Below are 55,744 nucleotides of genomic sequence, written 5' to 3' on the forward strand. Positions count from 1 at the left end.
CGGCCTGCGCCAGCTGGCACGGGTCGCCACAGCCGCCCCGGGCCTGCGCGACGCCGACCTCGCCCGCGAGATCGGGGCCCCGCCGTTCAAGATCCGGTCACTGCGCCAGAGCGCCCGCGGCTGGGACGAGGCCTCGCTGCGCCGGGCCCTCGAGGCGGTGGCGCACGCCGACCTGCAGGTCAAGGGCGGCTCGGCCGAGCCCGGTCACGCGGTCGAGCGGATGATCATCGACATCGCGGTCGCGCGCAGCCGCGCGTCGTAGCCCACGCCGGCATGTGAAAAAGCCCCGCACCCATCGGGTGCGGGGCTCGTTCGGCGGAACTCAGAGCGAGGCGGCCTTCTTGGCGATGGCCGACTTGCGGTTCGCAGCCTGGTTCTTGTGGATGACACCCTTGCTGGCAGCCTTGTCCAGCTTCTTCGTGGTGTCGGCGGCGAGGGTCTTGGCCTCGTCGGCGTTGCCCGCCTCGACGGCGGCCTGGAAACGGCGAACGGAGGTCTTCAGCGCCGAGCGCACCGACTTGTTGCGCTCGCGCGCGGCCTCGTTCTGCCGGTTGCGCTTGATCTGCGACTTGATGTTCGCCACGGCAAACCTGTTCTTTCGTCGTTCCGTTTGATGTAAGTCTTGGTCGCGTCCGAGCCCGTCGTACGGTGGGCTGGACACGCAATCGTCAATGCTACCAGCGTCGGCACCTCGTCCTCAAATCCGCACGCGGACGTACGATGCGCACGTGCAGCTCTTCTACGACATCCTCGTCTGGGTCCACATCGCATGCTGGGCCGCGGCCCTCGTCCTGTGGGCGATGTCCCTGCGGGCCCCGCGCGTTCCCCGGGGCATGGCCCACGCGGTCGCGACGGCCCTCGTGATCGGCATCGTGCTCACGGGCATCGGCTCCGCCAGCGAGGCGGTCCACGACCCGAACAACGCCAAGGTCGGCCTCAAGCTCGTCATCGCCGCCGCTGCCACGGCGATCGCGTTCATGAAGCAGAAGCTGCCCGCTCCGAACAACTGGGGCCACGTCGTGGCGGCGCTCGTCGTCGTCAACGTCGTGATCGCGTACGCCTGGCGCTGATCCGTTGGTCACGACCGGTTCGCCGGTCGTGGACAATGGAGTCACCATGACGCGCCCCACCCCCGCCCCGAGCCCCGGCGAGACGCCGCCCGAGCTGCTGCGGAACTTCTGCATCATCGCGCACATCGACCACGGCAAGTCGACGCTCGCCGACCGGATGCTGCAACTGACCGGCGTCGTCGACGAGCGTGCCGCCCGCGCCCAGTACCTCGACCGGATGGACATCGAGCGCGAGCGCGGCATCACGATCAAGAGCCAGGCCGTGCGGATGCCGTTCACCAAGTCCGACGGCGACGACGACGGCACGACGTACGTGCTGAACATGATCGACACGCCCGGGCACGTCGACTTCACCTACGAGGTCAGCCGCTCGCTCGAGGCGTGCGAGGGCGCGATCCTGCTGGTCGACGCCGCCCAGGGCATCGAGGCCCAGACGCTGGCCAACCTCTACCTGGCGATGGACGCGGACCTGCACATCATCCCGGTCCTGAACAAGATCGACCTGCCCGGCGCACAGCCCGAGAAGTACGCGGCCGAGATCGCCGGCATCATCGGCGGCGAGCCCGACGACGTGCTGCGGGTCTCGGCCAAGACGGGCCAGGGCGTGCAGGAGCTGCTCAACCTGATCGTCGACGAGGTCCCGGCCCCGAAGGGCGACCCCGACGCGCCGCCGCGGGCGCTGATCTTCGACTCGGTCTACGACACCTATCGCGGCGTCGTCACGTACGTCCGCGTGGTCGACGGGAAGCTCAGCCACCGCGACAAGATCAAGATGATGTCCACCGGCGCCGTGCACGAGATGCTCGAGGTCGGCGTCATCAGCCCCGAGCCCGTGAAGGCCGGCCACCTAGGCGTCGGCGAGGTGGGCTACCTCATCACCGGTGTGAAGGAGGTCCGCCAGAGCCGCGTCGGTGACACGGTCACCGCGGCCGGCCGACCGGCCGAGCAGGCCCTCGGCGGCTACCAGCACCCCAATCCGATGGTGTTCTCCGGCCTGTACCCGATCGACGGCGACGACTTCGCGACCCTGCGCGACGCCCTCGAGAAGCTGCAGCTCAACGACGCCGCACTCGTGTACGAGCCCGAGTCGTCCGGTGCGCTGGGCTTCGGGTTCCGCATCGGCTTCCTGGGCCTGCTGCACCTGGAGATCGTGCGCGAGCGGCTCGAGCGCGAGTTCAATCTCGACCTCATCTCGACGGCCCCGAACGTCGTGTACCGCGTGAAGCTCGAGGACGGCAGCGAGCACACCGTCACCAACCCGAGCGAGTACCCGAACGCCGGCAAGATCGCCGAGGTCTACGAGCCGGTCGTCTCGGCCACGATCCTCGCGCCGTCGGACTACATCGGCACGATCATGGAGCTGTGCCAGGCGCGGCGCGGCCAGCTCGGCGGCATGGACTACCTGTCCGACGATCGCGTCGAGATCCGGTACACGCTGCCGATGGGCGAGATCATGTTCGACTTCTTCGACGCGCTGAAGTCGCGCACCAAGGGCTACGCCTCGCTCAACTACGAGCTCTCCGGCGAGCAGGCCGCCGACCTGGTCAAGGTCGACATCCTGCTGCAGGGCGAGCCCGTCGACGCGTTCAGCGCGATCGTCCACCGCGACAGCGCCTACTCGTACGGCGTCGCGCTGGCGGGCAAGCTCAAGGAGCTCATCCCGCGCCAGCAGTTCGAGGTGCCGATCCAGGCCGCCATCGGCGCGCGGATCATCGCCCGCGAGAACATCCGCGCGATCCGCAAGGACGTGCTCGCCAAGTGCTACGGCGGCGACATCAGCCGCAAGCGCAAGCTGCTCGAGAAGCAGAAGGAGGGCAAGAAGCGCATGAAGATGGTCGGCCGCGTGGAAGTCCCCCAGGAGGCGTTCATCGCCGCGCTCTCGACGGGCGAGACGAAGTCCTGACCCGGTTCCGCGGCTCTCGCGCTCCTTCTCCACTTTTGGACGCAGATCCACGCCCGTGTGCTCGTCGCGGGTGGATCCGCGTCCAAAAGTGGAGAGCGGGCGCCCTAAGCAGGGTTCAGGCCTTCGGGTCGCGGGCGAGCTCCGCGAGTGCCCACGGCGCGAACCGCGGCGCCGGTCCTTCGTAGCTGCGCGACACCAAGGCTCGCCACACCCTGCCGATGAGGTTCGCCGGCCGGTCGAGATCACCCGACACCACGACGATCACCAGCCAGCCGTCGGCCTCGAGCGCCTCGCGTCGCAGGATGTCCTTGCGCCGCTGCGAGGCACTGCGCTCGTGGTACCAGCCGTCGTACTCCAGCACGATGCGCCATCGCTGCAGCACCAGGTCGCCGCAGCCGAGGTGGTTCCCGAACGCGTCGAAGATGTCGGCGTTGATCTCGGGCTCCGGCAGTCCCGCGAGGGTCAGCACGAGCCGCAGGTCGGTCTCGCGGAACGACCGCACGCGCTCGCGGACCCGGCCGGCGTTCGTCCGCGAGCGGCGGACGCCGTGGAGGTGGCGCCCCCACGCGTAGGCCGCGAAGTGCTCGGGCGTGGTCAGCGCGGCGGCGACCAGCGCATCGGCGATCCGCACGATCTCGAGGTGACTGAGCATGATCGCGGCGTTCACCCGGCAGCGGTCGGGTGCCAGGACGGGGATGCCGTCGATCCGCTGGGCGCGCAGGGGAGCTTGGCGACGGTGCAGCCCGATGCCGTCGAGCCGGCGTCGCAGGACGGTGTTGGTGGACCAGTGCCGCGTCGTCGAGTCGAGGTCGATCCCGTGGAGCTGAAGGCCCGTGAGGTGACTGACCGCTGCGTCGCCCGGCATCACCAGCAGGTCGGCGCGGAGCATGAACCGCAGGTCGCGAGGAACTCCGGCGACGGCCCACACGCCGTGACCGCGGTGCAGGAGATCGAACCCGGGCCCCTCGAGCATCCGGCGGGTGATGCCGAGCGCGGTGGCCTCCGATGTGCGGAACGGTCGGCCGTGCAGCCCGTCGGGGATCGCGCTCATGGCCCGAGCGTCGCCCCCGCACGAGTCGGACGACAGGTCTTGATTGGTGCCTGTGGACGGCGGAAGCCGACCGCGGGCGCCTGTGCACTCCACTTTTGGACGCTGATCCACGTCCCACGGTCCGAATCGCGTGGAACCGCGTCCAAAAGTGGGAAAAGGGCTGCGGCGGCGACCCGCTGATCAGCCCAAACCTTCCCCGGGGGACCTACGCGCGGGTAGGGTGACGGGCATCACAATCCGTGCCGCCGTCCCCCGGGAGAATCCCTCATGGCTGTGTCCACTGCCGAACAACTCAAGATCGTCGAGAACCGCGCCAGCACCGTCGGAGAGCTCTTCTACGGACGCGTCGAGGCCTCCGGTCCGCGCGAGGCCTACCGGTACCCGGACGAGAACGAGAACTGGATCTCGCTGACCTGGACCCAGACCGGCGACAAGGTGTCGCGGATCGCCGCCGGCCTCGTCGCGCTCGGCATCGAGCCCGAGCAGCGCGTCGCGATCGCGTCGGGCACCCGCATCGAGTGGATCCTCTCCGACCTGGCCACCAACGTCGCCGGTGCCGCGACGACCACCGTCTACCCGACGTCCGTCGCCGACGACGTGTCGTACATCCTGTCCGACTCCGACAGCCGCCTCGTGTTCGCCGAGGACGACGAGCAGGTCGCCAAGCTGCGCGAGAAGCGCTCCGAGTTGCCCAGCGTCTCCAAGGTCGTGGTCTACGAGGGCGAGACCGACGGCGACTGGGTCATCTCGCTCGACGAGCTGATGGAGCTCGGCGAGAAGTACCTCATCGACCACCCCGGCATCCTCGAGGAGCGCATCGCCGGGACCGGCCCCGAGTCGCTCGCCACGCTGATCTACACGTCCGGCACGACGGGCCGTCCCAAGGGCGTGCGCCTCGTGCACGACAACTGGACGTACGAGGGCGCGGCCGTCGCCGCGCCGGGCTCGCTGACCGAGGACGACCTCGAGTTCCGCTGGCTGCCGATGGCCCACTCGTTCGGCAAGGTGCTGCTGACGTCGCAGCTGACGATCGGCTTCCCGTGCGCCGTCGACGGCCGTGTCCCCAAGATCGTCGACAACCTCGCGATCGTGAAGCCCACCTTCATGGGTGCGGCTCCCCGCATCTTCGAGAAGGCCTACGGGCGCATCGTCGGCATGATGGTCGAGGAGGGCGGCGCGAAGCTCAAGCTCTTCCGCTGGGCCGAGAAGGTCGGCCTGCAGGTCTCGCGCCTCGAGCGCGCCGGCAAGCCCGTCCCGGCGGGCCTGCGGTTCCAGCACCGCCTCGCCGACAAGCTCGTCTTCAGCAAGGTCCGAGAGCGCTTCGGCGGGCGAGTCCGCTTCTTCGTCTCCGGTGCGGCCGCCCTGTCGACCGACATCGCCGAGTGGTTCCACGCCGCCGGCGTCCTGGTCATGGAGGGCTACGGCCTCACCGAGACCTCGGCGGGCTCGTTCGTCAACAGCCCGGACGACTTCCGCATCGGCAGCGTCGGCAAGCCCTTCCCGGGCGTCGAGGCCAGGATCGCCGAGGACGGCGAGGTCATGATCAAGGGCCCGAACGTCATGCGCGGCTACCACAACCTCGAGGGCGAGTCGGCCTCCGCGCTGACCGAGGACGGCTGGCTCGCGACCGGTGACATCGGCGAGATCGACCCGGACGGCTTCCTGCGGATCACCGATCGCAAGAAGGACCTGTTCAAGACGTCGGGCGGCAAGTACGTCGCGCCGTCGCACATCGAGGGCGCGTTCAAGGCGATCTCCCCGCTGACCAGCCAGATGATCGTGCACGGCAACGACCGCAACTTCTGCTCGGCGCTCATCACGATCGATCCCGACGCCGCCGCGGCGTGGGGCGAGAACCATGGCATGGCCGGCAGGCCCTACGGCGAGATCGTCGCGTCCGACGAGCTCAGGGCCGAGATCGCGGGACACGTCGAGCAGCTCAACGCCAAGCTGAACCGCTGGGAGACGATCAAGAAGTTCGCGATCCTCGACCACGACCTCTCGATCGAGTCCGGTGAGATCACTCCGAGCATGAAGGTCAAGCGCCGCGTCGTCGAGCAGCGCTACGCCGACATCCTCGACGGGTTCTACGCCGACGCCTGAGCGACCCCCGCGTCACGAGCGCCACGTACCCTTGGGTGCGTGGCGTTCGGCATCTACCTGCACGTGCCGTTCTGCTCCGTGCGGTGCGGCTACTGCGACTTCAACACGTACACCGCCGACGACCTCGGCGGCCCCGACGTGCTCGGTGCCTCGCGGGCGACGTACATCGATGCGGCGCTGGGCGAGCTGTCCCTCGTCCCCGAGCGCACCGTCGACACGGTCTTCGTCGGCGGCGGCACGCCCACGCAGTTGCCCTCGGCCGACCTGGTGCGCTTCCTGCGTGCCGTCGACAACCGGCTGGGCCTGGCCCCGGGCGCCGAGGTCACCACCGAGGCCAACCCCGACAGCGTCACGCCGCAGTCCCTGGCCGAGCTGCGCGAGGGCGGGTTCACCCGGATCTCGTTCGGCATGCAGTCCGCGAGGCCGCACGTGCTGGCGATGCTCGAGCGCACCCACGACCCCGAGCGCGTGCCGCAGGCGGTCGCGTGGGCGCGCGAGGCCGGCTTCGAGCAGGTCAGCCTCGACCTCATCTACGGCTCGCCGACCGAGACGATCGAGGACTGGCGCCACACGGTCACGGCCGCGCTGGAGATGCGTCCGAACCACATCAGCGCCTACGCCCTGATCGTCGAGGACGGCACGGCCTTCGCGCGCAAGGTGCGTCGCGGCGAGGTCGTGATGCCCGACGACGACGAGACCGCCGACAAGTACCTGCTGGCCGACGACCTGATGAGCGCCGCCGGGCTGTCGTGGTACGAGCTGTCGAACTGGGCGCTCGACGAGGCCGCGCAGTGCCGCCACAACATCGGCTACTGGAACGGCGGCCAGTGGTGGGGTGTCGGGCCCGGCGCGCACTCCTTCGTCGACGGCGAGCGCTGGTGGAACGTGAAGCACCCGGGCGCCTATGCGCAGCGGCTCATGACGGGGGAGTCCCCGCGGATGGACGGCGAGCGACCGGATGCGGCCGCTCGCCACCTCGAGGACGTCATGCTGCGGATCCGCCTGGCCGAAGGGATCGAGACCGAGCTGCTCGGGGACGCGGGTCACCTCGTCGACGCGGGGTGGCTCACGCCCGTCGGCGACCGCATGGTGCTCACGCGAACCGGGCGCCTGATGGCCGACCGGGTGGTGCTCGAGGCGGTACAGGGCCTCGATTAGGCCTGTCCGTGGGGGCGCGGCTGCGCTACGTTCGCCACATGGGGGATGCGGACGGCATGACCACGCCCGTCGCGACCGACGTCAAGAAGGTCACCCGGCCGGTCCTGACGGCCATGGTGATCGGCTCCATGGTGGGTGCCGGGGTCTTCTCCCTGCCCGCCCGGTTCGGCACCGCCACCGGCGTCGCCGGCGCCCTCATCGCCTGGACGATCGCGGGCACCGGCATGCTCATGCTGGCGTTCTGCTTCCAGACGCTCGCGATCCGCAAGCCCGACCTGGACTCCGGTGTCTTCATCTACGCGAAGGCGGGCTTCGGCGACTACGCCGGCTTCAACTCCGCCGTCGGCTTCTGGGCCAGCACGATGGCCGGCAACGCCTTCTACTGGGTCTTCATCACGGCCACGCTCGGCGCGTTCTTCCCCGACTTCGGTGACGGGGACACGCTGCTCGCGGTGGGGCTCTCGACGGTGGGCGTCTGGGTGTTCCACTTCCTCATTGCCCGCGGGGTGCGCGACGCCGCGGTGATCAATCGCATCGTCACGATCTTCAAGATCCTGCCCATCGTGGTGTTCATCGTGGTCCTGGGCGTGAGCTTCGACGCGACCACCTTCGGCGACAACTTCTTCGCCTACGACGACCTGGGCTCGATGACCGAGCAGGTCAAGAACACGATGCTCGTCACGACCTTCGTCTTCATCGGCATCGAGGGGGCCAGCGTCTACTCCCGCTACGCCCAGCGGCGCGAGCACGTGGGCCAGGCGACCGTGCTGGGGTTCCTGAGTGTGCTGGCGATCTTCTCGCTCGTGACACTGGTGTCCTACGGCGCCTTCGGCCAGACCGAGATCGCCTCGACCCGGCAGCCGTCGATGGTCGGCCTGTTCGAGCAGACGGTGGGTCCGTGGGGGGAGTGGTTCATCAGCGCCGGCGTCATCGTGTCGGTCCTGGGGGCCTACCTCGCCTGGACGCTGATGGCGGCCGAGGTCGCCTACATCCCGGCGCGCAGCAACGACATGCCACGTTTCTTCGCCCGCGAGAACGCAGCCGGTACCCCGATCACGGCCTTGATCGCGACGACGGTCGGGGTCCAGGTGCTCCTGGCCGTGACGCTGCTCGTCGACGACTCGCTCAACTTCATGCTGGACCTCACCACGAGTCTCGCTCTCGTCCCGTACCTGCTGGCGGCGGCGTACGCGCTCAAGCTCACCCTCAGTGGCGAGACGTACGAGGACGACTCGTCCGACCGGCGCAAGCACCTGGTGTTCGCGGGTCTCGCCTCCGCCTATGCGATCTTCCTGTTCTTCGCGGCGGGCCTGGAGTTCCTGCTGCTGTCGTGCCTGCTCTACGCGCCCGCCGCGGTGCTGTTCGTCATCGCGCGCCGCGAGCGCGGCCTGCGCGTGTTCACCCCGGCCGAGCTGGCCCTCTTCGTGGTCATCGTCGCCGGCGCGGCCATCGCCCTGTACCAACTGCTGACCGGTGGCATCGTGTTGTGATGTCCCGACCCGAAGGAGTCCCATGACGCAGCCCTCCGACGCCTACGGCGTCCATTCCGAGGTCGGCCGCCTGCGCAAGGTGCTGGTCTGCGCGCCCGGCCTGGCCCACGAGCGGTTGACGCCGTCGAACTGCGACGACCTGCTGTTCGACGACGTCCTGTGGGTGCAGAACGCCCAGCGCGACCACCAGGACTTCGTCGACAGGATGCGCGAGCGCGACATCGACGTGGTCGAGCTGCACGACGTGCTGTCGACGACGATGGCCGACCGCACCGCGCGGGCGTGGCTGCTCGACCGCAAGATCGTCGCCAACGAGGTGGGGATCGGCCTCGTGGAGGAGACCCGCGGCTACCTCGACGAGCTGCCGGCGGACGAGCTCACGAAGTTCCTCATCGGCGGCCTGTCCACACGTGACCTCCCGCGTGAGCTCGCGCCGGGCTACCGCGCCCTGGTTCGTGAGGCGCACGGCGGCCACGAGTACCTCATGCCGCCGTTGCCGAACACGCTCTACACGCGCGACACCACCTGCTGGGTCCACGGCGGCCTGACGCTGAACCCGCTGTACTGGGCGGCCCGTAAGGACGAGACGCTCCTGATGAAGGCCATCTACGAGTTCCATCCCGACTTCGCCGGGTCGAAGGTCTGGTGGGGCGATCCTGAGGTCAACTGGGGGACCGCCACGGTCGAGGGCGGCGACGTCCTGGTGCCGGGCAACGGGGTCGTGCTGGTCGGCATGAGCGAGCGGTCGTCGCGTCAGGGCATCACCCAGCTGGCGAAGGCGCTGTTCGACAAGGGCGCGGCCGAGAAGGTCATCGTCGCCGGCATGCCGAAGCTGCGCGCGGCCATGCACCTGGACACGGTCTTCACGTTCGCCGACCGCGACGTGGTCACGATCTACCCCGAGATCGTCAACACGATCCACGCGTTCACGATCCTGCCCGGCGAGGGACTGCCCGGCATCGAGGTCATCGACCATGAGGACGCGCTGTTCGTCGATGTCGTCGCGGAGGCCCTCGGGGTCGAGAAGTTCCAGATCGTCGAGACCGGCGGCAGCGAGTACGACACCGAGCGCCAGCAGTGGGACAGCGGCAACAACCTCGTCGCGTTGGAGCCGGGCGTCGTCATCGCCTACGACCGCAACACCCACACGAACTCGCTGCTGCGCAAGGCCGGCATCGAGGTCATCGAGATCGTCGGGGCCGAGCTCGGACGCGGCCGCGGGGGCGGGCACTGCATGACGTGCCCGATCATCCGCGACCCGCTCGATGCCTGACGCCGGACCACGCCGCCGCTGGGTGCGGCTCGTCCTGATCGCCGTCCTGCTGGTGGTCATCGTCGTGGTGATCCGCGGGCTGCTGGGCGACGTCGACTGGCAGCAGGTCCGCACCGCGATCGCGAAGCTGGCGCCGTGGCAGTTCGCCGTCCTCGTGGTGGGGCTGCTGCTGCGCCAGTTCCTCAACGCCCTGCCCCTCGCACTGTTCATCCCCGGGTGTCCGCCGGTGCGGGCCATGCAGAACGACCAGGCGGCGATCCTGATGACCACGGTCGCGCCCCCGCCGTCGGACGTCGTGCTGCGACTGGCGATGTTCGGGTCATGGGGCATCCCCGCGCCGGCGGGCCTGGCGGGCACGGTCATGAACACCGTGACGTTCTACGTCGTGAGGTTCGGTGCGCCGCTGCTGGGCATCGTGCTGATGCTCGCGCTGGGCACGTTCCACCTCGGCGAGTTCGTCCCCGCCGTGCTGAGCGGATCGGTGAGCGCCGCCCTCCTGGCCGTCGTGTGGCTCGCGTTCCGCGGCGAGACCTTCACGGTGGGGCTCGCCCGTCGGCTGGCGCGCCTCGTCGCGAGGATGCGCAGGGGGGTCGACCCCGGCGCGTGGGCGGCCTGGGCGGCCGACTTCCGGGGCCGCGTCGTCGACCGCGTCCCCTGGGCGCTGCCGCGCTCGGTGCTGGCCCTCGTCGCGATGGTCGTCGTGGACGCGGCGCTGATCGTGGCGTCGCTGCGCTTCGTCGGGGTCACCGCGGCGGAGGTCCCGGCGATCGAGGTGCTCGTGGCGTTCCTGGTCGCCTACCCACTGACGCTCTTCCCGTTCTCCGGCCTGGGGATCCTCGACGCCGTCGTCGTGGCGACGCTGCTGGCGATCGAGGCCGGCGCCGACGAGGCCGAGCTCGTGGCCGGGTTCGTGATCTGGCGCTCGATCACGATCGCCGGGCCGCTCGTGCTGGGGCTGCTCTCGGTGGGGCTTTGGAAGCTGCAGCTGGTCAGGGCGAGGTGACGAAGTCGATCAGTTCCTCGACCCGGCCCAGGAAGGCCGGCTCGAGGTCGGTCCACGAGTCGACGCGGCCGAGGATCGCCTTCCAGGCCCGCGCGATGTCCGCCTGATCGGCGTGCGGCCAGCCCAGGTGGGCGCAGATGCCCTTCTTCCACTCCACGTTGCGCGGGATCGTCGGCCAGGCGTCCATGCCCAGGCGCTGGGGTTTGATCGACTGCCACACGTCCACGTACGGGTGGCCGACCACGAGCAGGTGCGGGACGTGGGCGACCTCGTCGGCCAGGCGCTGCTCCTTCGAGCCCGGCACGAGGTGGTCGACCAGCACGCCCAGGCGCCGCTCGGGCGTGGGGCCGAAGTCGCGGACGATCGCGGCGAGGTCGTCGATGCCGTTCAGGTACTCGACGGCGACGCCCTCGGCTCGCAGGTCGTCGCCCCACACCTTCTCGACCAGCTCGGCGTCGTGGCGTCCCTCGACGTAGATGCGGCTGGGCAGGGCGACGCGGGCGCGGGTGTCGGCCGCGACGCGCGAGCCGGATGCCGTGCGGGTCCTCGCGGCGGGGCCCTTCGGCGTCGGGGCGACCAGGACGACCGGCTTGCCCTCGGCCAGGAACCCGGGACCGAGCGGGAACACCTTGCGGCGCAGCCGCCGGTCCTCGAGCTGGACGGTGCCGAGGTCGCGCTCGACGCGCATGATCTCGCCGACGAACCCGGTCGAGACCTCCTCCACGACGAGCCCGAGGTCGGCGGCCAGCTCGGTCGAGCGGCCGTTCCTGGGCTGCCGCCAGTCGCCCGAGAGGACGTCCGAGCCGTACCGGTCAGCCATGGCCGAACCACACCCCCAGCAGTCGCTGGTGGTAGGCCTCGACGTCGTCCTTGGAGCCGCTGTCGAGGGTCGTGTCGACGATCAGGCCGATCGCGAGGTCGACGGCTGCGGGCCAGGACTCGGGGACGGTGGCCGGCACGTCATCGGTCACGAGCGCGCCCAGCGCGACCTCGGGGGAGTGGCCCGGGCGGGTGACGACCATGACCAGCTCGCCGCCCTGCGGTCCGTCGCCCAGGTGCGACAGCTCGACGAACGCGTCCCCGACCTCGGTGGCCCACACCGAGGCCATCGTGCCGCCGCGGGACTCGTGGGAGACGGTCGAGCCGTCGGGGGCCGTGACCTCGTAGGGCGTGTAGACCAGCACCCGGTCACCGTCGACGACCTCGATCGCGCCGTCCCGGCGCACTGACACCTCGCTCACCCGGACAGGGTGCCACCTCGCGCCCGGCGGTTCACGGAGGCGCACCGGCCCCACGGGTCCGCCGGTAGACTGGCACCCGACCGGGTCGAGTGCCAATGCGGGAGGTGACCGATGATCGAGGACCGCCGGCTCAACGTGCTGCGCGCGATCGTGGAGGACTACGTCGCCACGCAGGAGCCCGTCGCCTCCAAGGCCCTGCTGGAGCGACACCAGCTGGGCGTCTCATCGGCGACGATCCGAGGCGACATGGCCGCGCTCGAGGACGACGGGTACCTGACCGCGCCGCACACCAGCGCTGGCCGGATCCCGACCGACAAGGGCTACCGGATGTTCGTCGACCGGCTGACCGAGGTGAAGGCCCTCTCGACCGCCGAGCGCCGGGCGATCGAGACCTTCCTGTCGGGCGCGATCGACGTCGACGACATCGTCACCCGCAGCGTCAAGATCCTGGCCCAGCTGACCAACCAGGTCGCGATCGTCCAGTACCCGTCCCTGACCCGCTCGACGGTGCGCCACGTCGAGCTCGTGGGCCTCGACGGCGCGCGCGTGCTGGTGGTCGTGATCACCAGCAGCGGTCGCGTCGAGCAGCGGATCGTCGAGCTCGGCCAGGCGCCGGGCGAGCAGCTGCTGGCCGACCTCAAGTCCCGCATCGTCCGCGCCACGCTGGGCGAGCGGCTGCCCGAGGCGTCGCTGCGGCTCGCCGAGCTGATCGACACGTTCGCCGTCGACGACCGCCCCGTGGTGTCGTCGATCGTCACCACGTTGGCCAACACGTTCTCGAACGAGCGCTCCGACGAGCGGGTCGCCGTGGGCGGCACCGCCAACCTGGCCCGCTTCGGCGCCGACTTCGACACCTCCATCCGTCCCGTCCTGGAGGCGATGGAGGAGCAGGTGGTGCTGCTGCGCCTGCTCGGCGAGGCCACGAACGGTCCGCTCGTGCGGATCGGCCGCGAGACCGGACGCGACGACCTCCTCGGCACGGCGGTCGTCTCCACCACCTACGGGGCCGATGGCGAGTCGCTCGCGCAACTCGGCACGATGGGCCCCGCCCGCATGGACTACCCCGCCACGATGGCCGCCGTCGGAGCCGTCGCCCGTTACGTCGGGCGCATCCTCGCCGACGGCTGAGCCCGCACGACCACGCGAAAGAGAAGAGACCTTGGACTACTACGAACTGCTCGGCGTGTCCCGCGAGGCGACTCCCGAGGAGATGAAGAAGGCGTACCGCAAGCTGGCGCGCCAGCTCCATCCCGACGTGAACGACGCCCCCGACGCGGCCGATCGGTTCAAGGAGGTCACCACCGCGTACGAGGTGCTGTCGGACCCGCAGAAGCGCGCCGTCTACGACCGCGGCGGCGACCCGCTGTCCGGCGGGGGCATGGGCGGCGGCTTCGGCCAGGGCTTCAGCTTCGACGACATCATGGACGCGTTCTTCGGCCAGACGTCCTCGTCGCGCGGCCCGCGCCCGCGCACGCAGCGCGGCCAGGACGCGCTGCTGCGCCTGTCGATCTCGCTCGCCGAGGCGGCCTTCGGCGTCACCCGCGACATCAAGGTCGACACGGCCGTGACGTGCGAGGTGTGCGACGGCAGCGGCGCCAACGAGGGCTCGGAGCCCGTCACGTGCGGCACGTGCCACGGCCACGGCGCGGTCCAGCACGTCCAGCGCTCGCTGCTCGGCGACATCCGGACCTCGCGTCCGTGCCCCACGTGCCACGGCTACGGCACCGTCATCCCCGATCCCTGCCGCGAGTGCAACGGCGAGGGCCGCGTCCGCTCGCGCCGCAGCCTGCAGGTCAACGTCCCGGCGGGTGTCGACGACGGCAACCGGATCCAGTTGGCCGGCGAGGGCGAGGTCGGTGCCGGGGGAGGCCCGGCCGGCGATCTCTACATCGAGATCAAGGTCGCGCGTCACGCGCGCTTCACCCGCCACGGCGACTCGCTCGCGTGCCAGATCACCCTGCCGATGTCGGCGGCAGCGCTGGGCACGCGGTTCGACCTGCCGACGCTGGACTCCGAGCGAGAGGACCTCGAGGGCCTCGAGCAGACGGTCTCGATCGACGTGCCGTCCGGTACGCAGTCCGGCGAGACGATCGTGGCGCGTGGCTACGGCGTCCCGCGCCTTCGCGGGTCGGGGCGCGGCGACCTCACGGTGCAGGTCGTCGTCGAGACGCCGCGCGACCTCAACGACGAGCAGCGCGAGCTGCTCGAGAAGCTGGCCGCGGCGCGCGACGAGCGCCATCCCGAGCCTGCGCTCGACCACTCCTCGCGGTCGGGCGTCTTCGGCCGGATCCGCGACGCGTTCAAGTGAGCCGCGCCGCGGGCTGGGTAGGGTCGGGCCATGGCTGCTGACTGCATCTTCTGCAAGATCGTCGAGGGCGAGATCCCGGCGGACGTCGTCGCCGAGAGCGAGCACACGCTCGCGTTCCGCGACATCAACCCCAAGGCGCCCGTCCACGTGCTCGTCATCCCGAAGGTCCACCACGGCGACGCCGCCGCGCTCGCGTCCGCCGAGCCGGCCATCGCGGCCGAGCTGCTCGCGCAGACCCGGGCCATCGCGACGCAGGAGGGCCACGAGGACTACAACCTGGTCTTCAACACGGGAGCGGGCGCCGGGCAGACCGTCTTCCACGCGCACGTGCACCTGCTGGCGGGCGTCGACGTGTCCAGGCTGTTCCTGGCCTGATCGTTCGGGTCGGCACGTGTCGGTGCCGGACGGGTAGACTGGCGGCCGTATGACTGACGACACTTCCACGGCGCGACACACGGTGACGATTCCCGCGTCGGTCCCGCTCGTTTCCCTGTTCGGACCGGCCGACGAGTTCCTGCGTCTGATGGAGACCGCCTTCGAGGCGGGCATCCATGCGCGCGGCAATGAGGTGACGGTCACCGGCGAGCCCGCCGAGGTCGCCCTCGTCGAGCGCCTGATCGACGAGCTCGTCGCGATCCTGCGGACGGGCCAGGCGCTCAACGCCGAGACCGTCGAGCGCAGCGTCGGCATGCTGCGCACGCAGACGCATGAGCGGCCGGCCGACGTGCTGAGCCTCAACATCCTTTCGAACCGCGGCCGCACGATCCGCCCCAAGACGCTCAACCAGAAGAAGTACGTCGACGCGATCGATGAGCACACGATCGTGTTCGGCATCGGTCCGGCCGGCACCGGCAAGACGTACCTCGCGATGGCGAAGGCCGTGCAGGCGCTGCAGGCCAAGGAGATCACCCGGATCATCCTGACCCGCCCGGCGGTCGAGGCCGGTGAGCGGCTCGGCTACCTGCCCGGCACCCTGAGCGAGAAGATCGACCCGTACCTGCGCCCGCTGTACGACGCGCTGCACGACATGCTCGACCCCGAGACGATCCCCAAGCTGCTGACGTCGGGCGTCATCGAGGTCGCCCCGCTGGCGTTCATGCGCGGCCGCAGCCTGAACGACGCGTTCATCATCCTCGACGAGGCGCAGAACACCACCGCCGAGCAGATGAAGATGTTCCTGACGCGCCTGGGCTTCGGCTCCAAGATGGTGGTCACCGGCGACATCACCCAGGTCGACCTGCCCGGCGGCGCCACCAGCGGCCTGAGCGTGGTCCAGAACATCCTCACCGACGTGCGCGACATCCACTTCTCGCGCCTCACCAGCCACGACGTCGTCCGCCACAAGCTGGTCGGTCGCATCGTGGCGGCGTACGACGACTACGAGGCCAACGGCCGCCGGCCCGAGGCCGCAGGGGGAGCGCATGACCGTCGACGTCCTCAATGAGTCCGGCGTCGAGGTCGACGTCGCCGACCTGACGTCGCTGTGCCGCTTCGTGATGCGCCGGATGCGGTTGCACCCGCAGACCGAGATGACGCTGCGCCTCGTCGACCTCGACACCATCGCCGTCCTCAACGAGCAGTGGATGGGCAAGCAGGGACCCACCGACGTGCTGTCGTTCCCGATGGACGAGCTCACCCCCGGCCACGACGATCGTGAGGCCGACGCGGGCTACCTGGGCGACATCGCGCTGTGCCCGCAGGTCGCCGAGCAGCAGGCCCCCGCGGCCGGTCACGAGCGCGACGACGAGATGGCGCTGCTGACCGTCCACGGCATCCTGCACCTGCTCGGCTACGACCACGCCGAGCCCCAAGAGCACGCCGAGATGTTCGGCATCCAGGGCCGGCTGCTGCTCGAGTGGGCCGACCCGGCGCTGCGGGAGTCCGAGGGATGAATGGCCCAGCCATCGCCCTCGCGATCGCGCTCGTCGTGCTCGCGGGGCTGCTCGTCGCCGTCGAGGCCGCGATCTCGACGTTCTCCAAGGCGCGTGCCGAGGAGCTGACCGAGGAGGGCATCGCCGGTGCCAGGCGCCTCGCCCGGATCCTCGAGGACCCGGCGCCGGTCCTGAACTCGGTGCTCCTGTTGCGCATCGTCGCCGAGACCGGGGGCATCGTCCTGGTCGCCGCGATCGTGGCCGACCGGGTCGAGGGCTACTGGACCAACGTCCTGATCGCGGCCGGCATCATGTCCGTCGTCTCGTTCGTCGCGATCGGCGTCGGGCCGCGCACGCTCGGCCGCCAGCACTCCGAGGCCATCGCGATCGCCTCGGCCGGACCCGTCATCGCGATGACCACCCTGCTGGGCCCCGTCCCACGGCTGCTGATCTTCCTGGGCAACGCCCTCACGCCGGGCCGCGGCTTCGCCGAGGGCCCGTTCGCGTCCGAGGTCGAGGTCCGGGAGCTGGTCGACCTGGCGGCCGCCAGCTCGGTCATCGAGTCCGACGAGTCCAAGATGATCCAGTCGGTCTTCGAGCTGGGCGACACGATCGTCCGCGAGGTCATGGTGCCGCGACCCGACCTGGTCTACATCGAGCGCCACAAGACGCTGCGTCAGGCCATGTCGCTCGGCCTGCGCAGCGGCTTCTCGCGGATGCCCGTGATCGGCGAGAACCTCGACGACGTCATCGGCATGGCCTACCTCAAGGACCTCACCAAGCGCGTCTTCGACAACCACGCGGCCGAGACGACCGAGAAGGTCGAGTCGATCTGCCGCGACGTCATGTACGTGCCCGACACGAAGCACGCCGACGACCTGCTGCGCGAGATGCAGGCCCAGCGTACCCACGTCGCGATCGTGATCGACGAGTTCGGCGGCACCGCCGGCATGGTGACGATCGAGGACATCCTCGAGGAGATCGTCGGCGAGATCACCGACGAGTACGACGACGAGCCCGACGAGCGCGAGGAGCTCTCCGACGGTGCGTGGCGGGTCAGCGCCCGGTACGACGTCGACGACCTCGAGGAGCTGTTCGGGATCTCGTTCCGCGACGAGGACGTCGACTCCGTGGGCGGCCTGATGGCCAAGCACCTGGGCACCGTCCCGATCCCCGGATCGGTCGTCGAGGTCGAGGGCCTGCGCTTCGAGGCCCAGGCTCCGCAGGGTCGCCGCAACCGGATCGGACGGGTCGTCGTGTCGCCCGTCGAGCCGGTGGACGTGACGTCCGAGGCCTGAGGCGAAGGCCGGTACATTCGTCGCATGGAACTGCCCCCCGAGGACGCGAAGCTCGTGACCCTCGCCCGGTCGTCTCGAGCCCGACTGCAGGTGGCGCAGGGCGCCGCCGTACGTGACCTCGACGGCCGCACGTACACCGCCGCGACCGTTCACCTCGACACCCTGCGGGTGCCCGCGCTCGACCTGGCCGTCGCGATGGCCGTCTCGTCCGGTGCCAAGGGCCTCGAGGCCGTCGCGCTGGTCACCGAGGGCGACGTGCCCGTCGGCCTGGACTCCGTCATCGAGTTCGGCGGCACCGGCGTCACGGTGGTCGTCGCCGATCCGGCCGGCGCGGTCGACACGGTGCTGTCCACATGAGCGAGCGCCAGCGAGCGAACGAAGGGCATCTCATGACGCGACTCTCGTATCCTGCTTCTCCCACGGGAGGTGCGTCATGAGCGAGGGTGAGTTCCGCTCCGGCTTCGCCTGCTTCGTGGGCCGCCCCAACGCCGGCAAGTCCACGCTGACCAACGCCCTCGTGGGCGGGAAGGTCGCGATCACGTCCTCGCGTCCCCAGACGACGCGTCACGTCATCCGTGGACTCGTGCATCGCGATGACGCCCAGCTCGTCCTGGTCGACACCCCCGGCCTGCACAAGCCGCGGACGCTGCTGGGTCAGCGGCTCAACGACCTCGTGCGCACGACGTGGGCCGAGGTCGACACGGTCGGCATGTGCCTGCCGGCCAACGAGAAGATCGGGCCGGGCGACCGGTTCCTCATCAAGGAGCTCGCGGCGCTGCGCAAGAAGCCCGTGCTGGCGATCGCGACGAAGACCGACCTCGTCTCGCCGGACCGCCTCGCCGAGCACCTGACCGAGATCGCCGCGGCCGGCGCCGAGGCGGGGCTCGACTGGCGCGAGATCGTGCCCGTCTCGGCCGTCGCCGGCGACCAGGTCGAGCTGCTCGCCTCGCTGCTGGTCAAGACGCTGCCTCCCGGTCCGGCGCTGTACCCCGAGGGTCAGCTCACGGACGAGCCCGAGGAGACCCTGATCGCCGAGATCATCCGCGAGGCCGCCCTCGAGGGAGTCCGCGACGAGCTGCCGCACTCGCTGGCCGTCGTCGTCGAGGAGGTCGTCCCCCGCGAGGACCGTCCCGAGGACAAGCCGCTGCTGGACGTGCGGGCCAACGTCTACGTCGAGCGCGACAGCCAGAAGGGCATCATCATCGGCAAGAAGGGCTCGCGGCTCAAGCAGATCGGCATCGACTCGCGCGGCCAGATCGAGCGCCTGCTCGGCACGCCGGTCCACCTGGACCTGCACGTCAAGATCGCCAAGGACTGGCAGCGCGACCCCAAGCAGCTGCGCCGCCTCGGGTTCTGAGCCTCAGACCGGGGCGTGTGCTCGAAGCGTCTCGCTGAGCCGGTCGAGCAGCGGCGAGTCCAGCTTCCAGCGCTGCCAGTACAGGGCCACCCGTGTCGTGGACCGGCCCAGGTGCGTGAGCCGTCCGTCGGCCAGCCCGTCCTGCGCCTGCGACTCCGGCAGCAGGCCCCACCCCAGGCCGGCCTCGATCGCGGCCCGGAAGTCGTCCGACGCGGGCACCTCGTGCACGAGCGGGGGATCCTCGCGGGTGTGACGCCGCAGCTCCGCGTGCTGCAGCCGGTCCTTGGCGTTGAACACGACCATCGGCATCGCGGCCCAGTCGGCTCGTCCGCCGAACCGGTCGAGCAGGCCGGGAGCCGCGACGGCGCGGTAGCGCATCGCGCCGAGCGGGGTCACCGAGCAGCCCTGGACGGGCGTCGGGTCGCTGGTCACCGCCCCGACCACGTCGCCGCGCCGGAGCAGGTCGTGGCTGTGGCCCTCGTCCTCGATCCGCAGGCGCAGCGCCACGTCACCCCAGGCGGCGACATCGGACAGGACGGGCCGGAACCACGTCGCCAGCGAGTCGGCGTTGACGGCCAGGGCCAGATCGGTCGGGCGGCTCGTCAGCGTCTCGGCGAAGACCAGGGTGAGCTGCCGCCCCAGGCGGACGTACGCGGCGCCGGCGTCGGTGGGAAGGCACGGCGTGCCGCGGCTGACGAGCACGGTCCCGGCCGCGTTCTCGAGGGCGCGGATGCGCTGGCTGACGGCACTCGGCGTGACCTTGAGGTGCTTCGCGGCGGCCTCGAACGAGCCGTGGTCGGCGATCGCGACGAGGGCGGCCAGCTGGGCCGGGGGCAGGTCCATGGAGTCAGTTAAGCACCGCTTCACGAGATGAAGAATGATTCGTTGGACTTCACCACCTGGTGTCCCTAACGTCGTGGCTGTGCTGCATGCGATCGTCGCCGGGGCGTTGACCGGACTGTCCCTCATCATCGTGATCGGCGCCCAGAACGCCTTCGTCCTGCGGCAGGGGATCCGTCGCGCCCATGTGGGCATCGTCGTGGCGATCTGCGCCATCTCGGACCTGACGCTGATCCTGGCCGGCGTCGCGGGCATCGGTGCGATCGTCGACCGCGCCGCATGGCTCATCGACGTCGTCACGTGGCTCGGCGTGGCGTTCCTGGTCGGGTACGGCATCGCGTCCATCCGCCGGGCGCTGCGTCCCGAGGTGCTGAAGGCCGAGGGCCTGGCGGTGGGGGCGCGCCGCGCGATCGTCCTGCAGGTGCTGGCGCTGACGTGGCTCAACCCTCACGTCTACCTCGACACGGTCGTGCTGCTGGGCTCGATCGCCCAGTCGCACGGGCCGGTGGATCGCTGGTGGTTCGGGGTCGGCGCCAGCCTGGGCAGCGTCGCGTGGTTCTCGGCCCTCGGCTTCGGCGCCACGCGGCTCGCCCCGCTGCTGGCGCGGCCGCGCGCCTGGCAGGTCCTGGACCTCGTGATCGGCCTCGTGATGTTCCTCATCGCCGCGTCGCTGCTCTGGTGACGTCCGGGTCGTTCCTGCACGATGGACGAATGGACCCTGTCGAGGCGCTGCGCGAGACCGCGTTCTGGCTCGAGCGCGAGCGTGCGTCCACGTATCGTGTCGAGGCCTTCCGCAAGGCGGCGGCCGCACTGGCCGACCTCTCCGCCGACGAGATCGCCGAACGAGCCCGCGAGGGCGCGCTCGGCAGGATGAAGGGCCTCGGCCCTCGCACCACGACCCTGGTCGAGGAGGTGCTGGACGGGCGCGTCCCGGGCTACCTGGCGGACCTGCGAGAGCGCAACACCGAAGCGCTGGCCCCCGGCGGCGCGGAGCTGCGCGCGTTGCTGCGCGGCGACCTGCACAGTCACTCGGACTGGTCCGACGGCGGCAGTCCCATCGAGGAGATGGCGCGGGCGGCGGTCTGGCGCGGCCGCGAGTACCAGGCGATCACCGACCACTCGCCGCGCCTCACGATCGCCAACGGGCTCAGTCGCGAGCGGCTCGAGGTCCAGCTGGAGGTCATCGCCGACCTCGACGAGCAGCTCGAGGGGATGACCCTGCTGACCGGGATCGAGGTCGACATCCACCTGGACGGCACGCTCGACCAGGACGACGACCTGCTCGGCCGACTCGACGTCGTCGTCGCCAGCGTCCATTCGAAGCTGGCGATGGACGCGCGCGAGATGACCCGGCGGATGATCGCCGCGGTCTCGAACCCGCACACGGACGTGCTCGGCCACTGCACGGGACGGCTCGTCGAGGGTTCGCGTGGGAAGCGCCGGCAGTCGCAGTTCGACGCCGAAGCCGTGTTCCGTGCGTGCGCCGACCACGGTGTCGCCGTCGAGATCAACTCGCGACCGGAGCGGCAGGACCCGCCCGACGAGCTGATCGACCTCGCGCTCGAGCTGGGGTGCCTGTTCGCGATCAACACCGACTCGCACGCGCCGGGTCAGCTGGACTTCCTCGACTACGGCGCGGCCCGTGCGACCGAGCGCGGGATCGATCCCGACCGCATCGTCACGACGTGGCCGCTCGACCGGCTGCGCACCTGGCTGACCCGCTGAGTCAGGGCATCAGCAGGGCCGCCATGGTCGCGCCCAGCTCGGTCGCCGCGTCCAGGTGCGGGTCGACGTCGCCGGTGAAGACCAGCGGCGGGGCCGCGAGCGACCACTGCAGGCCCGTCGTGATGGACTCCATGGCGCGCTCGGCGCCGGTCGTGTCGTACCCGCCGCGGATCCAGAAGGAGAAGGGCCGCTTGGCCGTCGGCTCGCGGACGTCGTCGTAGACGGAGTCGAAGAAGTGCTTCAGCGCGCCGGAGACGTAGCCCAGGTTGGCGCTCGTCCCGAGCAGGTAGGCGTCGGCCGAGAGGACGTCCTCGACCGTGGCCTCGAGGGCGGGCCGCACGACGACCTCGACTCCCTCGATGGCCGGGTCCCGCGCTCCCGCCAGCACGGCGTCGGCGAGCGTGACCAGGCGCGGGGTCGGGCAGTGCTGCACCACGAGGAGGCGGGCCATGGACCCACGGTATCGCCGCGGATCCCGTGCCGTGCGTTGCCGAGTGTGCCTAGGATCACTGCATGGACTTCGCCGCCGCCGCTCAGTCCGTCCTGGACAACATCGCGAAGGTCATCGACGGCAAGCAGTCCGCCATCGAGACGACGCTGGTGGTGACGCTGGCCGAGGGCCACCTGCTGATCGAGGACGTTCCCGGCGTGGGCAAGACCGCGCTCGCACGCGCGCTGGCACGATCGATCGACTGCTCGGTCCGCCGCATCCAGTTCACTCCCGACCTGCTCCCGTCGGACGTCACGGGCGTCTCGGTGTTCAACCAGGCCACGGCCGAGTTCGAGTTCAAGCCCGGCGCGGTCTTCGCGAACATCGTGGTCGGTGACGAGATCAACCGGGCGTCGCCGAAGACGCAGTCCGCCCTGCTCGAGGCGATGGAGGAGCGCCAGGCCTCCGTCGACGGGACGACCTATCCGCTGCCGTCGCCGTTCATGGTCGTCGCCACCCAGAACCCGTTCGAGATGGAGGGCACCTACGTGCTCCCCGAGGCCCAGCGCGACCGGTTCATGGCGCGCATCTCGCTCGGGTACCCCGATGCCGAGGCCGAGCTGGCGATGCTGCGCGACCGCGACCACCAGGACCCGGCGGCGATGCTCGAGCCGGTCATCATGGTCGACGACCTGCAGCAGATGATCGCCCACGCACGATCGATCCACGTCGCCGAGTCGGTCGAGAGGTACGTCGTGGCGCTGGCCCGCGCGACCCGCGAGTCCGGCGACCTGCGCCTGGGCGCGAGCCCCCGCGCCACTCTTCAGCTGGTGCGTGCCGCCAAGGCGCTGGCGGCCGTGCGCGACCGTGAGTTCGTGCTGCCCGACGACGTCGTCGAGCTGGCGGGGACGGTCTTCACGCACCGCCTCGTCCCGCTGCGCGGCGGCGGCACGGCGTCCGAGATCGTGGCGGACATCCTGCGCCGCGTCCCGGTCTGATCATGACGCTCACGGGCCGCTCGGTCTCGCTCATCGCGGCCGCGGCCGTGAGCCTCGCGCTGGCGGTCATGGTCGGGATCCCGGCCCTGATGCCCGTCGCCTGCCTCTGCGCCGGCCTGGTCGTCGTGGCGCTCCTGGCGTCGCTGGTCGCCGGTCCGCGCCTCGACGTGACGCGCACGATCGAGCCGGCGATCGTCGAGCCCGACGAGACCGTCGAGGTGCGGCTCGAGGTCGTCCTGCGCACCGTCGTGCCCGTCGTCGCGAGTCGCTGGCGCGACCGGATCCCCAGCACGCTGCTGGGCTCGGCGGCCGGCGCGGTCCCGCCCATGACCGGGAGCACCGTCGAGCTCGACTACGAGCTGCGCGGGCGCCGGCGTGGCAGCCACGAGATCGGACCGCTCAGCGTCGTCGTCGGCGACGCCTTCGGGCTGGTCGAGCGGGCCCTGACCTCGTCTCAGCGCGACCGGTTCATCGTGCTGCCGCGGCGCCGGTCTCTCGATGCCCGCCTGGGCCCCGGAGGCTCCAACGACGGCACGAGCCGGATGCACCCGACCTCGGGCCTGGGCCAGGACGACGTGATCGCGCGCCCCTACCTGCCGGGCGACGCGTTGAAGCGCTGGCACTGGAAGGCGACCGCGCACCACGGCGAGCCGATGGTCCGCCAGGAGGAGTCCGAGCTGCGCCCGACCGTGCTGGTCGTGCTGGACGCCGACCCGCGGGTCCACGACCACGCCGGGTTCGAGTGGAGTGTCTCGGCCGCCGCGTCACTCGTCACGCACTACGGCGAGCGCAACTTCGACGTCGACCTCGCGTGCGGTGGCTCGGTCGTCTCGCTCGAGTCCGGGCACGGCCTGCAGGACGCTCTCGTGAGCCTGGCCCTGGCCGAGACGACCTCGGCTCCCGTGCTGCTGCCCGCCCGTGAGCGCACCACGATCGTCCTCACGGGGCTGCTGGACTCGGTCGCGGCCGAGCGACTGCTGCAGGCCGTCCCGTCACGCGACACGATCGCCTACGTCGCCGGCGGCACCCACGACTCGGCACAGGAGATGCTGGCCCGCGCCGGCTGGCACGTGGTCGTGCGCGACTCGTCCGACGACCTCGCGGACGTGTGGTCCCGGTCCGCGGGGGTGGCGGCGACATGACCGTTCGCGACCGCCGCGAGGAGGCGCTCGACACGCTCGTCGTGCTGGTGGCCAGCGTGGTGCTGCTGGGTGGCTTCGGTGCCCTGTTCGAGGGGACGCGCTGGATCGTCCTGGTGCTCTCGGTGCTGGTGCCCAGCGCCGTCGCCATCATGGCGGTGCGACTCGTGGCACCGGCGTGGGCGACGGTGGCGGGCGTGGTCGCGTCCGTGACGATGATCGTCTGGGCGTTCGCTCCCGGCACCAGCTTCCTCGGGCTGCCGACCGCCGCATCGCTGGAAGAGCTGCGCCGGCAGCTCGAGCGGGCGGGCACGGTGATCGTCGAGGAGGCCGCGCCGATCACGCCGCCGTCCTCGGTCATCTTGCTGGTCGCGTTCGCGTTCGCGGTCATGTTCGTGCTGGGCGATGCGGTCGCGCGACAGTCCTGGCGGGTGCCGCTCCTGGGCCTGCTGTGGTCCACGATGCTCGTCGTGCCGAGCGTCATCGCGATGCAGGCGCCGCCGTGGTGGGTCTTCGCGGGCGTCGCACTCGCGTGGCTGTGGCTGTGGTGGTCCGAGACCGCCCACGTCGGACTCGTGCCGCGCGGGGGAGCGGCGCTCACGGCGGCGGGCGGGCTGGCGTTCGCCCTCGTCGTCCCCACGCTGGCCCCCACGATCGCCCCCACGTCGAGCGACTTCGGCGTGGCCCAGAGCGACGTCTTCGGACGCGGCATCAACCCGATGATCGAGCTCGGTCGCAGCCTGCGCCAGTCCGACACCCGCCGTGTCCTCACTTACTCGACGGACGGGGAGGGCGGCCAGTACCTCAAGGTGGCGGTCCTGCGCCGCTTCGACGGCCGCACGTGGAGCCCCAGCCCCGTCTTCGGCGACCTCGACGTCGAAGGCGTCGACGACATCGCCGAGCAGGTCGAGACGGAGCAGGTCACGACGAGCCTGCGGATCGAGAGCCTGCGCTCCACCTACCTCCCGGTGCCGTACCCGGCCGTCCGGATCGAGGGCCTCGACGGCGAGTGGCAGTGGATGCGCGACGGCAGCACCGTTCGGGCCGAGGAGGGCTCGAGCACGGAGGACCAGACGTACACCGTCACCAGCGTCGACCGCCGTCCCACGGCCGACCAGGTCAGGAACGTCGATCCGGCCGGGAACATGCTCGACTCGTACCGCAGCCTGCCGGACGGCGTGCCCTCGATCATCTCCCGGCTCGCCGAGGAGCACGGCGGAGACGCCACGAGCGACTACGACCGGATGCTGGCGCTGCAGGACTGGTTGCGCACGGACTTCTCCTACTCGGTCGAGACCCCGGTCGAGGAGGACTTCGACGGCAACGGGCTCGAGGCGATGGCCGCCTTCCTGCGCGTGCGCGAGGGCTACTGCGTGCACTTCGCCTCCACGCTCGCGGTGATGGGTCGCCTGCTGGACGTGCCCACGCGCGTCGCGGTCGGCTACGCCCCCGGCGAGAGCGTCCTGCGGCGCACCCCGGACTCCGTGTCGTACGGAGTCGACTCCGACGACCTGCACGCGTGGACCGAGGCCTACTTCGAGGGGATCGGCTGGATCGGCTTCGACGCCACGCCCGGCATCGGCGAGGCGACCGAGTTCACCGAGGAGGCCGAGGCCGCCGACGGCGACGACGGCGACTCCGAGGTCCCCGAGGGGAACAACCGGGAGTCCGAGCAGTCGCTCGACCCGGGCCAGGACGCGGCCACCGACGAGTCGACCGAGCAGCCCACGTCGACGTGGCGGCCCGCGGCGCTGGCCCTGGTCGTCGTCGCCCTGCTCGGAGCGGTGCCCGGCATCGTGCGCCAACTGCGCCGACGTCGCCGGTGGAGCGCGGGGGAGGAGTCGCCCGCGCCTCTGTGGGACGAGGTCGCCGACACGGCGCGCGACCTCGGGATCGGACTCGACCCCGCCGAGACGCCCCGCGGCTTCGCTCGTCGGCTCGACGGTCACGGCGTGGATCCCTCGTCGATGGACGCGCTCGTGGCCGAGGTCGAGCGGGACCGCTACGCCGGCACGGCCACGGCCTCGCGGGTGTCCGAGGCACGTCGCGTCGTGGACTCGCTGGAGGCGGCCAGCGGACGGCGCACGCGGTGGCTGGCGCGGATCGTGCCCCGCTCGTTGCTCAGGTGAGCCAGACCGACGTGTCCGGACCCTTCGGGACGATCTGCGTCGGGTTGATGTCGGTCTGCACGACGTAGTAGTGCTGCTTGATCTGCTCGAAGTCCGTGTTGTCGCCGAACGCGGGCTGGCGGTACAGGTCGCGGGCGTAGCGCCACAGGTTCGGCATCTCGGTCAGCTGGTTGCGGTTGGCCTTGAAGTGGCCGTGGTAGACCGCGTCGAACCGCGCCAGCGTCGTGAACAGCCGCACGTCCGCCTCGGTGACCGCCTCGCCCATCAGGTAGCGCCGGTCGGCCAGCCGCTCCTCGAGCCAGTCCATCGCGGTCCAGAGCCGGTCGTAGGCGTCCTCGTACGCGTCCTGCGAGCCGGCGAAGCCGCAGCGGTAGACGCCGTTGTTGACCTCGTGGAAGATCCGCACCATGACGTCCTCCATCTCGTCGCGGACGTCCTCGGGCCACAGGTCGGGCGCCTCGGCGCCGTGGTGGTCGCGCCACTCGAAGAACAGGTCGTGGGTGATCCACGGGAAGTCGTTGGTGACGACCTTGCCGCTGGCGACCTCGACGATCGCCGGGACGGTGATGCCCCGTGGGTAGTCGGGGTAGCGCGCGAAGTACGCCTGCTGGAGGTGCTCGATGCCCAGGACGGGGTCGATGCCGCCGGGATCCAGGTCGAACGTCCAGCTGCGCGCGTCGTGGGTGGGGCCGGGCAGGCCGACGCTGATGGCGTCCTGCAGGCCCAGCAGGTCGCGCACGATGAGCGCCCGCGTGGCCCACGGGCACGCCTTCGCCGCGACGAGTCGGTAGCGACCCGCCTCGACCGGCCAGGTCGGCGCATCCGCGACCGCGGGCTTGCCGGTGCCCGCGCGGTCGTCCGCGGGCGGATTGCCGTCCCGCGTGATCCGGTCGGGGATGTAGTTCATGTCGCGGTCGAAGGCCTCACCGGCCTTGACGTACGCACCTGTCGTGTCGTGCTGATGGGGGGCCATGTTCTCGACCCTAGTCACCCGGGACGAGGCTCGCGTCCCGCAGCCGGTGTTAGGCTGGGACCACCATGCGGATCGCGAACCTCCTCCTTCGTTGCCGCGTCGAGGTCCTCTGAAGGTCGGACCCCTCGGCGCGGAGTTCGTCATGACCGACCGCTGAAACGCTCGTCGAGCCCCCGAGGAAGACCGTCCCATGAAGAACAACGCCGTCTCGCCCCAGCAGCCGTCCCCGATGCCCTTCGGCCGCTACCAGGCCTTCACCCCCATCGACCTGCCCGACCGCACGTGGCCGTCGCAGCAGATCACCTCTGCCCCGCGCTGGCTGTCCACCGACCTGCGCGACGGCAACCAGGCCCTCATCGACCCGATGACCCCCGCGCGCAAGCGCCGCATGTTCGACCTGCTCGTGCGCATGGGCTACAAGGAGATCGAGGTCGGCTTCCCGTCGGCCAGCCAGACCGACTTCGACTTCGTCCGCTCGCTCATCGATGGTGACGCGATTCCCGACGACGTCACGATCTCGGTGCTGACGCAGGCCCGCGAGGACCTGATCGAGCGCACGACCGAGTCCCTGGTGGGCGCCGACCGCGCCAACATCCACCTGTACAACGCCGTCGCGCCGCTGTTCCGCCGCGTGGTGTTCAACGTCGACCGGAACGAGTGCCGCGCCATCGCGACGCGGGGCACCGAGCTGGTCATGAAGTACGCCGAGCAGAACCTGGGCGACACCGCGTTCGGCTACCAGTACAGCCCCGAGATCTTCACCGCCGCCGAGCTGGACTTCAGCCTCGAGGTCTCCGAGGCCGTCATGGACGTCTGGCAGCCCGAGGCCGGTCGCGAGATCATCCTCAACCTGCCGGCGACGGTCGAGATGGCCACGCCGAACACGTACGCCGACCAGATCGAGTGGTTCGGCCGGAACCTGAGCCGTCGCGAGTTCGCGGCGATCTCGCTGCACCCGCACAACGACCGCGGCACCGCCGTCGCCGCGACCGAGCTGGGCCTGATGGCCGGCGCCGACCGCGTCGAGGGCTGCCTGTTCGGCCACGGCGAGCGCACGGGCAACGTCGACCTGGTGACCCTGGGCATGAACCTGTTCAGCCAGGGCATCGACCCGCAGGTCGACTTCTCCGACATCGACGAGGTCCGCCGCACGGTCGAGTACTGCACGAACCTGCCGGTCCACCCGCGCCACCCGTACGCGGGCGACCTGGTCTACACGGCGTTCAGCGGCTCGCACCAGGACGCGATCAAGAAGGGCCTCGAGGACCTGGACCGCCGGGCCGAGCAGCAGGGCGTCCCGGTCTCCGAGCTGACGTGGGAGGCGCCCTACCTGCCGATCGACCCGCACGACGTCGGCCGCACGTACGAGGCCGTCATCCGCGTGAACAGCCAGTCCGGCAAGGGCGGCGTCGCGTACATCATGAAGACCGAGCACCACCTCGACCTGCCGCGCCGCCTGCAGATCGAGTTCAGCCGCGCCATCCAGTCGATGAGCGAGGGCGAGGCCGGCGAGATCCAGCCCGAGGAGATCTGGGGCGCGTTCACGCGCGAGTACCTCGAGCGGGACGAGCCGTACGCGCTCCAGCAGTTCACGTCGGTCACCAACGCCGACGGTCACGACGAGCAGGTCGTCGACCTGGTCGTGCGCGGCGAGGAGCGCTCGTTCAAGGGCGAGGGCAACGGTCCCGTCGCGGCGTTCGTCGACGGCATGCGCCAGACCGGCGCCGACATCCGTGTCCTGGACTACAGCGAGCACGCGCTCAGCTCCGGCGGTGACGCCCGGGCCGCCGCCTACGTCGAGTGCGAGATCGCCGGCGAGGTCGTGTGGGGCGTCGGCATCCACGAGAACATCGTCACGGCCTCGCTGCGGGCCGTCGTGTGCGCCGCGAACCGTGCCGAGGCGACGACCATCCCGGGAGCCTGAACTTCGGCGTCAGCTGACGTGGGTCGTTGGTATACCGTTTTTGGTATGCCAACGACCCACGCCTCGTTCCGCCCCTTGCGCGAGGACGTCCGTGACCAGATCCGCGAGCGGATCGTCGGCGGGTCGTACGCACCCGGCAGCCGGCTCGTCGAACGCGTGATCGCAGCCGACCTGGGCGTGTCCCGCGTCCCCGTCCGCGAAGCGCTCCAGGCGCTCGTGCTCGAGGGCTTCGCGGTCGACCGCGACACGCGCGGCATCGCCGTCCGGACGTACGACGCCCGTGAGATCGCCGAGCTGGCGGGGGTGGGTGCCGCACTGGAGCGCGTCCTGGTCGGGCGGCTCGTCGCCGACTCCGTCACCGGCGAGAGCCTCGCGCCCCTGCGAGCCGTCCTCGACGAGGCCAGGGCGGCGATCGACCGCGGCGACCTCGAGGCGGCCGTGTCGGCCAACGGCCGCTTCCACGACGTCCTGGCCTCGCTCGGCGAGGGCACGATGGCCCACGAGGTGCTCGCGATCGTGTCGCAGCGCCGACGCTGGCTGCTGACCCAGCACACCGATCCGGCGCCCATCCACGCCGAGCACGTCGAGTTGTTCGAGGCGATCGCGAGCGGCGACCGAGAGCGCGCGCAACAGGTCGCCGAGGACCATGCGCGGACCACGATCGAGAACGCGCTGTGCACGGAAGGCCCGTCCCTGTGAGGCGGCCGGCATGCGTGGTCGTGGCCGCAGCGGCGATGGTGCTCCTGCTCGTCGGCTGTGAGTCGACCGATCGAGCGCAGCCCGACCGGCAAGTGACCACGAGCAGCGCGACGCCGGGCTCCACCGCGCCCAGCTCAACGCCCACTCCGAGGAGCGCGAACCCCTTCATGGACCTCGAGCAGTCAGAGCTGGACTCGCGACTCATCGCCGCGGCGTGGGACGACGACGTGCCCACCGCGCGCCGGCTGATCGCGGCCGGAGCGGACGTCAACGCGAAGGACGACACCGTCCAGAGCGCGTACCTCATCGCGACGAGCGAGGGTCATCGCGCGCTGCTGGACCTGACGCTCCGTCACGGTGCGGACGTCACGAGCCTGGACTCGTTCGACGGCACCGGGATCATCCGCGCCAGCGAGCGCGGGCACGCGGGCATCGTCGGACGGCTGATCCGCGAGGGCGTCGACCCGGACCACGTCAACAACCTCGGCTGGGTGGGCCTGCACGAGGCGCTCGTCTTCGCCAAGCCGGAGCGCGCCCGCGCCTACGCCGACACCGTCCGGGTCCTCGTGGCGGGCGGTGCCGACGTGCGGATCGCCTCGCGCAGGGACGGGCTGACGCCGGTCCAGCTCGCCGAGCGGGGCGCCCTGGAGTCCCAGGCGCGGATCCTGCGGAGGGCGGCACGCGCCCCGAAGGTCAGTCGCGACGTCGCCGACCGTCGTCTCCTGACTGCGGCTCGCGAGGGCGATGCCGACGCGGCGGCGCTCGCCCTGCGTGCCGGTGCCGACCTCGAGGCACGCAACGAGCTGCGCCAGACGCCGCTGCTCCTGGCCTCGACCCACGACCACGTGGCGGTCGCCCGGCTGCTGGTGGCGCTGGGCGCCGATCCCGACGCGCTCGACCACCAGCACGACACGCCGTGGCTGGTCACGGGCGTGACGGGCAGCGTCGCGATGCTCGAGGCGCTGCTCCCGGCTCGGCCCGACATGACGATCCAGAACCGGTACGGCGGACTGTCCCCGATCCCCGCGGGTGAGCGTGGCCACGCCGACTACATCCGTCGCGTGGTGCGGACGGGTGTCGACCTGGACCACGTCAACGACCTCGGCTGGACCGCGCTCCTCGAGGCCGTCATCCTCGGGGACGGCTCGAGGCCCTACGTCGAGATCGTCACCACGCTCGTCAAGGCGGGCGTCGACGTCGGCATCGAGGACGAGAACGGGCGCACGGCATTGGACCACGCGAGGACGCAGGGGTACGCGGGCATCGTCCGTGCGCTCGAGAAGGCCTGACGCCCGATCAGGCCGTCGACTGCAGGGCCTCCGTGACGGCCTTCAGCAGGGGGCGGTCCCGCTCGCCGGCGCGCACGACGGCGCGGATCTCGCGGCCGAGCCGGACCCCGGCCGGCTCGACGGTGTGCAGTCCTGGGCGGTCCACGTCGATCGCCAACCTCGGCAGCAGTGTGACGCCCTGCCCTGCGGCAACCGCGCGCGAGAGCAGTTGCAGGTCGTCGGTCTCCCAGCGGACCTGGGGCTCGAATCCGGCCTGCCGGCACGCGTAGCGGACCGCCTGTCCGCACGCGGCCTCGGCAGGCGGCATGACCCACGGCTCGTCGGCCAGGTCGGCCAGGGTCGTCCCGCGCCGGAACGGCTCACGGCCGATCAGCACGAGTGGCTCGCTGTGGACGGTCGTGGTCGTGAGGCGCGCGGGGAACGCCATCGGCGCGTGCTCGTAGACGTCGACGAGAGCGAGGTCGATGCGGCCCTCCTGCAGTGCCGCGAGGCTGGCGTGCGGCTCGGCCACCGTGACCGTGGCGTCCAGTCCGGGGTGCTCGGCCGCCATCGAGGACAACGCCGGCAGGACGAGCGCCTGCGCCGCCGATGCGATCGTCCCGACGCGGACGCGCCCCACGAGGTGGTCGTCGAACCCGTCGATGTCCCCGCGGGCGGCCTCGAGGAGCCGTACGAGTGCGCGACCGCGCTCGGCCAGGACCTCGCCGGCAGCGGTCAGGGCGACGCCGCGGGGGAGGCGCTCGAGCAGCGGGACGCCGCACTCGCGCTCGAGGGTGGTCAGCTGCTGCGAGACGGCGGACGCCGTGATCGCGTTGGCGCGGGCGGCACCCGCGATGGAGCCGTGGTGCGCGACGTCGACCAGCAGTCGCAGTCGGGTCGGATCGGGCAGGTCCTTCACGGCGGAGCCTTCCATCCTTAAGGACAACTTACGCTGGACAGTCTGCAGCATCAGGCAGACGATGGTCCAGTGAAGATCGACAGCGTCGCCGTGTTCGGGCTCGGCAAGGTCGGTGAGCTGGTGGCGCACCTGCTGGTGCGCGCGGGCTTCTCCGTCGTGGGGTTCGACTCACGAGAACGTGAGGGACTCGGCCTCGAGACACGCACGCTCGACGTCGCGGACGGGGACGAGCTGCGCGCGGCGCTCAAGGGCGTCGATGCCGTCGTGTCGTGCCTGCCGTACCACCTCAACATCGCCGTGGCCGAGGCCGCGTACGACACGGGTGTGCACTACTTCGACCTCACCGAGGACGTCCCGACGACGAACCGGGTGATCGAGCTGTCCAAGGACCGCCCCGACAACGTCTTCGTGCCCCAGTGCGGCCTCGCGCCCGGCCTGATCGGGATCGTCGGCGCCAGCCTGGCGGCGGACTTCACGTCGATCCGCAGCATCGAGCTCAAGGTCGGGGCACTCCCGCAGAACCCGACGGGGCTGCTGGGCTACGCCTTCAACTGGTCGGCCGAGGGCGTCGTGAACGAGTACCTCAACGACTGCGACGTCCTGCGGTCGGGCGAGCGCCGCAGCGTGCCCGCGATGACCGAGAAGGAGCGCGTCGTCATCGGCGGCATCGAGCTGGAGGCGGCGCTCACGTCCGGCGGGCTCGGCACGATGTGCGAGACCTACGAGGGCCGCGTGCAGCGCCTGGACTACAAGACCATGCGGTACCCCGGCCACTTCCGCCAGATGCACTTCCTGTTCGACGAGCTGAACCTGCGCGACGACCGCGAGCTGGTCGGGCGGATCCTCGTGGACGCGAAGCCGCCGGTCAACGACGACGTCGTGTACCTGCACGCCGCCGTCGAGGGCGTGTGCGACGGCCAGCCGTTCCGCCGCAACCACGTCCGCGCGTACCGCCCCATCGAGATCGACGGCCGCGTCTGGCGCGCGATCAGCTGGACGACGGCCGCCTCGGCGGTCTCCATGGTCGAGCTGGTCGCGGCCGGCACCCTGCCCGACACCGGATTCGTCCGCCAGGAGGACGTGCGGCTGGCCGACCTGCTGGCCACGAGGTCGGGTCGCCTCTTCGATGCCCACGGGAAGGTGGACGCATGAGTTCTTCCACGAAGGAGCGGGCATGAGCGAGCGCCAGCGAGCGATTGAGGGAGCCCGAATGCCGGCTGTTTCGTACGTTTCGTCCTTCTCCACGAAGGAGCCGGCATGAGCATCGCCCAGAACGTCACCGAGATCTTCACGCGGCTCGGAGCCGCGGACCCGTTCAGCGCCGACGGCGAGATCGTCTGTCGCACGCCGATCGACGGGTCCGAGCTTGGGCGCCTCGCCGCCGACACCCCCGACGCGGTCGGGACGGCGGTGGGCATGGCCCACGCAGCGTTCGAGCAGTGGCGGACGGTGCCCGCGCCGGTCCGCGGCGGCTTCGTCCGCGAGCTGGGCAACCTGCTGCGCGAGCACAAGGACGACCTCGGCGCCCTCGTGACGATCGAGGCGGGCAAGATCGTCTCCGAGGGCCTCGGCGAGGTGCAGGAGATGATCGACATCTGCGATCTGGCCGTCGGCCTGTCGCGCCAGCTGCACGGCCTGACGATCGCGAGCGAGCGACCGGGCCATCGCATGATGGAGCAGTGGCACCCGCTGGGCGTCATCGGCGTCATCAGCGCCTTCAACTTCCCGGTCGCGGTGTGGTCGTGGAACTCCGCGCTCGCGTTCGTGTGTGGGGACTCGGTCGTGTGGAAGCCGTCGGAGAAGACCGTGCTCACGGCACTCGCATGCCGCGCGCTCGCTCAGGAGGCCGCGCGTCGTGCCGGCGCTCCCGAAGGGCTCCTGCAGGTCGTCGTGGGCGACCGCACGGTGGGCGAGGCACTCGTCGACGACCCGCGTGTCCCGCTCGTGTCGGCCACCGGGTCGACGCGCATGGGCAAGCAGGTCGCGCCGCGCGTCGCCGCCCGCCTGGGCCGGACCCTGCTCGAGCTCGGCGGCAACAATGCCGCGATCGTGGCGCCCAGCGCCGACCTCGACCTCGCCGTGCGGGGCATCGTCTTCTCCGCCGTGGGCACCGCGGGGCAGCGATGCACGACACTGCGGCGCGTGATCGTGCACGAGTCCGTCAAGGACGAGCTCGTCCAGCGTCTGGTCGCGGCCTACGAGACGCTGCCGATCGGCTCGCCGCTGGACTCCGGGACGCTCGTCGGTCCGTTGATCGACGCGTCGGCCGCGTCGGCGTTCGACAAGGCGCTCGACCAGGCGCGGTCGGACGGCGGCACCGTGCTGACCGGCGGCGGCACGGCCGATGGCGTCGAGGGTGGGCACTACGTCCACCCGGCGATCGTCGACATGCCGTCGCAGACCGAGATCGTGCGCGCCGAGACGTTCGCGCCCCTGCTGTACGTGCTGACCTACCGCGACCTCGACGAGGCGATCGCCCTGCACAACGAGGTCGACCAGGGCCTCTCGAGTGCGATCTTCACACTGGACGTCCGCGAGGCGGAGCGGTTCGTGTCGGCGACCGGCTCGGACTGCGGCATCGCCAACGTCAACATCGGCACCTCGGGCGCCGAGATCGGCGGCGCCTTCGGCGGCGAGAAGGACACCGGCGGCGGGCGCGAGTCCGGCTCGGACGCCTGGCGCAACTACATGCGCCGCACGACCAACACGATCAACTACTCGACCGAGCTCCCGCTCGCGCAGGGCGTCGACTTCGGCTGAGCCGCCGGCCCGCCTTCCGCACCCGCCCGTCCGCCCGGTCCTCCCGCCCGGTCCTCCCGCCCGGTCCTCCCGCCCGGTCCTCCCGCACTTTTGGAACGTTCTTACGCGTCCAAGGCCGTTCTGAGGGTAAGAACGTTCCAAAAGTGGGGGAAGGGCGGACGGCGGACGGCGAACGGCGGACGGCGAACGGCGAGGGACCGCGGACGCTCAGGCCAGCGCGGAGCGGTACGCGAACAGCGAGGGCCCGCCGCCGGTGTGCATGAAGACCGTCCGGCGGCGTCGATCCGGGTCACGGTCGATGGCCGCGTACGCCTTGGCCGAGTACACCGGGTCGAGCGTGATCCCGGCGGTCGTCGCGAGCCGGTGGATCTCGGCCAGCCCGGCCTCGGTGGGGATGCCGTACCCCGGTCCGAACTGCGAGTCGTCGAGGATCCAGCGGTCGTCGTCGGGCACCGCGACGCCCAGCTCGTCCGCGGTCTCGGCCAGCAGGGCGCGCAGCGTCGCCTCGGTCTCCTCGCGCGAGTGGTAGACGCAGACGCCGCGCACGACGGTGTCGACCTCGGCAGCGGCGAGGCCGATCACGAGGCCGGCCATCGTCCCGCAGGTCGAGGCAGCGACGACGACCTCGTACGGTTCGAACTCGAGCTGGCTGTAGAGCTCGAGCGCCGAGTCCACGTGGCCGAGCGCGCCGATGCGGTCGGAGCCGCCGGGCATGATGATCGCCAGGTCGTCCCCGTGCTCGGCCAGCAGCTCGAGAGCGAGCGCACCCGCGGCGTCGTCGTCCGGGACGACGTGACGGGTGGCGCCGAACAGCTCGGTCAGCAGCGCGTTGCCCGAGCCCGTGTAGTCCGCGTCCGACCGGGGGACCGCCTGGACGGCGATGGCGTCCAGGTGCAGGCCGAGCCGCGCGCAGGCCGCCGCGGTCGCGCGCACGTGGTTCGACTGCAGGGCGCCGAAGGTGACGACGTGCTGCTGGCCGCGCGCGACGGCGGCCCCCAGCAGGAACTCGAGCTTGCGGACCTTGTTGCCGCCGAAGCCGAAGCCGCTGAGGTCCTCGCGCTTCATCCAGAGCCCGTCGACGAACTGCAGGGGAGTGGGCCACACGCCCAGGGCGGCGCGCGGGCGATCGCTCAGGTCCATGGAGCCGAGCGTGCCACACCCGCGACCGACCGTGACTGGGGCAGAATGGACGGGTGGGCACCTATCGCGACACCGGTGTCGTCCTGCGCACCCAGAAGCTGGGCGAGGCCGACCGCATCGTCACGATGCTCACGCGCGGTCGCGGCGTCGTCCGGGCCGTCGGTCGAGGGGTGCGCAAGACGTCCAGCCGCTTCGGTGGACGACTCGAGCCGTTCATGCACGTCGACGTGATGTTCGCCGAGGGCCGCTCGCTCGACGTCGTCACGCAGGTCGTCACGATCGACCCGTTCGCCTCGCACCTGGGGGCCGACTATGGCGCGTACACGGCCGGTACGGCGATGCTCGAGACCGCCGAGCGACTCGTGTCCGACACCGCCGAGCCGTCCGTGCCGCAGTACCACCTGCTCGTGGGCGCGCTGCGTGCGCTGACCGAGCACCGCCAGCCCCCCGGCGTCCTGCTCGACTCGTTCCAGCTGAGGTCCCTGGCGATCGCGGGGTACGCGCCGTCCTTCGACGGCTGTGCCCGCTGCGGGCTCGAGGGACCGCACCGGCACTTCCACGCGGGCTCCGGAGGCATGCTGTGCGACGGCTGCCGCGTCCCGGGCTCGTCCGTCCCGTCCCCGACGACGGTCGCGCTGTTGGCGGCCCTGCTCGTGGGGGACTGGGGCGCCGTCGCCCTGGCCGACGACCGCTCCCGCCGCGAGGCCGGCGGCATCGTCTCCAACTACCTGTCCTGGCACCTCGAGCGCGGCCTGCGCTCCTTGGCCCACGTGGATCGCTGATGACCCGACCGCCCACGCCGCACCCGTCCGGTGCGCGCCCGCCCCGACTCGCGCCCGACCAGGTGCCCCAGCACGTCGCGATCGTCATGGACGGGAACGGCCGCTGGGCGCAGCAGCGCGGCCTGCCCCGCACGAAGGGACACGAGGCCGGCGAGGCGGCGCTGTTCGACGTCGTCGAGGGCGCGATCGAGGTCGGGGTCAAGGCCGTCAGCGCCTACGCCTTCAGCACCGAGAACTGGAAGCGGTCGCCCGACGAGGTCAAGTTCCTGATGGGCTTCAACCGCGACGTCATCCGCCGACGTCGCGACGAGATGCACGAGCTGGGCGTCCGCGTCCGGTGGGCGGGTCGTCGTCCCCGCCTGTGGCGCAGCGTCATCCGCGAGCTCGAGATCGCCGAGGAGCTCACGCAGGACAACACCGTCTGCACGTTGACGATGTGCGTCAACTACGGCGGCCGGGCCGAGATCGCCGATGCGGCGGCCGCGCTGGCCCGCGACGTCCGCGCGGGCAAGGTCAACCCGGACAAGGTCACCGAGGCCACGTTCGCGCGGTACCTCGACGAGCCGTGGATGCCCGACGTCGACCTGTTCTGGCGCACGTCCGGCGAGCAGCGCACCAGCAACTTCCTGCCGTGGCAGGCCGCCTACGCCGAGCTGGTCTTCAGCGACATCGCCTGGCCCGACGTCGACCGCCGAGCGCTGTGGGCCGCGGTCGAGGAGTACGCCACCCGCCAGCGCCGCTACGGCTCCGCCTGACTCGCGTCGCGAGAGAACGTGTCGGCTCCGGCGCTCGTGGGTACCTGCGTGGAGTGGAGGCAGACACGTACGACGCCCTGGTGATCGGCGGCGGCCCGGCGGGGCTGCAGGCGGCATTGACCCTGGGACGGATGCACCGCACGGTGCTGCTGGTGGACTCGGGTCGGTACCGCAACGGCACCGTCGCGCACTCGCACAACTTCGTGACGCACGACGGCCGTGCGCCGGACGAGCTGCGCCGGCTCGCGCGTGAGGACCTCGCGCGCTACGCCACGGTCGAGCTGCGCGAGGCGACCGTCGAGAGCGTCGAGGAGACCGAGGACGGCTTCGTCGCGCGAACGAGCGATGGGACGGTCGAGGCGCGCACGCTCATCCTGGCGACGGGTATGACCGACGAGCTGCCGGACGTCCCGGGACTGGCCGAGGCGTGGGGGCGCGAGGTCGCGAACTGCCCGTTCTGTCACGGGCACGAGTTCGCGGACCGCCCGATCGGGCTCGTCGGCGAGGGCCCGAGCATCGCGGAGCTGGAGGCGATACTGGTGCCGATCGGCTCGGAGGTGATCACGTTCGGGCACCACGATCTCGTCAAGGTCGAGCGCCTCGAGGACGGACTGCTGGTCCAGCGTCGCGCGGGCCCCGCCGTCGAGCTGGCGGGCCTGTTCCTGCACCCGAGCACGTCCCAGGCCGCCCCGTTCGCCGAGCAGCTGGGACTGGACATGCTGCCGTCCGGTTGCGTGCGGGTCGACGCGCTCGGCCGGACGAGCCGACCGCGTGTCTTCGCCGCCGGGGACCTGGCCCATGTGGAGGAGCTGCCGGTGCCGATGCCGTCGATCCTCGGGGCGGCCGCGGCGGGTCAGGCGGCGGGCGCCAGCGCGGTGCGCTTCCTCGCGAATCCGGACTCCGAGGTTGAGTCCCACCCCTTCACCGACTGACGTCAGGCCGTCGCTGGTCCGTCCAGGGACCATGGCGTCGTCCCCGCCAGGACGTCGGAGACGAATCCCTTGAAACGCGGGCACTGGGTGATGTCGTGCGCGCGGCAGCGCAGCGCGTGCTCGGTCATCTCGCGGGACCGCTCCATCTCGCGCATGCGCCGGTCGAGGTCCGCGAGGTGCGACTCGAGCACCTCGTGGCGCGACGGTGCCTCCTCGTCGAGCAGGACGGCGATCTGCTCGAGCGACATGCCGGCGGCCTTGCTGCGCAGGATGACCGCGACCCGCACGAGGTCGTCGTCGCCGAAGCGACGGCGGTCCGCGGCGTCGCGAGCGGGCCGCAGCAGGCCCATGTCCTCCCAGTGCCGCAGCACGTGCGTCTCGAGCCCGAAACGCGCCGCGACGTCCCCGATCGAATGACTTGACTTCATGTTGACCTTAAGTCGCATGCTCGTCCTGTTATTCCATTTTCGAGAGGTGAACACCATGTACGACGCACTCGTGATCGGCGGCGGCCCGGCGGGGCTGCAGGCCGCTTTGACGCTCGGCCGCATGCACAGGACGGCGGTGCTGGTCGACTCCGGCCGCTACCGCAATGGCACGGTCGAGCACGCTCACAACTTCATGACGCACGACGGCCGTGCGCCCGGCGAGATCCGCAAGCTCGCACGCGAGGACATCGCCGAGTACGACACGGTCGAGCTGAGGGACGCCACCGTCCACTCGGTCCGCGAGGAGGGTGACGGCTTCGTCGCCGAGACCGACGACGGCCCGATCGAGGCACGCACGCTGGTCCTGGCCACCGGACTGACCGACGTCCTGCCGGACGTCCCCGGACTGCGCGAGGCCTGGGGTCGTGAGGTCGCCGCGTGCCCGTTCTGCCACGGGCACGAGCTGGCGGGACGCCGGATCGGCCTGGTGGGGGAGGGTCCGCACGTCCCGATGATGGTCGCGATGCTCGCGCCGATCGCGTCGGAGGTGCTGACCTTCGGCAACGACGAGGTCGTCGCGGTCGAGCCCACCTCCGACGGGCTGCTCCTGCGCCTGCGGGCCGGCGAGCCCGTCGAGGTCGGTGGCCTGTTCACGCACCCGGCGTTCGAGCAGTCGGCTCCGTTCGCGGCCCAGCTGGGCCTGGAGATGCTGCCCTCGGGCTGTGTGCGCGTCGACGTCCTCGGGCAGACGAGCCACCCGCGGGTGTTCGCCGCGGGTGACCTCGCGCACGTGGCGGACCTGCCCATGCCGATGGCCTCGGTGCTGCTCGCCGCGGCGGCCGGGCTGGTCGCCGGCTCGAGCGTCGTCAGGTCCCTGGCGGCGGAGGCGGTCGCGTCGGTCGGGTAGGACTTCGCTCGCTAGGGTGGGGCCCATGCGCGTGGCCCGATTCGCCGGCGACGACGACCCCCGTTACGGGGTCGTCGGAGCCGATGGCGACACACCGATCATCGCTCCCCTCAAGGGAGACCCCCTCTACGCTCCGCTCGAGCTGACCGGCGAGAAGCTGCCGCTCGAGGACGTGCGGCTGCTGGCGCCGGTCATCCCGCGCAGCAAGGTGGTGTGCGTCGGCAAGAACTACCTCGCGCACGCCGCCGAGATGGGCGGCGAGGTGCCCGAGGAGCCGCTGATCTTCCTCAAGCCGAACACCTCGGTGATCGGGCCCGGCGAGCCGATCTTCTACCCGAAGCAGTCGCAGGACGTGCACTTCGAGGGCGAGCTCGCGATCGTCATCGGACGGATCTGCCGCAACCTCACGCTCGAGGACGCGCCGAAGGTGATCTACGGCTACACCGTGGCCAACGACGTGACGGCGCGCGACCTGCAGTCCAAGGACGGTCAGTGGGCCCGGGCGAAGGGCTTCGACACCTTCTGCCCGCTCGGCCCGTGGATCGAGACCGACTTCGACCCGTCGAACGTGCGTGTGCGCACGACGCTCAACGGCGAGATCCAGCAGGACGGGCGCACGTCGGACATGGTGTTCGACGTCCCCACGATCCTGCAGTATGTGACCAGCTTCATGACCCTGTTGCCCGGCGACGTCATCCTGACCGGCACGCCCGAGGGAGTCGGCCCCATGCAGCCCGGCGACCACGTGGCCGTGACGATCGACGGCCTGGGCACCCTGACCAACCCGGTGGTGGCCGATGACTGAGACCCGATGGACGACCGCGACCGGCAGTGACGTGGTCGCCCGCTTCTGCCCCTCGCCCACGGGCAACCCGCACGTGGGGATGGCGCGCACGGCGTTGTTCAGCTGGGCGTTCGCGCGCCACAACGGCGGCCGCTTCGTGTTCCGCATCGAGGACACCGACGCCAGCCGTGACTCGCAGGAGTCGTACGACCTGCTGCTCGACGTGATGCGGTGGCTCGGCCTGGACTGGGACGAGGGTGTCGAGGTCGGCGGCCCGAACGGTCCCTACCGCCAGAGCCAGCGCATGGACGTCTACGCCGACGTGGCGCAGCGACTGATGGATGCCGGGTTCGCGTACCGGGCCTACGACACCGCCGAGGAGCTGGAGGAGCGTCGCAACGCGGCGCGCGCCGCCGGAAGGCCGAGCGGCTATGACGGGCTCCATCGCGACCTCACGCCCGAGCAGCGGGCCGCCTTCGAGGCCGAAGGTCGCCAGCCGGTCATCCGGTTCAAGATGCCCGAGCGTGACTGGACCTTCGACGACCTCGTGCGCGGCGAGATCACGTTCGGTGCCGAGAACGTGCAGGACTTCGTCATCGTCCGGGCCAACGGCCAGCCGCTCTACACGCTCACCAATCCCGTGGACGACGCGCTGATGGGCATCACGCATGTGCTCCGTGGCGAGGACATCCTGTCGTCCACGCCGCGTCAGATGGCGCTGTACGAGGCGTTCGCCGAGATTGGTGTGGGTTCGGGCTTCACGCCCCGCTTCGGCCATCTGCCGTACGTCATGGGCTCGGGCAACAAGAAGCTCTCCAAGCGCGATCCCGAGGCGAGCCTGCTGGGCTACCGCGACCAGGGCTTCCTGCCCGAGGGTCTGTTGAACTACCTGGCGCTGCTCGGTTGGTCGATCGCCGAGGATCGCGACATCTTCTCGCTCGATGAGATGGTGGCCGCGTTCGAGGTCGAGCGGGTCAACCCGAACCCGGCCCGGTTCGACCTCAAGAAGTGCGAGGCCATCAACGGCGACCACGTGCGCCTGCTGTCGCCGGACGAGTTCGTCCAGCGACTGCTGCCGTACCTGCCGGAGGGCGTGGACGCCGATCTCGTCGCGCAGGCCGCGCCGTTGGTGCAGGAGCGCAGCAACCTGCTGACCGAGGCCGCCGACATGCTCGCCTTCCTGTTCGCGGGTGAGGAGTTCTCGGTCGATCCCGACGACGCGGCCAAGCAGTTGAACGCTGATGGACTCGAGGTGGCCAAGGCCGCTCATGAGGCACTCGCCGACCTGGGGGAGTGGAGCACCGAGGGCATCGAGGCGGCACTGCGTCAGGCGCTGGTCGAGGAGCGTGGGCTGAAGCCGCGGCTGGCGTTCGGTCCGGTGCGCGTCGCCGTGACGGGCAAGCGCATCTCGCCGCCGCTCTTCGAGTCGATGGAATTGCTGGGACGCGAGGTGTCCTTGGCTCGTCTGGACGCCGTGCTCTGAGGCGCAGACCTCCCCGGTTTGGGCAGTCGGGGAGGCGTCCGGTAAAGTCATCTCTTGGTTCGGAGCGCTGCCGAAAGGTAGGGATCCGATACCCCCATGGGGTATGGTGTAATTGGCAACACAGCGGTTTCTGGTACCGCCATTCTAGGTTCGAGTCCTAGTACCCCAGCGAGAGCCTACTGGAGTCGATCTGGTAGCGTTTCTCATCGCTGGCCCCGTTGTGTAGCGGCCTAGCACGCCGCCCTCTCAAGGCGGTAGCGCGGGTTCGAATCCCGTCGGGGCTACCAGTGTGAACGGCCCGTGATTCCAAGGGTTAATCGGAATCACGGGCCGTTTCTCATTCCCCACCTCAAGCGCTGGGGCCAGGCTGGCTCCGTCGATGGGGCCGCGGACGCACACCTTTCCTGCCTTCTAGGTCTGGACGTGCCCCGCGTTGGCTCGCCTCGCACCAATCGCCGACGCAAGCACCACTGCCATTGCGCCCGCCAACGCCGCTAGGAAAGAGCCAGCGCCTCGATCGAGCCACAGGTCAACTCGGGCATTGGCTGCGGGATCATGATCCGGGTAACCCGGGGGCACCCAGTCCACCAGCCAGAGCCACCACGATGTCGCGCTGCAGAACATCGCGACAAGGCACAGCGCGATGGCCCCGTAGCCCCACCGCTGAAGACGCAGCAGATCAGAAGTCGAGAAGCGCACGATGAGAGCTGTGGCAGCGGCTAACCCCCCACCGATCGGCAGCGGCGCACCGAACAAGTCGGAACCGTCCTCGTCCGAATGGACAAGGTAGGCGCTAAGCAGCGCAATCAGGCCAAGCAGCACAACCCGGCCCCACCGCGGGCCGATCCGTAGCGCCATGTCCCACCTGCCCTCGCGTTGCCGTGGTCTCGACTCTCCAAGAGTTTCCAGCCTGAAGTCTTGCAGTAGGAGCGCATGCTGCGATCGGGATTGACGAGGCTTGGTCAATGTTGTGGCGTGGCTCCACCTTCGATGCCGTAGCTTGCTGACGCCTTCGTCGCCCCTATGGCAAGTATCGGGCCCGCGTCGCTGACTTCATCGAGGCGGTGGTCCTCTAGGAGTTGACGTCCGCACCTGCGGCGATGGCCAAGGACGCCGCAGCGTGGCGTAGTTCGTGGGGATGGAGTCCAGGCACGCCGGTCGCTTCTGCGGCGGTCGCGAGCGCAGCACTCAACGTGGAGAGGCGAAGGACTTCGGCGTGCGGACGAATTGACGCGCCTCGGTCAGGACGATCCGGAGATGTGATCTCCCCACGCTTTCTCGGCTTCTTCCAAGCTCATCTGTTCGACCCGGGAAGTGGGGAGGCGGACCACATAAAGCAAGGCTTCGGTGAGCCACTTCGGAATGGGCTCGCGCGCTTCAGGCTCTTTGGTTGCCGTCAGGTCGCGCGCCTGCTTGGCGAACAACTCAAGTACGTCCGAAAGTGCCTGGGTGCTGGGCGAGTCGCCAGCGTCAGCGATTCGCTGGCCGATCTCGGCGTATACCTCGCTGTCCTTGCGATAGCCGACCGCCCATACCTCTGCGATCTCGATGAGATACTCGCCGGATTCGTCCTGTTCGATTCGCCACACGATGCGCCAGTCTCGGTCGCCAACGGTGATCTTCCGGTACCCGATCAATCCGCCCAGCAGTGCTTCGCCAGCTTGGGGATCACGCTCGAGCTGGATCATCTTCTTCAATGCCCAGCGCACGATCTGCGGATCTGCCTTGAACAGCCCTTTCAAGTCCTCGACGGCATCGTCGGTCAGACGGACGACGCAACCGGGGACGTCGGGGTGCTTCTGTCTCTCAGGCATGCGCTACGGCCGAGCGAGCTCGTCGATCACTCGCGCCCGGTGGCGAGATCCGCGTCGATTTCGGCCTCGAGTTCGGCTCGGTCGAAGCCGAAGGCCCCGATGGCGTCGTCCAGGTCGGTACGGTTGCCCGTGTCGGAAAGTTCACGCGCCAGAACGAGTGCGGCGCTGGTCAGATCGGCGCGGAGGCGGTGGAGTTCCTCAAAGCGCTCGACAGAGATCACCGCAGCGACTGGTCGGCCGTGGCGTTCGACGATGATGTCCTCACCGCCTTCAGCGTCCTTGACCAAACCCGCGACGCCGCGGCCGGTGGCTGCGGTCACGGAGACGGTCCGCTCAGGGTGCACGTCGGCGGAGATGGTCATACGTGAACTGTACAGAAAACTATCCAGAAATCAACGGTCGACTCATGGCTTTCCGGCCCACGGCGCGGGTCGTCGGGATCAGCCGTCAGAGGCGCGGGTCGACGGGCTCGGACTCCATGGCCAAGACGGCGAAGACGCACTCATGGACTCGCCAGGTGGGTTCGCCGTTCGCGTGCCGCTTGAGTGACTCGAGGCCCAGCGCGTACTCGCGCAGGGCCATCGACCGCTTGTGACCGAGGTTGCGATCTCGAAGACGACCGAGGTTCTCCGGCTCGGTGTAGTCGAGGCCGTAGATGATGCGGAGGTACTCGCGGCCTCGCACCTTCACGCCGGGCTGCACCAGACCCTTGGGTCCGCGGACGAGGTTGGCGAGCGGCTTCACGACCATCCCCTCGCCACCGGCACCCGTGAGGTCGTTCCACCAGTCGATGCCTGCACGGACTGACGCTTCGTCCGTGGGGTCGACGACCAGGCGACCGGTCGTGGCGAAGAGCGCACCGTCGCTCTCGACCAGCCTGTCGGCGATGGAGAGATGCCACAGGTGGTCGCGGGTCTCGAAGGTCTCCGAGTCCGTGGCCAGCACCTGGAATGGCGCGATCCTGAGGCCGTCGAGGCCGTCGACCTTCCAGACGTAGCGTCGGTAGGCCGCGGTGTAGGCGTCCGCATCGTCGCGGCGGCGACTCGTGCGCCCGGCAAGGTCACCGACGTCGAGACCGCGCGCGGCGGCGGACCCCAGGACGGCCAGCGCGCTTGAGAGTCCAGCGCGTGCCGCGGCACCGACCGCGGCGTACTGCTGGCGGATGAGCGCACCGGCCTTGGTCGACCAGGGCATGATCTCGGCGTCGAGCACCAGCGACGTCGTCCCCAACTCGTCCCACAGGTTTACCGCCGCCACCGCGGAGGCGACCCGGTCGAGAACGGCACGCTCGGTCTCCGCGTCGAAGAACGCGCGCCCGGTCCGCGTGTGGATGACGCCCCCACCGTCGCGGTCGACCACGATCACGGCACGCGAACCCATGTGCTTCTCCTCGCAGATCACCGGGCCTGCGCCGGTCCGCGCGAAGTGCGTGAACGCCTGCTCGGGGTGCTCGAGGTGGTCCTCGAGGGAGGAGGTGTCACTCGGTGACATGGTCGGAGGCAGGTAGACCAGCCGCGTCGGGTCGACCGCGAAGCGGCTCATCACCTCGAGAGCGCCCGCGGCATTCTCCTCGCGCAGCGAGATCCGTCCCATCGTCGAGGTCTCGATGATCCGAGGTCCGAGCACGTCATCGAGGCGCAGGGTGTCGGGCTCGCGCTCCGGCGGCGCGAGAGGCCGGACCGGTTCGTAGTACGTCTCGGCCGCGACGACCTGGACGACCTCACGCTCCGGATAGCGCAACGCAGTCAGCGAGCCGCCGAACACGCAACCGGTGTCGAGGCACATCGTGTTGTTGACCCACTCGGGCGTAGGGGTCGGCGTGTGGCCGTAGAGCACCATCGCCTGACCGCGATACTCCTCGGCCCACGGGTACCGCACCGGCAGGCCGAACTCGTCGGTCTCACCGCTGGTGTCGCCGTAGAGGGCGAACGCACGGACGCGTCCGGACGCGCGCCCGTGGTAGCTCTCCTTCAGCCCGGCGTGCGCCACCACGAGGCGGCCGCCGTCCAGCACGTAGTGCGCGATGAGGCCGTCGAGGAACCGCGCGACCTCGGCACGGAACTCGTCGGACTCGGACTCCAGCTGGGCGAGGGTGGTCTCCAGGCCGTGGCTGATCGTGACCTTGCGCCCAGACAGCGCGTTCGACAGCTTCGCCTCGTGATTTCCGGCGACGCAGAAGGCGTTCCCGGATGCGACCATGCCCATGACGAGCCGTAGGACTCCGGGGGAGTCCGGCCCGCGGTCGACGAGGTCGCCCACGAAGATCGCACGGCGGCCGTCCGGGTGTGCGGCATCGACAGGCCGACCGGCCTCGTCGCGAGCGATCGCGTAGCCGAGTTCGTCGAGTAGTTGCTCGAGCTCGGCCCGACATCCGTGGACGTCACCGACGACGTCGAACGGACCGGTGACGTCGCGCAGGTCGTTGTGCAGACGCGTCCGCTCGAATGACGCCTCCTCGATCTCCTCGACCGACGAGAGCAGGTGGACGTGCCGGAAACCCTCGCGTCGCAGCGACTTCAGTGAGCGGCGCAGCTGGTCGTGCTGCCGCTTGACGACGGACGCACCGAACGTGCGGTCGGGCCGCTCCGCGTTCCTCGCGACCGATACAGCGGGCGGCACGTCGAGGACGACGGCGGTGGCCAGCACGTCGTGCTCCTTCGCCACCGCGATGAGGCTCCTGCGGGCGTGCGGCTGCACGTTCGTCGCGTCAACGACCGTCAGCAGGCCCCGCGACAGACGCTTGCCGACGATGAACTCGAGCAGGTCGAACGCGTCGGTCGTCGCCGACTGGTCGTTCTCGTCGTCGGACACGAGAGCCCGGCAGGCATCGGAGGACACGACCTCCGTCGGCAGGAAGTGCTTCGCCGCGAACGACGTCTTGCCGGCGCCGCTCGCGCCGACCAGGACGACGAGGGACACCTCGGGAATCTGCAGGACGCTCATGCCGCCACCTCCTCGGTGCGCCGGAACACGGCCAACTGGGTCGGCGTGCCGCGCTCGGGATCCTCAGCGCCGATGCCGGCATGCTCGACGGTGTAGCCGTATCGCGCGGCGATGCCTTGGGTCCAAGTCGCGAACTCGGCGCGGGACCACTCGAAGCGGTGATCGGCGTGACGGAACTCGCCGGCGGCCAGCGCCGGGTAGAGCGCGTTGTACTCGCCGTTGGGTGTCGTGACGACGACTGATCCCGGTCGCATGAAGCCGAACACGTTCGCGACGACGGCCGGCAGGCGGTCCTCGTCGATGTGCTCGACGACCTCCATCAGCACGGCGAGGTCGAAGCCCACCAGCCTCGGGTCCTGGTACTGCAACGACGACAGCCACAGGTCGAGTCGATCCGCCTGGCGCTCCGTCATACGCTCCACGCGCAGGCGCTTCGAGGCGACCTCGAGCGAACTCGACGACACCTCAGTGCCGACCACTCGGTCGACTCCCTGGACCTCCATCAGACGGCGCAACAGCGCACCCTGCCCGCAGCCGAGATCGAGCACCGATGTCGGGCGAAGCCGCTCGACCTGCGCGATGACGGCGTCATGACGCAGTCGCACCAGCGGGGGCTCGCGCTCCTCATCAGGCGCGGTCGGTTCCGTCGACCCGTCGAGCTCGGTCAGGCGCTCGCGAGCCTCGTCCACCATGTCGCGCTGACGCGCGAGGTAGCGACGGCTGATCAGCTCGCGCTCGGGATGGGTGGCGAGCCAGCCGCTGCCCGCCCGGACGAGCTTGTCGACCTCGTCGGAGCTGACCCAGTAGTGCTTCCCGCCGTCGAGCACGGGCACCAGGACGTACAGATGGTTGAGCGCCTCGCTGAGGGTGAACGTCCCGGTGAGCGTGACGGCCGTGAAATCGGAGTCACCCCAGTCGGGGATCTCGGGATCGAGCACGATCGGCTCGGCCGCCACCTCCCAGCCGAGCGGCTCGAACATCCGCATCACCAGGTCGACGCCGCCGGGCATCGTCGGCACCTCGATGCGCAGGTTCAACGGCTGCCCGACGAGTTCGGGTCGCGGCTTGCACTGGCCGTTCAGGGCACTGCGGAAGACCTTGCCCATCGCGACCGACAGCAGTGACGTCGCGGCATAGGGGCGGTCGTTCACGTACTGCGCGAGCGAGAAGCCCTCGTTCCGCCCACGGCGCCCGCGTACCAAGCCGATTGGATCGACCTCCAGAACGAGCGCGGCAGTACAACGCTCTGGAGAGACCTCGGGATACATGACCGTCGCCGTCCCCCCGAACACGTCGAACGTCTGGACACGGTCAGGATGCTTGTGCAGCAGGTACCCCAGGTCACTCGCATCGGCGAGCGTCTCGCTCCGGGTGGCGGTGATTGTCAACAGCACCAGCCCAGTGTGACGGAGACATGACGCACCATGTGCCGTGCCGGGATCACTCGGCTCGATTCGTTCGAAGTGTCGCACCGAGTGAGGCGCACAGTTCGCCTCGATCCGCTCGACAGGCACCTGCACCTGCGTCCCCGTGGGCCGACTCGGGTCGTGGCGTGCTCGGCCAGCCAGCCGATGGTCTCGCCCGCCCGCAGGGCGTGGCCACGTAGCGCTCGGCGTGCGCCGCTTCAGCCTCTAGACAGTGGCCGTCGGCGCGCATCGATTGGGTAGACCCGGGGCTCGTCCACTCCGAGAGGGAGCGGATTGGCATTCGCCCGGAGGACTTCTGAGCAAGCGATCCGGAGTAGGACGGCAAAACGTGCTGGACCACGCTGGGGTCACATGGGGGACAGCTCCTGATCGGGTCGTGGGCTGGCAGAAGTTCTGCACGTGCGACCTCGAGGATCGGTAGATTCGCGACGGTGGACAACTCCGAGTTGGCGCGTCGAGACATGGTCCCGTTTGAACCGAACCATCACGACGTGCGTGTTGAACGGAATGGGTGGGCCTACTGGGTCCGAGGTGTGCGCCGCTCGGAGCAGTTCCTTGGCGACGACACGCTCTTGGGCCCTGGCATCGCGGATGCTGTCGCAGGGTTGGTGATCTCGATGGTGCACGGTGCATTCGCCGAGCGCTTCCGCTGGAAGGTCGGGGTTGTCCGTGTACCCGACCCGTCGACCTTCAACAGTGGCGGGGCGCGTGTCGTGCACAAGGAGTTCCTCGCCATCGGGACTGAGCCAGAGCCTCGGATCGCTCAACTGGTGGCGGACATCCACGCTGGGCGATTTGATGACGTCTCTAGCAGCGGATGAGCACTCCGCGATCAACGTCGTGGGGCCGGCAGCACGAGTTGCCTGAAGCCCGACGCGATGGGTGCTGACCTCCTCCCTCACCCGGAGACTTCCGGTGCTGCAGCGAAGCGCCGATCGGCGGTTGGTGGCCAACCGAATGACCCCCGGATTCGGTTGGTACGTCACCGCTCGCGTGGGTGAGCCGGCTACATCCGCAACCAGCCTGCGTGCCTCAGTGAGTCGACGGCACGAGGCCCGTGCGGCCCTCCCAGGAGCCGTGCTCGGAAAGAGGCCGGAACCGGAACGTCGCGAACTCATGATGGAAGTCGCGGCGTTCACGTTCGCGCATGGCCGCGGCGTGCCGCATGGGCTCGGCGACGTTCGAGCGACCATGAACCATGTCCAGCATCTGACGCGTGCTGTGCCAGACCGTGAAGGTCGAGATCGTGTTCGGGGGACGAAAACCGGCGACGGCGAGGGTGGCGCCCGGGTGGTCGCGCACGAGGCGTTCCACCGGCCTGCCGTGGTGGAGGAAGCGTGGGACCTCCGGCACCCGCATCCGGGCCAGCGTGACCGCCACGACCGGATCCTCCTGCCTCCAGGCGCCGGCTCGGGTGGGGAGCCCGGCAAAGGCGGCGATGCTCGACCAGCGGCGCAGGAACTCCAACCGCACGTGCCACCCGGTCGCGAGCGAGCGTCCCAGCGGGTCGTGGGTCAAGAACCGCTCCAGGGTCGGCTCGTCCTGCCACTGCGCGAAGACCGCCAACCTTCGCAACTGCAGCCGGTCCGGTGACACCACGGGCGCACCGAGTCGCATCAGGGAAAGGCACTCGAGGTGATCGAGTCCCGCCACCGTGGCCATTGTGGGTGGGCGCAGGAGCGCGCCGGCACCGGTGCGACGGGGGACCTCAGCGAGGTGGAAACTGTGAATCGTCACGATGTCCGCTCGAGCCGGTAGTGCAGTCGCAGGGCCGACGCGCCCCAGACGCGCAACTCGTGATCGGTGCGCAGGACGCCGAGCGCGTCGACGTAGACGTGGAACGTCTCGTGCAGCGGGACGCGGGCCGCATGTGCGCTGGCTCCACGCACGACCACGTAGGCACCGTCCTCACCGAACCTGCCCCGCGGCGACTCCAGGACGAGACCTCCATCAGCGGTGATGCCGGGGCGCAGGAACACCTGCACGTTGCCCGACTCGAGAGGGAATGCCACGTGGACGCTCGGACGGTCGGCACCCGGGAGCGTCCGCGCGGAGTAGGCGCCGCTGAAGACGGTCCGACCGCTGTCGCACAGGGTCCGGGTCCACGCGGACGCGACGTGCACGCCCTCACGGTCACGCACCGGCGTGACGTGGCTGTCCATGCCGTGCGCGACGTCGAGCGGACGCATCGGCAACGCGAGCTGCTCGATGCGGCGACCCCACAACCGCGAGACTGCCTCGCCGGCAGGCCAGAACACCGGTGACCATCCGGACCACACGTCCATCCGCCACGACGAGGTGTGCTCATAGAAGTCCCGCACCAGCGGATTCAGCCGGTCTGCGGCGAACCCGGGACCGTCCAAGCAACTCATGGACGGCAACAGTCCCGCGTCGGTCCCGGGCGTTCCGGGTGCGCCGCCATGACGTGCCGTCTCGGCGCCGATCCACTCGTCGCCCACACGCGCGGATGAACTCACCGGCGCATCGAGCCAGTGTTCGGCGCCATCGAGATCGACCCGCCGGCCGGTGAGTCGCCAGAAGGTTCGGGACGCGAGGTCCAGCACGTGAGGCACGGATCACATGGTGCCGCATGCGTAGACCGTCAGTCGGTGGACTGTGAGTTCTACGGCCCGGTCAGCGGACCCCCGGTGCCGGCAGGCCGCCTGCCCGGAACCGTGTGAAGTGTTCGAGCGCGGTGGGATCGTCGAGCGCGCCGGGCGCAGCCGCCTGGTCGATCGGTGTGCCCTGCAGGATCTTCTTGACTGGAACCTCTAACTTCTTGCCCGACAGCGTGCGCGGCAGGGCAGGTACGGCGTAGAGCTCGTCGGGGACGTGCCGAGGCGAAAGTTGGGTGCGCAGGGCATGCCCAACGGTGCGGCGCAGCTCCTCGTCGAGCGCAGCGTCGCCGGCCAGTCGGACGAACAGCATCAGCCGCCCAGGCCCGCCATCGCGGTCCTCGAGGTGCACGACGAGGCTGTCGGCGATCTGCGGCAACGCTTCCACGACGCTGTAGAACTCGGAGGTTCCAAGTCTCACCCCGCCCCGGTTCAGCGTGGCGTCGCTGCGCCCGGTGATGGCGCAGGTGCCATTTTCGTTGATCGTGATCCAGTCTCCATGGCGCCAGACGCCGGGGATGTCATCGAAGTAGGCGGCGCGGTAGCGGCTTCCGTCGTCACCCCAGAACCCGACCGGCATGGACGGCATCGGACGGGTGATGACGAGTTCGCCAAGAGCGCCGATGACCGGTCGTCCTTGTTCGTCGTAGGACTCGACAGCGCAACCGAGAAGGCGGCGGGAAATCTCGCCGGCGTACACCGGCACCGTGGGGACTGATCCGACGAACGAGGTGCAGACGTCGGTCCCACCGGACATCGAGCCGAGCTGGAGATCGGCACTGACATTCTCGTACGCCCAGGTGAATCCCTCAGCGGGCAGGGGCGCGCCTGTCGAGCCGAGTCCCCGCAACGAGCGCAGGTCGGCGACGTCGCGTGGCACGAGCTCTTCCTTGCGGCACTGCAGCAGGAAGGGGGCGCTGGTGCCGAAGTAGGTCAAGCCGAGCTCGTCGACCAAGTGCCACAGGGTGTCGAGTCCGGGGTGGGCGGGGTCGCCGTCGAACATGACCACCGTCGATCCAACTCCGAGTCCGGAGACCAGGAGGTTCCACATCATCCAGCCAGTCGTGCTGAACCAGAAGAACCGATCGGTCGGACCGAGATCCATCTGCAGCCCTAGTGCCTTGAGGTGCTCGAGCGTGATGCCGCCGTGACCGTGAACGATGGGCTTGGGCAGGCCCGTGGTCCCTGAGGAGTACAGCACGTAGAGGGGATGGTCAAAGGGCACTCGACTGAACGCCGGCTGTGCCGCTTCAGCGAGGAGGTCGGACCAGCTGATCGTATTCCTGTGCAGTTGGCCAGGGGCGGCGTCGGGGTCGAGGTAACTCAGCCACACCACGGTTCTGACACTCGGCAAACCTTCGACGATCGCCGACACCTCAGCGCGACGGTCAATGTCCTTGGCCCCGTAGCGGTACCCGTCGACGGCGAGCAGCAAAACCGGCTCCGTCTGGCTCCAGCGGTCGGTCACGCTCTGCGCTCCGAACTCGGGAGCGCAGGAGCTGAACACCGCACCCAGGCTGGCCGCGGCGAGCATCAGCACGAGCGTTTCGGGCACGTTGGGTGCATACGCAGCCACGCGTTCGCCCAGGCCCACTCCGACACGTACGAGGCCAGCCCGAGCACTCGCTACCTGCGTTCGCAGTTCGGATGCTGTCAATTGGATCTCTCCGCGGCTTTGTGAACGTCCAATCACCACGACATCGTCATCGGCGCGTCCGGGCATCTGGAGCATCGCTTCGGCGTAGTTCAAGCGGGCGTTCGGAAACCACACGGTGCCCGGTCCCGCGCCACCTGGGTCATGGCCGAGGGCTGGGCTCAGACTGCCATCGGCTGGGAGGTTGACGTGCCTGCCAAACACTGTCCAGAAGGCGTCGATGTCCTCGACCGACCACTGCCACAGCGAGTCGTAGTCGTCGAAGTCCAAGCCTGTCGCGTCTTCCGCGGCCTGAGCGAAAGTGTCGAGTTGGGTGGGGCGGTCGTCCGGTCGCCAGCAAATGAGTGACATGGCGACACTATGCCGACCTGAGGCAGCGGCTCGGCCGGCGGCCCGGTCACTGGTGACAAGAAACCGAGCGCTTGGTATGCTCAAGAAATCTGTCACCCCAAGGCTCGAAATCGCGTCGCGATGTCGACTGTTTCCAGGAGGCCCCCATGAAGTTGTTCATCCTCATTCGACGCGATCCGGCTGAGACTCACGACGAATTCATGGACTGGTGGGCCGGTGATCATGCCGAGCTGGCGTCGAGGATGCCCGGGCTCGGTTACTACGCACTGCACGAGATCGTCGGTTCCATGGGGCGCGTGCCCGAGTGGGACGGAATCGCCGAGCTGACCTTCGAGTCGTCCGACGCGGCCCGCGCGGCTTTCGATTCGCCGGAAGGCCGAGCGACGTTGGACCACGCCACCGCCGGGGATCGAAAGGGTGCTCGCCGCATGATGGAGACCACGCTGATGCGGGTGGTGCGCGATGCCTGAATCGGCCGAGGAATTCATCCGATGTGAGAAGTACGTGCGGGACAAGGGCGCTGTGGCCGTCCTGACCTTCGCGCGAGCGGACAAGATGAATCCGCTCGACAAGCGCACTGTGCGCACCCTCAACCTCCACTTGGATCAACTGGAGCAAGACCCTGACGTTCGCGCGGTCATCGTCATGGGGGAGGGTGCTGCCTTCTCGGCCGGCGGGGACCTGGCGGGATACCTCGACCTCTATGAGGACGCCGAGCGGTTCCGTCACTTCCTCGAAGACATGCGGCGTGCCTTCGACCGTTTGGAGACCGGCCGCTTGGTCTCGATCGCGGCGATCAACGGTGTCTGTGTGGCCGGTGGCCTGGAACTCGTGCTGTCGTGCGACCTTGCGGTGATGGCGGACGACGCCCGGATCGGAGATGCGCACATGACCTTCTGGCAGCTTCCCGGCGGTGGGGGCAGCCAGAGGTTGCCCCGCGTGGTGGGGCTGACGCGTGCCAAGCAACTCTTCTACACGCGCGAGTTGCTGTCCGCCGACGATGCGCTCGCGATGGGCTTGGTGACACGCGTCGTCAACCGCGAGCGACTTCTCGACAGCGCGCTGGCGCTCGCAGACAGAGCCATCCATGCGCCTGGTTCAACGGTGAAGACCCTCAAGGCCCTTCTGTCGACGTCCACGAACACGCCGATGGCCGCGGGTCTGACGGCCGAGATCGACGAGCTGGTCGGCTACGCCACCGGTCCCGATGACGTTGCCCGGGCGGGATTGCGCGAGTTCTTCGCTGAAAAGAAGGACTAGACGCCTCATGGCCGACTGGTCGGTCATCAACGGCCTGATCGCCGAGCGGCGGGCGAGATACCGTGCCGCCGGGCACTGGACCGGTCGCTCCCTGTTCGAGCTCGCACAGTGGCGCGCCGATCTGTCCCCGGACCTCGCTGTGAGCGACGCCGACGGACGCCGCAGTCTGGTCGGGCTCCTGGCTGCGTCCGGAATGCTGCGGGATCGACTCGTGGCGCAAGGCGTGGAACGGGCTTCGCGGGTGCTGATGGTGCCGTCCCATGGAGTCGGCGACGTCGCAGTCCTGCTGGCTGCTTCGCGGATGGATCTGGTCGTCGCGCTTTCGCCCCCCGGTGCGGGTGTCCGCGAGGTCGTCGAATCGGCCGCCCGATCAGGGTGTGGCTCCGTCCTGATCAGCGACACTCACGCGTTGGCTGATCGCCTCGCCCAGGAAGCCCTCGGGATCCGCGTGCTGGCTCACGGTGGCGGTGGTGAGGTGCGTCAATTGAACGGCCAGGCTCCCCGTGGGAGGCCTGCCGACGGGAGGCTCCCTCGGGTCTGCGATTCCACGAGGTACATCACCTTCACCGCTGGGACGACCGGCGAGCCGAAGGGTGTTCAACACCACGCTGACACGTTGTCCTACGCGGGCCGCTGGGCGGTTGCCGCTGCCGCACCCAGAAGCGGTCCGATCATCGGGGTGCTCTCCCCGAGCCACGCCGCCGGGCTGGCGTTCTCGGTGTTCGCGACGCTCGAATCCGGACGGTCGCTGATTCTTCGCAACGGCAGGTGGCACCCCGATGCGGTGATCGCCGCAATGCGTCAGAACGACGTCGCGTACGGGCTGTTGACGCCGACGCATGTCCTCGACCTTGTTGCGCGTCTTGAGGGGGAAGGGTCGGCACTCGATGGTGTCACCATCGCATCTGGCGGTGCGCCCGTCGCGCCCTCGTTAGTCGAGCGTGCCGATCGGGTCGGCATCGCCCTGTGCCGAATCTTTGGCTTGTCCGAGTGCGTTGGTCACTCCACGTTCCGTTCGTCGGAACCGTTGGCCACGCGGATGTCCGGCGAGGGGCGACCCTATCCGGGAACCACGGTGACGGCCTTGGATGCGACGGGCCAGAGCGTCGTGGGAGAGCGCGGGGAAGCAGCCTGCGAAGGCCCCTCGATGTTTCTGGGGTACGTGGGTGAGTCAGACCCGGGCTCGTGCTTGGACGAGCGCGGGCGATACCGCACCGGAGACATCGTGGAAGTCGATGCCGCGGGGCGGGTGACCGTGGTGGGTCGGCTCAAGGACACGATCATTCGAGGCGGCCAGAACATCGATCCGGCCGAAGTCGAACGGGCACTGGTCGCCTGCGAGGGGGTGCGTGCTGCAGCGGTACGGCCGTTCTCGGACGATCGGCTGGGCCAGCGGGTGGGGGCCGTGGTCGTCGCCTCTGAGGGTGCGCATGTGGATGGGGTGGCCTCGTCTTTGCTCGCGTCGGGGCTTGCTCGTCACAAGATTCCCGAGCGTTGGGTGTTCGTTGATGCTCTTCCCGTGACTTCCATCGGCAAACA

53 protein-coding genes, 2 tRNA genes and 1 pseudogene (1 of these 56 cut by a window edge) are annotated in these 55,744 nt (G+C 69.8%); 38 read left to right on the top strand and 18 right to left on the bottom strand.

Going from position 1 to position 55,744, the window contains the following annotated elements; genetic code table 11:
- Window positions 1-262 (top strand): annotated as a pseudogene (locus RT323_RS02880) (DNA polymerase III subunit delta); the annotation flags it as partial.
- A 60-nt stretch (window positions 263-322) separates the two neighbouring features.
- On the opposite strand, the gene rpsT reads toward RT323_RS02880, so the two are convergent.
- Entirely contained in the window at window positions 323-583 is a 261-nt protein-coding gene (gene rpsT, locus RT323_RS02885; RefSeq protein ID WP_313404858.1) for a 30S ribosomal protein S20, read from the bottom strand.
- A 145-nt stretch (window positions 584-728) separates the two neighbouring features.
- On the opposite strand from rpsT, the gene RT323_RS02890 reads away from it, so the two are divergent.
- Together RT323_RS02890 and lepA are read left to right on the top strand one after the other, a co-directional pair.
- Window positions 729-1,070, top strand: coding sequence for a hypothetical protein (locus RT323_RS02890; RefSeq protein ID WP_313404860.1), 342 nt, complete (start codon window positions 729-731; stop codon window positions 1,068-1,070).
- Between the two features lie 46 nt (window positions 1,071-1,116).
- On the top strand, window positions 1,117-2,973 hold the full coding sequence (gene lepA / locus RT323_RS02895) for a translation elongation factor 4 (RefSeq protein ID WP_313404861.1): 1,857 nt from the start codon (window positions 1,117-1,119) through the stop codon (window positions 2,971-2,973).
- 115 nt (window positions 2,974-3,088) lie between these two features.
- Here lepA and RT323_RS02900 read toward each other — a convergent pair whose 3' ends face one another.
- Complete coding sequence (locus RT323_RS02900) at window positions 3,089-4,024, bottom strand: hypothetical protein (protein WP_313404863.1); 936 nt, start codon at window positions 4,022-4,024, stop codon at window positions 3,089-3,091.
- A gap of 267 nt (window positions 4,025-4,291) precedes the next feature.
- Between RT323_RS02900 and RT323_RS02905 the strand changes: the two genes are divergently transcribed.
- Genes RT323_RS02905 through RT323_RS02925 form a run of 5 tightly spaced genes read left to right on the top strand, consistent with a single transcriptional unit; the run spans window position 4,292 to window position 11,051 of the window.
- Window positions 4,292-6,127, top strand: coding sequence for a long-chain fatty acid--CoA ligase (locus tag RT323_RS02905; RefSeq protein WP_313404864.1), 1,836 nt, complete (start codon window positions 4,292-4,294; stop codon window positions 6,125-6,127).
- 39 nt (window positions 6,128-6,166) lie between these two features.
- Window positions 6,167-7,285, top strand: a complete 1,119-nt coding sequence (gene hemW / locus RT323_RS02910; protein ID WP_313404866.1) for a radical SAM family heme chaperone HemW — start codon at window positions 6,167-6,169, stop codon at window positions 7,283-7,285.
- Window positions 7,286-7,323: 38 nt separating this feature from the next.
- Entirely contained in the window at window positions 7,324-8,775 is a 1,452-nt protein-coding gene (locus RT323_RS02915; RefSeq protein ID WP_313404868.1) for a basic amino acid/polyamine antiporter, read from the top strand.
- A 22-nt stretch (window positions 8,776-8,797) separates the two neighbouring features.
- A complete protein-coding gene (locus RT323_RS02920; RefSeq protein WP_313404870.1) occupies window positions 8,798-10,048 on the top strand; it encodes an arginine deiminase in 1,251 nt (416 codons plus the stop codon).
- A complete protein-coding gene (locus tag RT323_RS02925; protein WP_313404872.1) occupies window positions 10,041-11,051 on the top strand; it encodes a lysylphosphatidylglycerol synthase domain-containing protein in 1,011 nt (336 codons plus the stop codon). Before RT323_RS02920 ends, RT323_RS02925 begins: the two co-directional genes overlap by 8 nt.
- Here RT323_RS02925 and RT323_RS02930 read toward each other — a convergent pair.
- Window positions 11,038-11,871: a DUF3097 domain-containing protein gene (locus RT323_RS02930; protein WP_313404874.1), complete on the bottom strand. Its 834-nt coding sequence runs from the start codon at window positions 11,869-11,871 to the stop codon at window positions 11,038-11,040. The genes RT323_RS02925 and RT323_RS02930 overlap by 14 nt on opposite strands.
- Complete coding sequence (locus tag RT323_RS02935) at window positions 11,864-12,292, bottom strand: hypothetical protein (RefSeq protein ID WP_313404875.1); 429 nt, start codon at window positions 12,290-12,292, stop codon at window positions 11,864-11,866. The genes RT323_RS02930 and RT323_RS02935 overlap by 8 nt, the downstream gene beginning before the upstream one ends.
- Window positions 12,293-12,403: 111 nt before the next feature.
- Between RT323_RS02935 and hrcA the strand changes: the two genes are divergently transcribed.
- The 8 genes from hrcA (at window position 12,404) to era (ending at window position 19,126) form a co-directional block, all read left to right on the top strand.
- Window positions 12,404-13,420, top strand: a complete 1,017-nt coding sequence (gene hrcA / locus RT323_RS02940; RefSeq protein WP_313404877.1) for a heat-inducible transcriptional repressor HrcA — start codon at window positions 12,404-12,406, stop codon at window positions 13,418-13,420.
- A 31-nt stretch (window positions 13,421-13,451) separates the two neighbouring features.
- The gene (gene dnaJ, locus RT323_RS02945; protein WP_313404879.1) at window positions 13,452-14,600 is read left to right on the top strand and encodes a molecular chaperone DnaJ; all 1,149 of its coding nucleotides are present in this window, start codon (window positions 13,452-13,454) and stop codon (window positions 14,598-14,600) included.
- Between the two features lie 30 nt (window positions 14,601-14,630).
- Window positions 14,631-14,975 (top strand): HIT domain-containing protein, encoded by a 345-nt coding sequence (locus RT323_RS02950; RefSeq protein WP_313404881.1) that lies wholly within the window; start codon window positions 14,631-14,633, stop codon window positions 14,973-14,975.
- A gap of 49 nt (window positions 14,976-15,024) precedes the next feature.
- Entirely contained in the window at window positions 15,025-16,044 is a 1,020-nt protein-coding gene (locus RT323_RS02955) for a PhoH family protein (protein WP_313404883.1), read from the top strand.
- On the top strand, window positions 16,022-16,492 hold the full coding sequence (ybeY, locus tag RT323_RS02960; RefSeq protein ID WP_313404885.1) for an rRNA maturation RNase YbeY: 471 nt from the start codon (window positions 16,022-16,024) through the stop codon (window positions 16,490-16,492). The genes RT323_RS02955 and ybeY overlap by 23 nt, the downstream gene beginning before the upstream one ends.
- Window positions 16,489-17,769 (top strand): hemolysin family protein, encoded by a 1,281-nt coding sequence (locus tag RT323_RS02965; RefSeq protein WP_313404887.1) that lies wholly within the window; start codon window positions 16,489-16,491, stop codon window positions 17,767-17,769. The genes ybeY and RT323_RS02965 overlap by 4 nt, the downstream gene beginning before the upstream one ends.
- Window positions 17,770-17,793: 24 nt before the next feature.
- Window positions 17,794-18,126 (top strand): cytidine deaminase, encoded by a 333-nt coding sequence (locus RT323_RS02970; RefSeq protein WP_313404889.1) that lies wholly within the window; start codon window positions 17,794-17,796, stop codon window positions 18,124-18,126.
- Between the two features lie 76 nt (window positions 18,127-18,202).
- The gene (era, locus tag RT323_RS02975; RefSeq protein WP_313404891.1) at window positions 18,203-19,126 is read left to right on the top strand and encodes a GTPase Era; all 924 of its coding nucleotides are present in this window, start codon (window positions 18,203-18,205) and stop codon (window positions 19,124-19,126) included.
- A 3-nt stretch (window positions 19,127-19,129) separates the two neighbouring features.
- On the opposite strand, the gene RT323_RS02980 is transcribed toward era, so the two are convergent.
- Complete coding sequence (locus RT323_RS02980) at window positions 19,130-19,969, bottom strand: LysR family transcriptional regulator ArgP (RefSeq protein WP_313404893.1); 840 nt, start codon at window positions 19,967-19,969, stop codon at window positions 19,130-19,132.
- A 73-nt stretch (window positions 19,970-20,042) separates the two neighbouring features.
- On the opposite strand from RT323_RS02980, the gene RT323_RS02985 reads away from it, so the two are divergent.
- Together RT323_RS02985 and RT323_RS02990 are read left to right on the top strand one after the other, a co-directional pair.
- Window positions 20,043-20,648 carry a LysE/ArgO family amino acid transporter gene (locus RT323_RS02985; protein WP_313404895.1) on the top strand — a complete coding sequence of 202 codons (606 nt, stop codon included), beginning with the start codon at window positions 20,043-20,045 and terminating at the stop codon, window positions 20,646-20,648.
- Between the two features lie 29 nt (window positions 20,649-20,677).
- Entirely contained in the window at window positions 20,678-21,691 is a 1,014-nt protein-coding gene (locus RT323_RS02990; RefSeq protein ID WP_313404897.1) for a PHP domain-containing protein, read from the top strand.
- 1 nt (window position 21,692) lies between these two features.
- On the opposite strand, the gene RT323_RS02995 is transcribed toward RT323_RS02990, so the two are convergent.
- Window positions 21,693-22,142, bottom strand: a complete 450-nt coding sequence (locus RT323_RS02995; RefSeq protein ID WP_313404898.1) for an NAD(P)H-dependent oxidoreductase — start codon at window positions 22,140-22,142, stop codon at window positions 21,693-21,695.
- A 62-nt stretch (window positions 22,143-22,204) separates the two neighbouring features.
- Here RT323_RS02995 and RT323_RS03000 point away from each other — a divergent pair, with 62 nt between their 5' ends.
- The 3 genes from RT323_RS03000 to RT323_RS03010 are packed head-to-tail and all read left to right on the top strand — an operon-like array spanning window position 22,205 to window position 26,387.
- Window positions 22,205-23,119 carry an AAA family ATPase gene (locus RT323_RS03000; protein ID WP_313404900.1) on the top strand — a complete coding sequence of 305 codons (915 nt, stop codon included), beginning with the start codon at window positions 22,205-22,207 and terminating at the stop codon, window positions 23,117-23,119.
- Between the two features lie 2 nt (window positions 23,120-23,121).
- Window positions 23,122-24,261: a DUF58 domain-containing protein gene (locus tag RT323_RS03005; protein WP_313404902.1), complete on the top strand. Its 1,140-nt coding sequence runs from the start codon at window positions 23,122-23,124 to the stop codon at window positions 24,259-24,261.
- Complete coding sequence (locus tag RT323_RS03010; protein ID WP_313404904.1) at window positions 24,258-26,387, top strand: DUF3488 and transglutaminase-like domain-containing protein; 2,130 nt, start codon at window positions 24,258-24,260, stop codon at window positions 26,385-26,387. Before RT323_RS03005 ends, RT323_RS03010 begins: the two co-directional genes overlap by 4 nt.
- Here the strand turns inward: RT323_RS03010 and RT323_RS03015 are convergent.
- On the bottom strand, window positions 26,380-27,360 hold the full coding sequence (locus tag RT323_RS03015) for a glutathione S-transferase C-terminal domain-containing protein (RefSeq protein WP_313404906.1): 981 nt from the start codon (window positions 27,358-27,360) through the stop codon (window positions 26,380-26,382). The two genes, RT323_RS03010 and RT323_RS03015, sit on opposite strands and share 8 nt — an antisense overlap.
- A 190-nt stretch (window positions 27,361-27,550) precedes the next feature.
- Between RT323_RS03015 and leuA the strand changes: the two genes are divergently transcribed.
- The 3 genes from leuA (at window position 27,551) to RT323_RS03030 (ending at window position 31,272) form a co-directional block, all read left to right on the top strand.
- Window positions 27,551-29,284: a 2-isopropylmalate synthase gene (gene leuA / locus RT323_RS03020; protein ID WP_313404908.1), complete on the top strand. Its 1,734-nt coding sequence runs from the start codon at window positions 27,551-27,553 to the stop codon at window positions 29,282-29,284.
- Between the two features lie 45 nt (window positions 29,285-29,329).
- The gene (locus tag RT323_RS03025) at window positions 29,330-29,983 is read left to right on the top strand and encodes a GntR family transcriptional regulator (RefSeq protein ID WP_313404909.1); all 654 of its coding nucleotides are present in this window, start codon (window positions 29,330-29,332) and stop codon (window positions 29,981-29,983) included.
- A gap of 167 nt (window positions 29,984-30,150) precedes the next feature.
- Entirely contained in the window at window positions 30,151-31,272 is a 1,122-nt protein-coding gene (locus tag RT323_RS03030) for an ankyrin repeat domain-containing protein (protein WP_313404911.1), read from the top strand.
- Between the two features lie 7 nt (window positions 31,273-31,279).
- Here RT323_RS03030 and RT323_RS03035 read toward each other — a convergent pair whose 3' ends face one another.
- A complete protein-coding gene (locus RT323_RS03035) occupies window positions 31,280-32,185 on the bottom strand; it encodes a LysR family transcriptional regulator (protein WP_313404913.1) in 906 nt (301 codons plus the stop codon).
- A gap of 54 nt (window positions 32,186-32,239) precedes the next feature.
- Between RT323_RS03035 and RT323_RS03040 the strand changes: the two genes are divergently transcribed.
- Entirely contained in the window at window positions 32,240-33,322 is a 1,083-nt protein-coding gene (locus RT323_RS03040; protein WP_313404915.1) for a saccharopine dehydrogenase C-terminal domain-containing protein, read from the top strand.
- Window positions 33,323-33,427: 105 nt separating this feature from the next.
- On the top strand, window positions 33,428-34,930 hold the full coding sequence (locus tag RT323_RS03045) for an aldehyde dehydrogenase family protein (RefSeq protein ID WP_313404917.1): 1,503 nt from the start codon (window positions 33,428-33,430) through the stop codon (window positions 34,928-34,930).
- Between the two features lie 207 nt (window positions 34,931-35,137).
- Here the strand turns inward: RT323_RS03045 and RT323_RS03050 are convergent, their stop codons facing one another.
- Window positions 35,138-36,070, bottom strand: a complete 933-nt coding sequence (locus RT323_RS03050) for a pyridoxal-phosphate dependent enzyme (RefSeq protein WP_313404919.1) — start codon at window positions 36,068-36,070, stop codon at window positions 35,138-35,140.
- 53 nt (window positions 36,071-36,123) lie between these two features.
- Here RT323_RS03050 and recO point away from each other — a divergent pair, with 53 nt between their 5' ends.
- From recO to RT323_RS03065, 3 genes are read left to right on the top strand one after another with little or no spacing between them, the layout of a single operon-like run.
- On the top strand, window positions 36,124-36,852 hold the full coding sequence (gene recO, locus RT323_RS03055; RefSeq protein WP_313404920.1) for a DNA repair protein RecO: 729 nt from the start codon (window positions 36,124-36,126) through the stop codon (window positions 36,850-36,852).
- A complete protein-coding gene (locus RT323_RS03060; RefSeq protein ID WP_313404921.1) occupies window positions 36,852-37,607 on the top strand; it encodes an isoprenyl transferase in 756 nt (251 codons plus the stop codon). The genes recO and RT323_RS03060 overlap by 1 nt, the downstream gene beginning before the upstream one ends.
- A gap of 53 nt (window positions 37,608-37,660) precedes the next feature.
- Window positions 37,661-38,539: an NAD(P)/FAD-dependent oxidoreductase gene (locus RT323_RS03065; protein ID WP_313404922.1), complete on the top strand. Its 879-nt coding sequence runs from the start codon at window positions 37,661-37,663 to the stop codon at window positions 38,537-38,539.
- Between the two features lie 2 nt (window positions 38,540-38,541).
- Here RT323_RS03065 and RT323_RS03070 read toward each other — a convergent pair whose 3' ends face one another.
- Window positions 38,542-38,967 (bottom strand): MerR family transcriptional regulator, encoded by a 426-nt coding sequence (locus RT323_RS03070; RefSeq protein ID WP_313404924.1) that lies wholly within the window; start codon window positions 38,965-38,967, stop codon window positions 38,542-38,544.
- Window positions 38,968-39,022: 55 nt separating this feature from the next.
- Between RT323_RS03070 and RT323_RS03075 the strand changes: the two genes are divergently transcribed.
- The 5 genes from RT323_RS03075 (at window position 39,023) to RT323_RS03095 (ending at window position 42,428) form a co-directional block, all read left to right on the top strand.
- The gene (locus tag RT323_RS03075; protein ID WP_313404926.1) at window positions 39,023-39,874 is read left to right on the top strand and encodes an NAD(P)/FAD-dependent oxidoreductase; all 852 of its coding nucleotides are present in this window, start codon (window positions 39,023-39,025) and stop codon (window positions 39,872-39,874) included.
- A gap of 25 nt (window positions 39,875-39,899) precedes the next feature.
- Window positions 39,900-40,679 carry a fumarylacetoacetate hydrolase family protein gene (locus RT323_RS03080; RefSeq protein WP_313404927.1) on the top strand — a complete coding sequence of 260 codons (780 nt, stop codon included), beginning with the start codon at window positions 39,900-39,902 and terminating at the stop codon, window positions 40,677-40,679.
- The gene (gene gltX / locus RT323_RS03085) at window positions 40,672-42,141 is read left to right on the top strand and encodes a glutamate--tRNA ligase (RefSeq protein ID WP_313404929.1); all 1,470 of its coding nucleotides are present in this window, start codon (window positions 40,672-40,674) and stop codon (window positions 42,139-42,141) included. Before RT323_RS03080 ends, gltX begins: the two co-directional genes overlap by 8 nt.
- Window positions 42,142-42,238: 97 nt before the next feature.
- Window positions 42,239-42,310 (top strand) — tRNA-Gln (locus tag RT323_RS03090).
- Between the two features lie 42 nt (window positions 42,311-42,352).
- Window positions 42,353-42,428: transfer RNA gene (locus tag RT323_RS03095), tRNA-Glu, on the top strand.
- Window positions 42,429-42,552: 124 nt separating this feature from the next.
- Here the strand turns inward: RT323_RS03095 and RT323_RS03100 are convergent.
- The 5 genes from RT323_RS03100 to RT323_RS03120 all read right to left on the bottom strand — a co-directional run bounded on the left by RT323_RS03100 (window position 42,553) and on the right by RT323_RS03120 (window position 48,292).
- Entirely contained in the window at window positions 42,553-42,999 is a 447-nt protein-coding gene (locus RT323_RS03100) for a hypothetical protein (protein WP_313404930.1), read from the bottom strand.
- A gap of 383 nt (window positions 43,000-43,382) precedes the next feature.
- Window positions 43,383-43,955: a type II toxin-antitoxin system RelE/ParE family toxin gene (locus RT323_RS03105; protein ID WP_313404932.1), complete on the bottom strand. Its 573-nt coding sequence runs from the start codon at window positions 43,953-43,955 to the stop codon at window positions 43,383-43,385.
- Between the two features lie 26 nt (window positions 43,956-43,981).
- Window positions 43,982-44,317 carry a type II toxin-antitoxin system prevent-host-death family antitoxin gene (locus tag RT323_RS03110; protein WP_313404934.1) on the bottom strand — a complete coding sequence of 112 codons (336 nt, stop codon included), beginning with the start codon at window positions 44,315-44,317 and terminating at the stop codon, window positions 43,982-43,984.
- Window positions 44,318-44,402: 85 nt separating this feature from the next.
- Window positions 44,403-46,898, bottom strand: coding sequence for a polynucleotide kinase-phosphatase (locus tag RT323_RS03115; protein ID WP_313404936.1), 2,496 nt, complete (start codon window positions 46,896-46,898; stop codon window positions 44,403-44,405).
- A complete protein-coding gene (locus RT323_RS03120) occupies window positions 46,895-48,292 on the bottom strand; it encodes a 3' terminal RNA ribose 2'-O-methyltransferase Hen1 (protein WP_313404938.1) in 1,398 nt (465 codons plus the stop codon). The genes RT323_RS03115 and RT323_RS03120 overlap by 4 nt, the downstream gene beginning before the upstream one ends.
- Before the next feature lie 464 nt (window positions 48,293-48,756).
- On the opposite strand from RT323_RS03120, the gene RT323_RS03125 reads away from it, so the two are divergent.
- Complete coding sequence (locus RT323_RS03125) at window positions 48,757-49,146, top strand: hypothetical protein (RefSeq protein ID WP_313404940.1); 390 nt, start codon at window positions 48,757-48,759, stop codon at window positions 49,144-49,146.
- Window positions 49,147-49,357: 211 nt separating this feature from the next.
- Here the strand turns inward: RT323_RS03125 and RT323_RS03130 are convergent, their stop codons facing one another.
- From RT323_RS03130 to RT323_RS03140, 3 genes are all read right to left on the bottom strand, one after another.
- A complete protein-coding gene (locus RT323_RS03130; protein ID WP_313405008.1) occupies window positions 49,358-49,987 on the bottom strand; it encodes a hypothetical protein in 630 nt (209 codons plus the stop codon).
- Between the two features lie 71 nt (window positions 49,988-50,058).
- Window positions 50,059-50,898, bottom strand: a complete 840-nt coding sequence (locus RT323_RS03135; protein WP_313404942.1) for a hypothetical protein — start codon at window positions 50,896-50,898, stop codon at window positions 50,059-50,061.
- A 61-nt stretch (window positions 50,899-50,959) separates the two neighbouring features.
- Window positions 50,960-52,945 carry an acetoacetate--CoA ligase gene (locus RT323_RS03140; RefSeq protein WP_313404944.1) on the bottom strand — a complete coding sequence of 662 codons (1,986 nt, stop codon included), beginning with the start codon at window positions 52,943-52,945 and terminating at the stop codon, window positions 50,960-50,962.
- A 146-nt stretch (window positions 52,946-53,091) separates the two neighbouring features.
- On the opposite strand from RT323_RS03140, the gene RT323_RS03145 reads away from it, so the two are divergent.
- The 3 genes in view from RT323_RS03145 to RT323_RS03155 are tightly spaced (at most 7 nt apart) and all read left to right on the top strand, a layout consistent with a single transcriptional unit that may run on beyond the window.
- Complete coding sequence (locus RT323_RS03145; RefSeq protein ID WP_313404946.1) at window positions 53,092-53,415, top strand: EthD family reductase; 324 nt, start codon at window positions 53,092-53,094, stop codon at window positions 53,413-53,415.
- Window positions 53,408-54,205, top strand: a complete 798-nt coding sequence (locus tag RT323_RS03150; RefSeq protein ID WP_313404948.1) for an enoyl-CoA hydratase/isomerase family protein — start codon at window positions 53,408-53,410, stop codon at window positions 54,203-54,205. Before RT323_RS03145 ends, RT323_RS03150 begins: the two co-directional genes overlap by 8 nt.
- Before the next feature lie 7 nt (window positions 54,206-54,212).
- A protein-coding gene (locus RT323_RS03155; RefSeq protein ID WP_313404950.1) for a class I adenylate-forming enzyme family protein crosses the window boundary here: on the top strand, window positions 54,213-55,744 show its 5' portion. Its footprint extends 64 nt past the window's final position; only the first 1,532 of its 1,596 coding nucleotides appear in the window; the start codon lies at window positions 54,213-54,215; its stop codon lies off the right edge, out of view.

Source organism: Aeromicrobium sp. (assembly GCF_032084975.1).
Lineage (GTDB): Bacteria > Actinomycetota > Actinomycetes > Propionibacteriales > Nocardioidaceae > Aeromicrobium.

Coding starts and splice junctions, on each gene's coding strand:
- RT323_RS03150 (WP_313404948.1), top strand. CDS start 53,408: ATGCCTGAATCGGCCGAGGAATTCATCCGATGTGAGAAGTACGTGCGG.
- RT323_RS02990 (WP_313404897.1), top strand. CDS start 20,678: ATGGACCCTGTCGAGGCGCTGCGCGAGACCGCGTTCTGGCTCGAGCGC.
- RT323_RS03030 (WP_313404911.1), top strand. CDS start 30,151: ATGGACCTCGAGCAGTCAGAGCTGGACTCGCGACTCATCGCCGCGGCG.
- RT323_RS03015 (WP_313404906.1), bottom strand. CDS start 27,360: ATGGCCCCCCATCAGCACGACACGACAGGTGCGTACGTCAAGGCCGGT.
- RT323_RS03105 (WP_313404932.1), bottom strand. CDS start 43,955: ATGCCTGAGAGACAGAAGCACCCCGACGTCCCCGGTTGCGTCGTCCGT.
- RT323_RS02950 (WP_313404881.1), top strand. CDS start 14,631: ATGGCTGCTGACTGCATCTTCTGCAAGATCGTCGAGGGCGAGATCCCG.
- ybeY (WP_313404885.1), top strand. CDS start 16,022: ATGACCGTCGACGTCCTCAATGAGTCCGGCGTCGAGGTCGACGTCGCC.
- RT323_RS02915 (WP_313404868.1), top strand. CDS start 7,324: ATGGGGGATGCGGACGGCATGACCACGCCCGTCGCGACCGACGTCAAG.
- RT323_RS03005 (WP_313404902.1), top strand. CDS start 23,122: ATGACGCTCACGGGCCGCTCGGTCTCGCTCATCGCGGCCGCGGCCGTG.
- RT323_RS02955 (WP_313404883.1), top strand. CDS start 15,025: ATGACTGACGACACTTCCACGGCGCGACACACGGTGACGATTCCCGCG.
- RT323_RS02930 (WP_313404874.1), bottom strand. CDS start 11,871: ATGGCTGACCGGTACGGCTCGGACGTCCTCTCGGGCGACTGGCGGCAG.
- RT323_RS03140 (WP_313404944.1), bottom strand. CDS start 52,945: ATGTCACTCATTTGCTGGCGACCGGACGACCGCCCCACCCAACTCGAC.
- RT323_RS03070 (WP_313404924.1), bottom strand. CDS start 38,967: ATGAAGTCAAGTCATTCGATCGGGGACGTCGCGGCGCGTTTCGGGCTC.
- RT323_RS02995 (WP_313404898.1), bottom strand. CDS start 22,142: ATGGCCCGCCTCCTCGTGGTGCAGCACTGCCCGACCCCGCGCCTGGTC.
- RT323_RS03100 (WP_313404930.1), bottom strand. CDS start 42,999: ATGGCGCTACGGATCGGCCCGCGGTGGGGCCGGGTTGTGCTGCTTGGC.
- RT323_RS03035 (WP_313404913.1), bottom strand. CDS start 32,185: ATGGAAGGCTCCGCCGTGAAGGACCTGCCCGATCCGACCCGACTGCGA.
- RT323_RS02970 (WP_313404889.1), top strand. CDS start 17,794: ATGGAACTGCCCCCCGAGGACGCGAAGCTCGTGACCCTCGCCCGGTCG.
- RT323_RS03075 (WP_313404926.1), top strand. CDS start 39,023: ATGTACGACGCACTCGTGATCGGCGGCGGCCCGGCGGGGCTGCAGGCC.
- RT323_RS03050 (WP_313404919.1), bottom strand. CDS start 36,070: ATGGACCTGAGCGATCGCCCGCGCGCCGCCCTGGGCGTGTGGCCCACT.
- RT323_RS03000 (WP_313404900.1), top strand. CDS start 22,205: ATGGACTTCGCCGCCGCCGCTCAGTCCGTCCTGGACAACATCGCGAAG.
- RT323_RS03010 (WP_313404904.1), top strand. CDS start 24,258: ATGACCGTTCGCGACCGCCGCGAGGAGGCGCTCGACACGCTCGTCGTG.
- RT323_RS02920 (WP_313404870.1), top strand. CDS start 8,798: ATGACGCAGCCCTCCGACGCCTACGGCGTCCATTCCGAGGTCGGCCGC.
- RT323_RS02900 (WP_313404863.1), bottom strand. CDS start 4,024: ATGAGCGCGATCCCCGACGGGCTGCACGGCCGACCGTTCCGCACATCG.
- RT323_RS03115 (WP_313404936.1), bottom strand. CDS start 46,898: ATGAGCGTCCTGCAGATTCCCGAGGTGTCCCTCGTCGTCCTGGTCGGC.
- RT323_RS02965 (WP_313404887.1), top strand. CDS start 16,489: ATGAATGGCCCAGCCATCGCCCTCGCGATCGCGCTCGTCGTGCTCGCG.
- lepA (WP_313404861.1), top strand. CDS start 1,117: ATGACGCGCCCCACCCCCGCCCCGAGCCCCGGCGAGACGCCGCCCGAG.
- gltX (WP_313404929.1), top strand. CDS start 40,672: ATGACTGAGACCCGATGGACGACCGCGACCGGCAGTGACGTGGTCGCC.
- RT323_RS03060 (WP_313404921.1), top strand. CDS start 36,852: ATGACCCGACCGCCCACGCCGCACCCGTCCGGTGCGCGCCCGCCCCGA.
- leuA (WP_313404908.1), top strand. CDS start 27,551: ATGAAGAACAACGCCGTCTCGCCCCAGCAGCCGTCCCCGATGCCCTTC.
- RT323_RS02925 (WP_313404872.1), top strand. CDS start 10,041: ATGCCTGACGCCGGACCACGCCGCCGCTGGGTGCGGCTCGTCCTGATC.
- RT323_RS03045 (WP_313404917.1), top strand. CDS start 33,428: ATGAGCATCGCCCAGAACGTCACCGAGATCTTCACGCGGCTCGGAGCC.
- RT323_RS03025 (WP_313404909.1), top strand. CDS start 29,330: ATGCCAACGACCCACGCCTCGTTCCGCCCCTTGCGCGAGGACGTCCGT.
- era (WP_313404891.1), top strand. CDS start 18,203: ATGAGCGAGGGTGAGTTCCGCTCCGGCTTCGCCTGCTTCGTGGGCCGC.
- RT323_RS03145 (WP_313404946.1), top strand. CDS start 53,092: ATGAAGTTGTTCATCCTCATTCGACGCGATCCGGCTGAGACTCACGAC.
- RT323_RS03080 (WP_313404927.1), top strand. CDS start 39,900: ATGCGCGTGGCCCGATTCGCCGGCGACGACGACCCCCGTTACGGGGTC.
- RT323_RS02980 (WP_313404893.1), bottom strand. CDS start 19,969: ATGGACCTGCCCCCGGCCCAGCTGGCCGCCCTCGTCGCGATCGCCGAC.
- RT323_RS03130 (WP_313405008.1), bottom strand. CDS start 49,987: ATGGCCACGGTGGCGGGACTCGATCACCTCGAGTGCCTTTCCCTGATG.
- RT323_RS03110 (WP_313404934.1), bottom strand. CDS start 44,317: ATGACCATCTCCGCCGACGTGCACCCTGAGCGGACCGTCTCCGTGACC.
- hrcA (WP_313404877.1), top strand. CDS start 12,404: ATGATCGAGGACCGCCGGCTCAACGTGCTGCGCGCGATCGTGGAGGAC.
- RT323_RS02905 (WP_313404864.1), top strand. CDS start 4,292: ATGGCTGTGTCCACTGCCGAACAACTCAAGATCGTCGAGAACCGCGCC.